This window comes from Rhizobium leguminosarum (genome assembly GCF_010668065.1).
Classification (GTDB): domain Bacteria; phylum Pseudomonadota; class Alphaproteobacteria; order Rhizobiales; family Rhizobiaceae; genus Rhizobium; species Rhizobium leguminosarum_S.
In genome coordinates this window covers 112,749-168,634 of sequence record NZ_WUEN01000013.1, presented here as the reverse complement: position 1 = coordinate 168,634, position 55,886 = coordinate 112,749, and the positions used below count along the sequence as shown (strand labels likewise).

Annotated in this window: 53 protein-coding genes, 2 tRNA genes and 1 riboswitch (1 of these 56 only partly in view); of the genes, 25 read left to right on the top strand and 30 right to left on the bottom strand. The window is 62.2% G+C overall.

All coding sequences use genetic code 11. The features are described 5' to 3' along the window. Nucleotides 1-102 precede the first annotated feature (102 nt). Together GR198_RS28500 and GR198_RS28495 are read right to left on the bottom strand one after the other, a co-directional pair. Nucleotides 103-178, bottom strand: a tRNA-Thr gene (locus tag GR198_RS28500). A gap of 121 nt (nt 179-299) precedes the next feature. After that, nucleotides 300-1,259 carry an NAD(P)H-dependent flavin oxidoreductase gene (locus tag GR198_RS28495; protein WP_164069879.1) on the bottom strand — a complete coding sequence of 320 codons (960 nt, stop codon included), beginning with the start codon at nt 1,257-1,259 and terminating at the stop codon, nt 300-302. 286 nt (nt 1,260-1,545) lie between these two features. Between GR198_RS28495 and GR198_RS28490 the strand changes: the two genes are divergently transcribed. Further along, nucleotides 1,546-2,730, top strand: coding sequence for a regulator (locus GR198_RS28490; RefSeq protein ID WP_164069878.1), 1,185 nt, complete (start codon nt 1,546-1,548; stop codon nt 2,728-2,730). A 25-nt stretch (nt 2,731-2,755) separates the two neighbouring features. On the opposite strand, the gene ppk2 is transcribed toward GR198_RS28490, so the two are convergent. Continuing rightward, the gene (ppk2, locus tag GR198_RS28485; RefSeq protein ID WP_164069877.1) at nt 2,756-3,637 is read right to left on the bottom strand and encodes a polyphosphate kinase 2; all 882 of its coding nucleotides are present in this window, start codon (nt 3,635-3,637) and stop codon (nt 2,756-2,758) included. A gap of 242 nt (nt 3,638-3,879) precedes the next feature. Here ppk2 and phoR point away from each other — a divergent pair, with 242 nt between their 5' ends. The 7 genes from phoR to phoB all read left to right on the top strand — a co-directional run bounded on the left by phoR (nt 3,880) and on the right by phoB (nt 11,709). After that, nucleotides 3,880-5,103 carry a phosphate regulon sensor histidine kinase PhoR gene (gene phoR, locus GR198_RS28480; protein ID WP_164069876.1) on the top strand — a complete coding sequence of 408 codons (1,224 nt, stop codon included), beginning with the start codon at nt 3,880-3,882 and terminating at the stop codon, nt 5,101-5,103. Between the two features lie 195 nt (nt 5,104-5,298). Then, on the top strand, nt 5,299-6,333 hold the full coding sequence (locus GR198_RS28475; protein ID WP_029875432.1) for a substrate-binding domain-containing protein: 1,035 nt from the start codon (nt 5,299-5,301) through the stop codon (nt 6,331-6,333). Nucleotides 6,334-6,503: 170 nt separating this feature from the next. Next, on the top strand, nt 6,504-7,985 hold the full coding sequence (gene pstC, locus GR198_RS28470) for a phosphate ABC transporter permease subunit PstC (RefSeq protein ID WP_029875431.1): 1,482 nt from the start codon (nt 6,504-6,506) through the stop codon (nt 7,983-7,985). Continuing rightward, a complete protein-coding gene (pstA, locus tag GR198_RS28465) occupies nt 7,982-9,304 on the top strand; it encodes a phosphate ABC transporter permease PstA (protein WP_029875430.1) in 1,323 nt (440 codons plus the stop codon). Before pstC ends, pstA begins: the two co-directional genes overlap by 4 nt. Nucleotides 9,305-9,319: 15 nt before the next feature. Continuing rightward, a complete protein-coding gene (gene pstB / locus GR198_RS28460; RefSeq protein ID WP_003545178.1) occupies nt 9,320-10,135 on the top strand; it encodes a phosphate ABC transporter ATP-binding protein PstB in 816 nt (271 codons plus the stop codon). A 44-nt stretch (nt 10,136-10,179) separates the two neighbouring features. Further along, entirely contained in the window at nt 10,180-10,893 is a 714-nt protein-coding gene (gene phoU, locus GR198_RS28455) for a phosphate signaling complex protein PhoU (protein WP_003545180.1), read from the top strand. Nucleotides 10,894-11,025: 132 nt separating this feature from the next. Then, on the top strand, nt 11,026-11,709 hold the full coding sequence (phoB, locus tag GR198_RS28450; RefSeq protein WP_010068798.1) for a phosphate regulon transcriptional regulator PhoB: 684 nt from the start codon (nt 11,026-11,028) through the stop codon (nt 11,707-11,709). 319 nt (nt 11,710-12,028) lie between these two features. On the opposite strand, the gene GR198_RS28445 is transcribed toward phoB, so the two are convergent. Continuing rightward, a complete protein-coding gene (locus tag GR198_RS28445) occupies nt 12,029-12,562 on the bottom strand; it encodes a GcrA family cell cycle regulator (protein ID WP_003545183.1) in 534 nt (177 codons plus the stop codon). 420 nt (nt 12,563-12,982) lie between these two features. Here GR198_RS28445 and GR198_RS28440 point away from each other — a divergent pair, with 420 nt between their 5' ends. From GR198_RS28440 to GR198_RS28425, 4 genes are all read left to right on the top strand, one after another. Next, nucleotides 12,983-14,182, top strand: coding sequence for an aspartate aminotransferase family protein (locus GR198_RS28440; protein ID WP_164069875.1), 1,200 nt, complete (start codon nt 12,983-12,985; stop codon nt 14,180-14,182). A 42-nt stretch (nt 14,183-14,224) separates the two neighbouring features. Further along, nucleotides 14,225-15,139 carry an ornithine carbamoyltransferase gene (gene argF / locus GR198_RS28435; RefSeq protein ID WP_003545186.1) on the top strand — a complete coding sequence of 305 codons (915 nt, stop codon included), beginning with the start codon at nt 14,225-14,227 and terminating at the stop codon, nt 15,137-15,139. 90 nt (nt 15,140-15,229) lie between these two features. Further along, complete coding sequence (locus tag GR198_RS28430; protein ID WP_164069874.1) at nt 15,230-16,222, top strand: Hsp33 family molecular chaperone; 993 nt, start codon at nt 15,230-15,232, stop codon at nt 16,220-16,222. Between the two features lie 132 nt (nt 16,223-16,354). Next, the gene (locus GR198_RS28425; RefSeq protein ID WP_029875426.1) at nt 16,355-16,942 is read left to right on the top strand and encodes a hypothetical protein; all 588 of its coding nucleotides are present in this window, start codon (nt 16,355-16,357) and stop codon (nt 16,940-16,942) included. Nucleotides 16,943-17,077: 135 nt separating this feature from the next. Here GR198_RS28425 and apaG read toward each other — a convergent pair whose 3' ends face one another. Together apaG and GR198_RS28415 are read right to left on the bottom strand one after the other, a co-directional pair. After that, nucleotides 17,078-17,470, bottom strand: a complete 393-nt coding sequence (gene apaG / locus GR198_RS28420) for a Co2+/Mg2+ efflux protein ApaG (RefSeq protein WP_024321046.1) — start codon at nt 17,468-17,470, stop codon at nt 17,078-17,080. Between the two features lie 237 nt (nt 17,471-17,707). Continuing rightward, complete coding sequence (locus tag GR198_RS28415; protein WP_029875425.1) at nt 17,708-18,892, bottom strand: O-succinylhomoserine sulfhydrylase; 1,185 nt, start codon at nt 18,890-18,892, stop codon at nt 17,708-17,710. Nucleotides 18,893-18,934: 42 nt separating this feature from the next. Continuing rightward, nucleotides 18,935-19,013, bottom strand: a riboswitch (SAM riboswitch). Between the two features lie 73 nt (nt 19,014-19,086). Here GR198_RS28415 and GR198_RS28410 point away from each other — a divergent pair. Together GR198_RS28410 and GR198_RS28405 are read left to right on the top strand one after the other, a co-directional pair. Further along, nucleotides 19,087-20,181, top strand: coding sequence for a 2'-deoxycytidine 5'-triphosphate deaminase (locus tag GR198_RS28410; RefSeq protein ID WP_003556209.1), 1,095 nt, complete (start codon nt 19,087-19,089; stop codon nt 20,179-20,181). A 59-nt stretch (nt 20,182-20,240) separates the two neighbouring features. After that, nucleotides 20,241-20,314 (top strand) — tRNA-Gly (locus GR198_RS28405). A gap of 132 nt (nt 20,315-20,446) precedes the next feature. Here the strand turns inward: GR198_RS28405 and GR198_RS28400 are convergent. Genes GR198_RS28400 through GR198_RS28380 form a run of 5 tightly spaced genes read right to left on the bottom strand, consistent with a single transcriptional unit; the run spans nt 20,447 to nt 25,869 of the window. Next, complete coding sequence (locus GR198_RS28400) at nt 20,447-20,956, bottom strand: DUF995 domain-containing protein (protein ID WP_029875424.1); 510 nt, start codon at nt 20,954-20,956, stop codon at nt 20,447-20,449. A gap of 18 nt (nt 20,957-20,974) precedes the next feature. After that, nucleotides 20,975-21,913: a glycoside hydrolase family 26 protein gene (locus GR198_RS28395; protein WP_032984825.1), complete on the bottom strand. Its 939-nt coding sequence runs from the start codon at nt 21,911-21,913 to the stop codon at nt 20,975-20,977. A gap of 19 nt (nt 21,914-21,932) precedes the next feature. Further along, nucleotides 21,933-23,840: a glycosyltransferase family 2 protein gene (locus GR198_RS28390; protein ID WP_029875422.1), complete on the bottom strand. Its 1,908-nt coding sequence runs from the start codon at nt 23,838-23,840 to the stop codon at nt 21,933-21,935. Continuing rightward, on the bottom strand, nt 23,837-24,823 hold the full coding sequence (galE, locus tag GR198_RS28385) for a UDP-glucose 4-epimerase GalE (RefSeq protein WP_164069873.1): 987 nt from the start codon (nt 24,821-24,823) through the stop codon (nt 23,837-23,839). The genes GR198_RS28390 and galE overlap by 4 nt, the downstream gene beginning before the upstream one ends. After that, on the bottom strand, nt 24,823-25,869 hold the full coding sequence (locus tag GR198_RS28380) for a UDP-glucuronic acid decarboxylase family protein (RefSeq protein WP_029875420.1): 1,047 nt from the start codon (nt 25,867-25,869) through the stop codon (nt 24,823-24,825). Before GR198_RS28380 ends, galE begins: the two co-directional genes overlap by 1 nt. A gap of 354 nt (nt 25,870-26,223) precedes the next feature. On the opposite strand from GR198_RS28380, the gene GR198_RS28375 reads away from it, so the two are divergent. Continuing rightward, nucleotides 26,224-27,372, top strand: a complete 1,149-nt coding sequence (locus GR198_RS28375) for a helix-turn-helix domain-containing protein (RefSeq protein ID WP_029875419.1) — start codon at nt 26,224-26,226, stop codon at nt 27,370-27,372. A gap of 161 nt (nt 27,373-27,533) precedes the next feature. On the opposite strand, the gene GR198_RS28370 is transcribed toward GR198_RS28375, so the two are convergent. Further along, nucleotides 27,534-27,812, bottom strand: coding sequence for a hypothetical protein (locus GR198_RS28370; RefSeq protein WP_003545212.1), 279 nt, complete (start codon nt 27,810-27,812; stop codon nt 27,534-27,536). Between the two features lie 422 nt (nt 27,813-28,234). On the opposite strand from GR198_RS28370, the gene GR198_RS28365 reads away from it, so the two are divergent. Then, complete coding sequence (locus GR198_RS28365) at nt 28,235-28,615, top strand: VOC family protein (protein WP_029875418.1); 381 nt, start codon at nt 28,235-28,237, stop codon at nt 28,613-28,615. A 208-nt stretch (nt 28,616-28,823) separates the two neighbouring features. On the opposite strand, the gene GR198_RS28360 is transcribed toward GR198_RS28365, so the two are convergent. Beyond that, nucleotides 28,824-30,815, bottom strand: coding sequence for a methyl-accepting chemotaxis protein (locus tag GR198_RS28360; protein ID WP_029875417.1), 1,992 nt, complete (start codon nt 30,813-30,815; stop codon nt 28,824-28,826). 577 nt (nt 30,816-31,392) lie between these two features. On the opposite strand from GR198_RS28360, the gene GR198_RS28355 reads away from it, so the two are divergent. Then, nucleotides 31,393-32,268 carry a transporter substrate-binding domain-containing protein gene (locus GR198_RS28355; protein ID WP_029875416.1) on the top strand — a complete coding sequence of 292 codons (876 nt, stop codon included), beginning with the start codon at nt 31,393-31,395 and terminating at the stop codon, nt 32,266-32,268. Nucleotides 32,269-32,302: 34 nt separating this feature from the next. Here GR198_RS28355 and GR198_RS28350 read toward each other — a convergent pair whose 3' ends face one another. From GR198_RS28350 to GR198_RS28330, 5 genes are all read right to left on the bottom strand, one after another. Next, the gene (locus GR198_RS28350; protein WP_029875415.1) at nt 32,303-32,716 is read right to left on the bottom strand and encodes a tellurite resistance TerB family protein; all 414 of its coding nucleotides are present in this window, start codon (nt 32,714-32,716) and stop codon (nt 32,303-32,305) included. Between the two features lie 102 nt (nt 32,717-32,818). Then, nucleotides 32,819-33,541 (bottom strand): thermonuclease family protein, encoded by a 723-nt coding sequence (locus GR198_RS28345; protein ID WP_029875414.1) that lies wholly within the window; start codon nt 33,539-33,541, stop codon nt 32,819-32,821. Between the two features lie 11 nt (nt 33,542-33,552). Next, nucleotides 33,553-34,230, bottom strand: a complete 678-nt coding sequence (locus GR198_RS28340; protein WP_029875413.1) for a S24 family peptidase — start codon at nt 34,228-34,230, stop codon at nt 33,553-33,555. A 111-nt stretch (nt 34,231-34,341) separates the two neighbouring features. After that, a complete protein-coding gene (locus tag GR198_RS28335; RefSeq protein WP_003545225.1) occupies nt 34,342-34,989 on the bottom strand; it encodes a response regulator in 648 nt (215 codons plus the stop codon). Nucleotides 34,990-35,080: 91 nt separating this feature from the next. Continuing rightward, nucleotides 35,081-35,479, bottom strand: a complete 399-nt coding sequence (locus GR198_RS28330; protein ID WP_003545226.1) for a hypothetical protein — start codon at nt 35,477-35,479, stop codon at nt 35,081-35,083. 176 nt (nt 35,480-35,655) lie between these two features. Here GR198_RS28330 and GR198_RS28325 point away from each other — a divergent pair, with 176 nt between their 5' ends. After that, nucleotides 35,656-36,009 carry a DUF952 domain-containing protein gene (locus tag GR198_RS28325; protein WP_029875412.1) on the top strand — a complete coding sequence of 118 codons (354 nt, stop codon included), beginning with the start codon at nt 35,656-35,658 and terminating at the stop codon, nt 36,007-36,009. Then, nucleotides 36,006-37,094: a quinone-dependent dihydroorotate dehydrogenase gene (locus GR198_RS28320; RefSeq protein WP_029875411.1), complete on the top strand. Its 1,089-nt coding sequence runs from the start codon at nt 36,006-36,008 to the stop codon at nt 37,092-37,094. The genes GR198_RS28325 and GR198_RS28320 overlap by 4 nt, the downstream gene beginning before the upstream one ends. On the opposite strand, the gene GR198_RS28315 is transcribed toward GR198_RS28320, so the two are convergent. The 3 genes from GR198_RS28315 to GR198_RS28305 form a co-directional block, all read right to left on the bottom strand. After that, entirely contained in the window at nt 37,070-38,416 is a 1,347-nt protein-coding gene (locus GR198_RS28315; protein WP_029875410.1) for an MATE family efflux transporter, read from the bottom strand. The two genes, GR198_RS28320 and GR198_RS28315, sit on opposite strands and share 25 nt — an antisense overlap. Nucleotides 38,417-38,501: 85 nt before the next feature. Then, entirely contained in the window at nt 38,502-38,999 is a 498-nt protein-coding gene (locus tag GR198_RS28310; RefSeq protein WP_029875409.1) for a CAP domain-containing protein, read from the bottom strand. A 1-nt stretch (nt 39,000) separates the two neighbouring features. Then, nucleotides 39,001-39,267 (bottom strand): DUF6460 domain-containing protein, encoded by a 267-nt coding sequence (locus GR198_RS28305; RefSeq protein ID WP_029875408.1) that lies wholly within the window; start codon nt 39,265-39,267, stop codon nt 39,001-39,003. Between the two features lie 201 nt (nt 39,268-39,468). On the opposite strand from GR198_RS28305, the gene GR198_RS28300 reads away from it, so the two are divergent. From GR198_RS28300 to GR198_RS28290, 3 genes are all read left to right on the top strand, one after another. Continuing rightward, nucleotides 39,469-40,401 carry a class I SAM-dependent DNA methyltransferase gene (locus GR198_RS28300; RefSeq protein WP_029875407.1) on the top strand — a complete coding sequence of 311 codons (933 nt, stop codon included), beginning with the start codon at nt 39,469-39,471 and terminating at the stop codon, nt 40,399-40,401. Nucleotides 40,402-40,611: 210 nt separating this feature from the next. Next, nucleotides 40,612-41,247, top strand: coding sequence for a YitT family protein (locus tag GR198_RS28295; RefSeq protein WP_029875406.1), 636 nt, complete (start codon nt 40,612-40,614; stop codon nt 41,245-41,247). A 97-nt stretch (nt 41,248-41,344) separates the two neighbouring features. Beyond that, nucleotides 41,345-41,512, top strand: a complete 168-nt coding sequence (locus GR198_RS28290; RefSeq protein ID WP_155248989.1) for a hypothetical protein — start codon at nt 41,345-41,347, stop codon at nt 41,510-41,512. A 68-nt stretch (nt 41,513-41,580) separates the two neighbouring features. On the opposite strand, the gene GR198_RS28285 is transcribed toward GR198_RS28290, so the two are convergent. Continuing rightward, nucleotides 41,581-42,042 (bottom strand): carboxymuconolactone decarboxylase family protein, encoded by a 462-nt coding sequence (locus GR198_RS28285; protein WP_011650365.1) that lies wholly within the window; start codon nt 42,040-42,042, stop codon nt 41,581-41,583. 22 nt (nt 42,043-42,064) lie between these two features. Beyond that, nucleotides 42,065-42,565 (bottom strand): RrF2 family transcriptional regulator, encoded by a 501-nt coding sequence (locus GR198_RS28280; protein ID WP_029875405.1) that lies wholly within the window; start codon nt 42,563-42,565, stop codon nt 42,065-42,067. 133 nt (nt 42,566-42,698) lie between these two features. Here GR198_RS28280 and GR198_RS28275 point away from each other — a divergent pair, with 133 nt between their 5' ends. From GR198_RS28275 to pdeM, 3 genes are all read left to right on the top strand, one after another. Continuing rightward, complete coding sequence (locus GR198_RS28275) at nt 42,699-43,331, top strand: YitT family protein (protein WP_029875404.1); 633 nt, start codon at nt 42,699-42,701, stop codon at nt 43,329-43,331. A gap of 152 nt (nt 43,332-43,483) precedes the next feature. Next, on the top strand, nt 43,484-45,994 hold the full coding sequence (locus GR198_RS28270; protein WP_029875403.1) for a ligase-associated DNA damage response DEXH box helicase: 2,511 nt from the start codon (nt 43,484-43,486) through the stop codon (nt 45,992-45,994). Between the two features lie 25 nt (nt 45,995-46,019). After that, nucleotides 46,020-46,745: a ligase-associated DNA damage response endonuclease PdeM gene (gene pdeM / locus GR198_RS28265; RefSeq protein WP_029875402.1), complete on the top strand. Its 726-nt coding sequence runs from the start codon at nt 46,020-46,022 to the stop codon at nt 46,743-46,745. A gap of 261 nt (nt 46,746-47,006) precedes the next feature. Here pdeM and GR198_RS28260 read toward each other — a convergent pair whose 3' ends face one another. From GR198_RS28260 to GR198_RS28230, 7 genes are all read right to left on the bottom strand, one after another. Continuing rightward, nucleotides 47,007-47,588 carry a transglycosylase SLT domain-containing protein gene (locus GR198_RS28260; protein ID WP_003545252.1) on the bottom strand — a complete coding sequence of 194 codons (582 nt, stop codon included), beginning with the start codon at nt 47,586-47,588 and terminating at the stop codon, nt 47,007-47,009. Between the two features lie 143 nt (nt 47,589-47,731). Continuing rightward, on the bottom strand, nt 47,732-48,289 hold the full coding sequence (locus tag GR198_RS28255; RefSeq protein ID WP_029875775.1) for a dihydrofolate reductase family protein: 558 nt from the start codon (nt 48,287-48,289) through the stop codon (nt 47,732-47,734). 200 nt (nt 48,290-48,489) lie between these two features. Next, nucleotides 48,490-49,290, bottom strand: coding sequence for a TIGR02186 family protein (locus tag GR198_RS28250; protein WP_029875774.1), 801 nt, complete (start codon nt 49,288-49,290; stop codon nt 48,490-48,492). Next, nucleotides 49,290-50,213: a sulfite exporter TauE/SafE family protein gene (locus GR198_RS28245; protein WP_003545257.1), complete on the bottom strand. Its 924-nt coding sequence runs from the start codon at nt 50,211-50,213 to the stop codon at nt 49,290-49,292. The genes GR198_RS28250 and GR198_RS28245 overlap by 1 nt, the downstream gene beginning before the upstream one ends. A gap of 312 nt (nt 50,214-50,525) precedes the next feature. Next, nucleotides 50,526-54,329 (bottom strand): peptidoglycan-binding protein, encoded by a 3,804-nt coding sequence (locus GR198_RS28240; RefSeq protein WP_164069872.1) that lies wholly within the window; start codon nt 54,327-54,329, stop codon nt 50,526-50,528. Nucleotides 54,330-54,656: 327 nt separating this feature from the next. Beyond that, on the bottom strand, nt 54,657-55,022 hold the full coding sequence (locus GR198_RS28235; RefSeq protein ID WP_029875772.1) for a VOC family protein: 366 nt from the start codon (nt 55,020-55,022) through the stop codon (nt 54,657-54,659). Between the two features lie 215 nt (nt 55,023-55,237). After that, nucleotides 55,238-55,886 carry the 3' portion of an SDR family NAD(P)-dependent oxidoreductase gene (locus GR198_RS28230; protein ID WP_029875771.1) on the bottom strand. 53 nt of this gene lie beyond the right edge of the window, so 649 of the gene's 702 nt are visible here — the last part of the coding sequence; the start codon falls outside the window, past its right edge; its stop codon occupies nt 55,238-55,240.

Here is a 55,886-nt window from a genome sequence, read left to right as displayed (position 1 = left end):
TGCGACTCGCTTTTACCAAGCCCGAAGATCGGACTAAGAAAGGCAAATATGGAGCATTGGGGAATTACGATATCGACGCAATTCGATCAACAAGAAGAAAAATGGTGCCGCTTGCAGGACTCGAACCTGCGACCCCATCATTACGAATGATGTGCTCTACCACCTGAGCTAAAGCGGCCCCTCACGGCCGAAGCATGCGGCCTGCGATTTGCATGGCGCTGATACAGCCATTGTTGGAAGATTTCAAGCGCCCTGTCATGGCTTTGGCAAAAAAGAAGGCAGGGGCGGGACGGCGCGCCTCAGAGCGTCAGCCTGGCGCGCGCCGCCCTGTATTCGGCCTCCAGCCGGTCGACGAGATTTGCCACCGGCTCGACCGCCTTGATGGCGCTGATGCCCTGGCCGCTGCCCCATATGTCCTTCCAGGCCTTGGCGCCGCCGACAGCCTGCTCGAAATCCATCTTCGAGACATCGGCAAGCGGGAGGTTGTCGGGGTCCATGCCGGCAGCCACGATCGAGGGTTTGAGATAGTTGCCGTGCACGCCGGTGAAATAGTTGGAATAGACGATATCGCTGGCGGCCCCTTCGACGATCGCCTGCTTGTAGGCGTCCGCGGCGCGGGCCTCTTGCGTTGCGATGAAGGGCGAGCCGATATAGGCCATGTCGGCGCCCATCGCTTCTGCGGCGAGGATGGCGCCGCCGGTGGCGATCGCACCGGCCAGCAGCAGCGGCCCGTCGAACCATTCGCGGATTTCCTGGACGAGCGCAAAGGGCGACAGCGTGCCGGCATGGCCGCCGGCGCCGGCCGCCACCGCAATCAGCCCGTCCGCACCCTTGCGGATCGCGGAATGGGCGTGGCGGTTGTTGATAATGTCATGCAGCACGATGCCGCCATAGGAATGCACGGCGGCATTGACCTCGGGCACAGCGCCGAGCGAGGAGATGACGATCGGCACCTTGTATTTGACGCAGAGCGAGAGGTCGTGCTCCAGCCGCTTGTTCGACATATGGACGATCTGGTTGACGGCAAAGGGGGCGGCCGGCCGCTCCGGATGGACGGCGTCGTGGCGGGCAAGCTCCTCGGTAATCTCGGCCAGCCATTCGTCGAGCTGGCTTTCCGGCCGGGCGTTCAGTGCCGGAAATGCTCCGACGATGCCGGCCGTGCATTGCGCCAGCGTCAGCGCTGGATGCGAGATAATGAACAGCGGCGAGCCGATGACCGGCAGTCTCAATCTGTCCTTGAGGATCGGGGGCAGGGCCATGGTTCGTCGCTTCCATTGACGTTTACGAAAACGTCAATCTCATAACAGAGATGAAAAGGCGATAAAAGAGCGGCTGCCATGCCTTCGTCGATTTCAGCCCGAATATATACGTCCGAGAAAGCTAATAGAATAAGGCCCGTAAGCGGTGAAAGCTGCCGATATCTCCGCCGATCAACCGCAGCTTGGCCTGCAAGGCTTGCGGTTTGCCGCACTTGCCGCTACCGAATTTTGATGGAGAACGGCAGGGATTGCAGTCCGATGCCGAATTCAAGGTGAAGGACTGAATGTGAGCGGATTAGAAACGGCCATCAGAACAGCGCTCGAGAATTCCGATCGCGACAATCCGGAGGTTCGAGCGAGGATCTATCAGTCGGCCCGCCAGGCGCTGGAAGCCGGGCTGCGCAAGCAGGACATCACCGACACCGAGGTCGTCTCCCATCACCGCCACCGCCTGGAAAGCACCATCCACGCCATCGAAGGCGAGGAGCGTGACCGTCTTCACCCCCGCCAGAGGCCGCCTGAAGTGCCCGTGCCGCCGGTGGTGGAAATGCCGGCGCCGCCGGTTCACCAAGCCGAAGCTGAGGAGTTCGACGGACCGATCGTGTCGGGGGAGACCCGCGCCCCCGAGGTTATGCATCGCGGCGACGAGTCCAGCCTCGACGACGTGCATGCCGGCAATACCGATCATCTGGCTGCCGCCCCCGTCGGCGAGGAGCGGCTCGCGCGCGGTCAGCGCGCCACCAATATGGATTTCCGCCCGGAGCGGGCGGCAGGCCGCCGCAAGCCGCGCAAATTCTTTTCGAGACTGCTCGTCTGGTGCGTCCTGCTCGCCTTCATCGGCATCGGCGCCTGGTGGGCGCATACGTCGGGCCTGCTGATGACGGCGGCCGAGCGCGACACCAGCGTTGCCAATCCGCCGGCAAGCACGCAGCCCGAGGATTTCACCGGTAATGACGACAGCGCCGGGAATGCGGGCTCTCACACCGATCAGCCGGTGACCATCGATCCGCAGAACAGTTTCTCGGCCGACTGGATCCCGCTGTTCAAGCCCGAGGACGCCGAAAAGATCCAGAGCGGCCCGCGGGCGCGCACCGAAAAAATCGAAGAGAATGACGGCCCCGCCGTGCGGCTGATTTCCGAGAGCGGTACTGCCGATGGCAATATCTCGATCAGCGTGCCGCCGTCGGTGCTGCAGCAGCTGGCCGGCAAATCCTCGACGATCGCGCTGACGCTGCAATCCACCACCGACGAGCCGACCCAGATCACCGTCGAATGCAATTTCCAGACGCTCGGCAATTGCGCCCGCCATCGCTTCAACGTCACCCGGGAAAAATCGGATGCGCTGCTGCAGGTGAAGTTCGACCGCTCGCTCGCGCCGAATTCGCCGGGCACGCTGACGATCAACAGCGATCTCGACGGCAAGGCGCGCGGCATCAACCTCTTCGCCATCCGTATCCTGCCGGGGCAGTAAGGCCGGTCCCGGCAGAGCCGGTGCTCTATTTCAAAAAGCCGGGGCCTGAGCCGATGATTTCCTCGTCGACCGTGCCGAGCGCTTGTCTGTCCTTGCCGTCATAATCCATCTTGTTCAGCATGTGGCGGATGAGTTCGAGGCGCGCCCGCCGCTTGTCGTTGCCGTGGATCACCGTCCAGGGGGCAAAATCCGTATGGGTTTCCTTCAGCATCCGGTTGCGCTTGTCGCTGTAATCGTCCCATTTCGTCAGCGCCGCGATATCCATCGACGACAGTTTCCAGACTTTCAGCGGATCGTGCCGGCGGTCGTGGAAGCGCTTGAGCTGCATCTCGCGGCCGATATCGAGATAGAATTTGAAGAAGAAGATGCCCTCATGGGCGATGATCTTTTCGAGCTGCGGCGCCTGTTTGAGGAAATCCTCATATTGCTTCGGCGTGCAGAAGCCCATGACCGGCTCGACGCCGGCGCGGTTGTACCAGGACCGGTCGAACAGCACGAATTCGCCAGCCGTCGGAAACTGCGCGACATAGCGCTGGAAATACCACTGTCCCTGCTCGCGGTCGGTCGGCTTGGTCAGCGCCACCACCCGCGCAAGGCGTGGGTTCATATTCGCCGAGGAGGCCGTAATCGCGCCGCCCTTGCCGGCAGCGTCGCGCCCTTCGAACAGCGCCATCACCCGCTTGCCGGTCGCCTGCAGCCAGAACTGCACCTTGACGAGTTCAATCTGCAGCTTTTCCAACTGCTCTAGATAGTCCTCTTCTTTAAGCTTCTTCTTGTGGGGAAAGTCGCCGGATTCCAGCGCGCGTTCGTCCACCCAGGCCGGCAGGGTGGGATCGTCGACATCGAAGATGCGCTTCTTTCCGCGGATATCCAGCTCCACGGCCCTGTTTTCGACGTCCTCGTCCATATCAGCCTCCACAGCCCGATCGCTTCTCTTCCTGCAAGCGAACATATTTACCGTTGAAAATCAAATCTCTCGCGACCCGCCGGCAATTTTCCGCGAGCTCCGGCTGCGGTCTTTCGCATCTGAGCAGCAGCCCGAAAACTTCTGTCATGAATTGCCGCTATCAGGCAGAGTTCAATATAACGAAAAACGAATCGACGCCGCGAGGGCACTTGCCAGACGAAACTCCATGGAGAAAAAGCCTGTTGGCGCGCATAAGGCGCGAACGGCCGGTGCTGCTTGCGGCGATCCTCAGCGCGCTCGCCGCGCTCGCCGCCGGCATGAACAAGTGGGTTGTGCTGGTCCTGCTGCTTGTGATGATCCTCACGGCGCTTTTCAATGAGGCGCCGATCATCGAGGCCGAGCCGGCCCCGCCGGTGGAGATCGAGCCGGAAGCGCCGCCAAGCCGCCTACCGGAGGTTTCCGCCGCGCTCTCCGGCCTCGATATCCCGGTCATGGTGTTGTCGGACGATGCCTCGGTGCTCTTCCAGAACCGCGCTGCCGAAAAGGCCTTCGGCGAGATGGCGCTCGGCGCCCATATATCGGCCCGCCTGCGCTCGCCTGGCGTGCTCGACATGGTGCGCGAAACCATCGCTACCAACGCGCCGAACCAGATAGAGCATTCCGAGCGGCTGCCCTCCGAGCGCGTCTATATCGTCCGCAGCGCCCCTGTCGAATTTGCCGCCGATGACGGCCCGCGTGAGCGCTATTTCATCCTCTCCTTCCGCGATATATCGGAGGTCCGCCGCATCGACCGCATGCGTTCGGATTTCGTCGCCAATGCCAGCCATGAACTGCGCACGCCGCTTGCCTCGCTGCGCGGCTTCATCGAGACCATCCAGGGGCCGGCGAAGAACGATCTGAAGGCGCAGGCGCGTTTCCTCAACATCATGCTCGACCAGACGACGCGCATGAGCCGGCTGGTCGACGACCTGCTGTCGCTCTCGCGCCTGGAGCTGAAGTCGCACATCGCGCCGGATGAGAAGATCGATCTGGTGCCGCTGCTCGGCCATGTCAGAGATGCGCTTGTGCCGCTCGCCAGGGATGTCGGCGTCGACATCAACCTGCATCTGCCCGACGGCAAGGTCGAGGTGCTGGGCGACCGCGACGAACTCGTCCAGGTCTTTGAGAACCTGATGGAAAATGCCTGCAAATACGGCCAGGAGGGCGAGATCGTCGATGTCTGGCTGAAGAACGGTACCGGCCAGCCGGTCGAGGTCAGCATCGTCGACAAGGGCCCGGGCATTCCGGCCGAGCACGTGCCGCGCCTGACGGAGCGCTTCTATCGCGTCAGCATCGAGGACAGCCGTTCGAAAAAGGGCACCGGCCTCGGCCTTGCCATCGTCAAACACATCCTCACCCGCCACCGGGCGCGGCTGATCGTCAAGTCGGAAGTCGGCAAGGGCACCGATTTTACCGTCCGTTTTTGACGATATGTCGCAACACTTTTACGTTGCATAATTTTATTATTTTAAATCAATTACTTAAGCTGTCACAAATGTTTCACGGCTTTGACATAAAAGGACGGTGCTTACAGCGCTAAGAGAGTCTCGCCGATGAAAAAAGGCAATGCGAGGGCCTCTCTAAGGCCGCACTCACACAAGCCCAAATGCCGGGAGATTTACATGAACACCTTCAAGCTCACCGTTGCCGCGCTGGCTGCAACTGCTGCTTTCGCTGGCGCCGCCGTCGCCCGCGACCAGATCCAGGTCGCTGGCTCGTCCACCGTCCTGCCTTACGCAAAGATCGTTGCCGAGTCCTTCGGCGAAACCTTCACCAACTTCAAGACGCCGGTCGTTGAATCCGGCGGCACGGGCGCTGGTCTGAAGGAATTCTGCAAGGGCGTTGGCGAAGACACCATCGACATTGCGAACGCCTCGCGTCCGATCAACAAGAACGAAGCCGAAGCCTGCAAGGCTGCCGGCGTAACCGACATCCAGGAAGTCAAGATCGGCTACGACGGCATCGTCTTCGCAACCGACTCGTCGAACCCTGACGTTGCCTACGTTCCTGCCGACATCTACAAGGCCCTCGCAGCCCAGGTCGTCGTTGACGGCAAGCTCGTCGCCAACCCCTACAAGAAGTGGTCGGAAGTCAACCCGAAGCTTCCGGCTGTTGATATCGCTGCCTACATCCCGGGCGAAAAGCACGGCACCCGCGAAGTCTTCGAACTGAACGTTCTCGCTGCCGGCTGCAAGGCCGCTGGCGCACAGGAAGTCATCGCCAAGGAAATCTCCGAGAAGGCTGCCCAGACGAAGGCCTGCGTCGCAGTCCGCAAGGACGGCGCTGCTGTCGACATCGACGGCGACTATCCGGAAACCCTGGCACGCATCGCCGCCAACAAGACCGGCGTCGGCGTATTCGGCCTTTCCTTCTACGAAAACAATGCCGACAAGCTCAAGGTTGCGACCATGAGCGGTATCGTTCCGTCCACCGAAACGATCTCCAACGGCACCTACCCGGTTTCCCGCCCGCTGTTCTTCTACGTCAAGAAGGCACATCTCGGCGCCGTTCCGGGCCTGAAGGAATACGTCAACTTCTTCGTATCCGACCAGATGATCGGCCCTGACAGCCCGCTCGTCGAATACGGCCTCGTTGCCGCTCCGGATGCCGAGCGCGAAGCGATCCGCAAGGACGTCGAAGCCGGCAAGTCCATGTAATGACTCTGCCGGCGCGGTGCCTTTTGGCCCGCGCCGGCATTGCCTTATGTCCCTGCGCGCCGGCGGTTCCGGAGCTGCAGGGTTGGAATTCCTTCTCCATGATTGGAAGCTGAAGGCAGGCTGATCAAGCTGCCGGGCTTTTTGGGGCTATGGGCCTGGGGACGTAACGAATGAGCACATCCATCATACTTTTGTGCCTTGTGGTGATCGGAGTCGCCGCCTATCTGGTCGCGCGCAACCGTGCCACGGCGCTTGCCGGAGGCCGGTCCTCCGCATTGCATTCACGGCCGGCCTATTACGGCGCCTATGCGGCGATCTGGGCAATTCTTCCCGCCTTGCTCGTCCTCTGCGTTTGGCTCTCCGTCAGCCCCGGCATCATCCAGTCCTCGGTTCGCGGCGCTTTCCCCGAGGACATCAGGGCTCAAGCCCCGGTCGAGCAGGACCTCGGCTATTCGACGGTGGCAACAGTTGCCCGCGGCCTGACGATGCTGACCTCGGATGAAGCTGCCGCGGTCGCCAACGATCCGGCTGCGCTGCAGGCCAAGCTCCTCGAAAAGGGTGTGCCGCTTGCCAGCCAACCGCTGCCTTACATGCTCGACGCCGCCAAAAAGCTCAACGCCATGAGCATGACGAGCCGCATCGCCATGACGGCGATCGTCTTCGCTCTCGCCGTTGCTGGCGCCTTCTACGCACTGCGCTCCATCGCGCCGCGCTTCCGCGCCCGCAACCGGGTCGAGCGCGTCATGCTCTGGGGCCTGCTGCTTGCCTCCTCGATCGCTATTCTGACGACGATCGGCATCGTCTTCTCCATGCTGTCGGAAGCCGCCCGCTTCTTCGCGGCCGTTCCCGCCATGGACTTCTTCTTCGGCACCGTCTGGGATCCGCGCTTTGCCGGCGCCGGCAGCTCGTCCTTCGGTCAGTTCGGCCTGATCCCGCTGCTGCTCGGCACGATCTATATCGGCCTGGTCGCCATGCTGGTCGCCGTGCCGGTCGGCCTCTTCGCCGCCATCTACATGGCCGAATACGCCTCGCCGAAGGTGCGTGGGGTCGCCAAGCCGCTCCTCGAAGTGCTCGCCGGTATTCCGACGATCGTCTACGGCTTCTTCGCGCTCGTCACCGTCGGCCCGTTCCTGCGCGACTTTTCCGCCCAGGTCAGCGGCCTCCTCTCCGGCAACTACAGCAACTTCATCCAGGCGCAGAGCGTTCTGACGGCCGGCATCGTCATGGGCATCATGCTGATCCCCTACGTGTCCTCGCTGTCGGACGATATCATCACCGCCGTGCCGGGGTCACTGCGTGACGGTTCGCTCGGTCTTGGCGCTACACGCTCCGAAACCATCAAGAAAGTGGTCTTGCCCGCAGCCCTTCCCGGCATCGTCGGCGCATTGCTGATGACCGCCTCGCGCGCCATTGGCGAAACCATGATCGTCGTGCTGGCCGCCGGTGTGGCTGCCCGCATCCAGATCAATCCCTTCGAGCCGATGACGACGGTGACCGTCAAGATCGTCAACCAGCTGACCGGCGACCTTGAGTTCACCTCGCCGCAGACGCTGGTTGCCTTTGCCCTTGGCATCACCCTGTTCTGCATCACGCTTTGCCTCAATATCTATGCGCTCTACATCGTGCGCAAATACCGGGAGCAGTACGAATGACGGATATTGTTTCTCCCACATCAGGCGTCACCGTTTCGAAGGCGCCAGCGCGCCGCGATATCGGCATCAAGCGCCGCTATGCCGCCGAGCGCCGGTTCCAGGCCTATGGCATTGCCGCCATCACCTTCGGTCTCGTCTTCCTGTTCATCCTGCTGTGGACGGTGATCGGCAAAGGCTATACCGCCTTCCAGCAGACGGCGGTCACCCTGCCGATCGAATTCTCCGAGAAGACGATCGACCCGAACAACAAGCGTGCGACCGACCCTTCGGTGCTGATCGCCGCCAACTACCCGGTTCTCCTGCGCGACGCGATCGTCAAGCAGCTGAACGTCAATGCCTCGAGCCGTCCCGACGTGCGCGATGCATCCGCCATGCTCTCCAAGGGTGCGCCGATCCAGCTGCGCGATATGGTGATGGCCGATCCGTCGATCATCGGCAAGACGGTCAATGTCACGGTGCTTGCCGACGCCAATGTCGACAGCGCCAACAAGGGTCAGATCGATCTCTCGGTCGATGAGAAGAACCGCAAGGTCAACGACAAGCAGGTCGGCTGGATGAATGAGCTGAAGGCGAGCGGCGCTCTGCACAAGCAGTTCAACACCGGCCTCTTCGTCAACGGCAATTCCAGCCGTCCGGAGGCCGCAGGCCTCGGCGTCGCCCTGATCGGCTCGCTCTACCTGATGCTGATCGTGCTCGTGCTTGCTCTGCCGATCGGCGTCGCCGCCTCGATCTATCTCGAGGAGTTCGCGCCGAAGAACAAGCTGACGGACCTGATCGAGGTCAACATCAACAACCTCGCCGCCGTCCCTTCGATCGTCTATGGTCTGCTCGGTCTTTCCGTCTTCATCAACTTCATCGGCCTGCCGCGCTCGGCTTCGCTGGTCGGTGGCCTGGTGCTGACGCTGATGACCTTGCCGACGATCATCATCGCGACGCGTGCGGCACTGCGCGCCGTGCCGCCGTCGATCCGCGCCGCAGCACTCGGCCTCGGCGCTTCGAAAATGCAGATGGTGTTCCACCATGTGCTGCCGCTCGCCATGCCCGGCATCCTGACCGGCACGATCATCGGCCTGGCGCACGCGCTCGGCGAAACCGCGCCGCTGCTCCTGATCGGCATGGTCGCCTTCGTCGCCAACGCGCCGACGACACCGCTCGATCCCTCGACGGCTCTGCCCGTACAGGTCTATATGTGGGCCAACGAGGCAGAACGTGCCTTCGTTGAGCGTACTTCGGGTGCCATCATCGTCCTGCTCCTGTTCCTGATCGTCATGAACATGGGCGCCATCCTCTTGCGTCGTCGCTTCGAGCGCCGCTGGTAAACGGAGTTACACATCATGAACATGTTGACGGAAGCTGCAGTTGAAAAGGCGCTGGATCACAAGATGAGCAACGTCCCGTATAAGATGATCGGAAAGGATGTCTCGGTTTACTACGGCGAGAAGCGCGCGCTTTTCGATGTGAACCTGAACGTCCGCGAGAATACCGTAACCGCCCTGATCGGCCCGTCCGGCTGCGGCAAGTCGACCTTCCTGCGGTGCCTCAACCGCATGAACGACACGATCGACGGCTGCCGCGTCACCGGCAAGATCACCCTCGACACCGACGATGTCTATGATCCCGATATCGACGTCGTCGAACTTCGCGCCCGCGTCGGCATGGTCTTCCAGAAGCCGAACCCGTTCCCGAAGACGATCTACGAAAACGTCTCCTACGGCCCGCGCATCCATGGCCTTGCCAAGTCGAAGGCCGACCTCGATCAGATCGTCGAGACCAGCCTGCAGCGCGCCGGTCTCTGGAACGAGGTCAAGGACCGCGTGCATGAATCCGGCACCGGCCTGTCCGGCGGCCAGCAGCAGCGCCTCTGCATCGCGCGTGCCGTCGCCGTCAGCCCGGAAGTCATCCTGATGGACGAACCCTGCTCGGCGCTCGACCCGATCGCCACCGCCAAGGTCGAGGAGCTGATCCACGAGCTGCGCGAGAACTACACGATCGTCATCGTCACCCACTCCATGCAGCAGGCCGCGCGTGTTTCGCAGCGCACCGCTATGTTCCACCTCGGCAATCTGGTCGAGGAGAACGACACCGACAAGATGTTCACCAATCCCGACGATCCGCGTACCCAGGACTACATCATGGGTCGCTTCGGTTGATTTTGGCGACACCAAGCCTTCCCGTTATTCGAGGATAAAGCCCCATGGCATCGACACATATTTTTTCTGCCTATGATGATGATCTGAAGTTCCTGTCCAGGCGGATTTCCGAAATGGGCGGCCTGGCCGAGCAGATGGTCGGCGAATCCGTGCGCGCCCTCGTCAACGGCGATACCGCGCTGGCGCAGAAGGTCATCTCGGACGATGTGATCCTCGATCACGCCGAACGCGAAATCGGCGACAAGGCGATCGTTACCATCGCCCGCCGTCAGCCGATGGCCTCGGATCTGCGTGAAATCATGGGTTCGATCCGTATCGCCGCCGATCTCGAACGCGTCGGCGACCTCGGCAAGAACACCGCCAAGCGCGTCATCGCCGTCCAAAGCACCGGCGTTCCCCGCAAGCTTGCCCGCGGCCTCGAGCATCTGTCCGAGCTGGCGCTCGTCCAGCTCAAGGAAGTGCTCGATGTCTACACCAATCGTTCAGCCGACAAGGCGAATGCGATCCGTGAACGCGACAACGAGATCGACGCGATGTACACCTCGTTGTTCCGCGAGCTCCTGACCTACATGATGGAAGATCCGCGCAATATCACCAGCTGCACGCATCTTCTCTTCTGCGCCAAGAATATCGAGCGCATCGGCGACCATGCCACCAACATCGCCGAGACGATCTTTTACATGGCGACAGGCGCGCAGCCGGAAGGCGATCGTCCGAAGGATGACAGCGCCAACACCGTCGGCGCGGTCACGGAATAACCGCCCGCACAGTCAATTGCGTGCGCGCCCGTCCGGGCGCGCAAAGAGGTCGCAGCCAATTTTTGAATTTGCGCAGGATGCATTGCTTAAATCACCCTGGTTTAAGGATCATGCGCGAGGAGACCGACACGCATGATCCCGAGAGTTGCAGTTGTTGAAGACGAGGAAGCCCTCAGCGTGCTTCTTCGCTACAATCTCGAAGCGGAAGGCTTCGAGGTCGATACCATCCTTCGTGGCGACGAAGCCGAAATGCGGCTTCAGGAGCGCACGCCCGATCTTCTCATCCTCGATTGGATGCTGCCGGGCGTCTCCGGCATCGAGCTCTGCCGGCGCCTGCGCATGCGGCCGGAAACCGAGCGCCTGCCGATCATCATGCTGACGGCGCGCGGCGAGGAGAGCGAGCGCGTCCGTGGATTGTCGACGGGCGCCGACGATTATGTCGTCAAGCCCTTCTCGACCCCCGAACTCGTTGCCCGCGTCAAGGCGATGCTGCGCCGCGCCCGTCCCGAGGTGCTGTCGACGGTGCTGAAATGCGGCGATATCGAGCTCGACCGCGAAACCCATCGCGTCCATCGCAAGAGCCGCGAAGTCCGCCTCGGCCCCACCGAATTCCGCCTGCTGGAATTCCTGATGTCGTCGCCGGGCCGGGTCTTCTCCCGCTCGCAGCTTCTGGATGGCGTCTGGGGCCACGATATCTATGTCGACGAGCGAACCGTCGACGTCCATGTCGGCCGCCTGCGCAAGGCGCTGAATTTTTCCAACATGCAGGACGTCATCCGCACCGTCCGCGGCGCCGGTTATTCGATGGAAGCCTGAGGGCTTCCATCTGAGCCTGCTGGCAAAGTCGGCCGACGGCTTTTTCGTCATGCGTGGGCTTGTCCCGCTACTGTCCGGTTCGTGGCGATGGACTGCCCCTCATCCGGCTGCCGCCACCTTCTCCCCGTAAACGGGGCGAAGGGGATATGCCGCGACCTCTCCGTTCCCCACAACCTCTTGCAGGGCACGTCCCCTCGCCCCGTTTACGGGGAGAGGGTTAGGGTGAGGGGCAGCCGTCCCGCAATGAGCGCTCCCATCCGCGCGTAAAAAAACGGGCCACTCGGCCCGTTTTCTGCATTCTAACGATGGTTGCCCGCGTTCAGCTGGCCCGCGCTGCCGCCCGGCGGCGTTCGTTGACCGGTTGGTAGGCGAGCTTCTGGTGATAGCTGCAATAAGGCGAATTGTCGGGGGACTCGCAGCCGCAGAAATGGAAGTCGTCCTTCAGCGGATCGCCGACCGGCCACTTGCAGGTGCGCTCGGTCAGTTCCGTCAGGCCGAGGCGGCGCGAAATCGGCACCACCACGTTGCCTCTCGGCACGTATTCCATTTCCTCGATCGTTTCGATCTCGATCTCTTCCTTCAGCATCGTCGCGCCCTGCTGGCGGGTAACGGTGCGGGTGGTGATGCGAGAGGCGAAGTTCGGCGCGCGCGGCGCCGATGTATTGCGCTTCGGCGTTCGCGCCGCGGTGTTGGTGCCGCCGGCCTTGGCACGGCCGGGAAGGCACAGCCGGTGCACTTTGCCGATGACCGCGTTTCGGCTGACACCGCCAAGTTGTGCCGCGATCTGGCTCGCGCTCAGTCCTTCGGCCCAAAGTTTCTTGAGTTTCTCGACCCGCTCGTCTGTCCAGTTCATGCCCTGTCTCCACCTTTTGCGTTGGTGATGGCAGAATCCCTCACCGTTGTCCCGGGAGCTCCGAAACAAGAAACGCTTGATCAATTTTGGTGACTAGTTCCGCCGCATGCAGTCTAGTAATTGATCTTTAACCTAGTGTGAGCCTGACTCCGTGACAAGAGTCGCATGAATCCGGATGAATCGAATTCGTAGTTTTCCCCAACTTGCTGCCTCTGCGTGTCATTTCTGCAATAATGCCTGTTGAAGACTGAAAATGCCGCTGTACACCTGTGCTGCATACGCTAAGGGCGCCGTTTTGTTGACATTGCAGCGCGAAAAGGAAATAGTGCCACTCGCCGCCGCAAGGCGGCATTTTTGATTTTTCGGGCCTGGTTTCCTTAGCCGGAGTCATTGCCCGGCAACTTTGATGGAGATCGCGCCATGGCTGAAGCCGCGCCGCTTTATGACACCTATTCTCGTGCCCCGCTGCGGTTCGAGCGAGGCGAGGGCGTATGGCTGATCACCGAAACTGGCGAGCGATATCTCGATTTCGGCGCCGGCGTCGCCGTCACCTCCGTCGGCCACAGCAATCCGCATGTGGTCGGCGCACTGAAGGAGCAGGCCGACAAGGTCTGGCACCTGTCGAATATCTATGAGATCCCCGGCCAGGAGCGCCTGGCAAAACGGCTGACGGACGCCACCTTCGCCGACAAGGTGTTCTTCACCAATTCGGGCGCCGAGGCGCTCGAATGCGCGATCAAGACGGCGCGCCGCTACCAGTTTTCCAAGGGCCATCCCGAGCGCTTCCATATCATCACCTTCGAAGGCGCCTTCCACGGACGGACGCTGGCGACGATCGCCGCCGGCGGCCAGGAGAAATATCTCGAAGGCTTCGGCCCCAAGGCGCCGGGTTTCGATCAGGTGGCTTTCGGCGATATCGAAGCTGTCCGCGCCGCGATCACCGAGGCGACGGCCGCCATCCTCATCGAGCCGGTGCAGGGCGAGGGCGGTGTGCGTCCTGCCACACCTGAGTTCATGAAGGCGCTTCGCCAGCTCTGCGACGAGAACGGCCTGCTGTTGATCCTCGACGAGGTCCAGACCGGCGTCGGCCGCACCGGCAAGCTCTTCGCCCATGAATGGTCGGGCATCACCCCCGATATCATGGCGGTCGCCAAGGGCATCGGCGGCGGTTTCCCGCTCGGCGCCTGCCTTGCCACATCAGAGGCCGCCTCCGGCATGAAGGCCGGCACCCATGGTTCGACCTATGGCGGCAATCCGCTTGCCATGGCCGTCGGCGGCGCCGTGCTCGACATCATCCTGGCTGATGGCTTCCTCCAGCAGGTGCGCGATGTCGCGCTTGTCTTCCGCCAGGGTCTCGCCTCACTGAAGGATCGTTATCCCGATGTGATCGAGGACGTGCGCGGCGAGGGCCTTTTGCTCGGCATCAAGGCTGCCGTTCCCTCAGCCGAACTGCTGCAGGCGATCCGCGCCGCCCATCTGCTCGGCGTGCCTGCCGGCGACAATGTCATCCGCCTTCTTCCGCCGCTCGTGGTCACCGCCGAGGAAGCCCGCGAGGGCCTTGCCCGCGTCGAACGCGCCGCCGAGAGCATTCGCGCCTCCAAGGTCAAGAAGACGGCTTGAAGAGATTGCCGCCTTCGGGCGCAGCACAGGTAAGAAGACGATATGAGCCCTAAACATTTCCTCGATCTTTCGGCAGTCACATCAGCCGATCTCAGAACCATCATGAACGATGCGCTTTCCCGCAAGCAGGCCTTCAAGGCGGGCCAGGGCGACAAGCCGCTCGCCGGCAAGATGCTGGCGATGATCTTCGAGAAGCCGTCGACGCGCACCCGCGTCTCCTTCGACGTCGGCATGCGCCAGCTCGGCGGCGAAACGCTGTTCCTGTCCGGCACCGAGATGCAGCTCGGCCGCGCCGAGACGATCGGCGACACCGCCAAGGTGCTGTCGCGTTATGTCGATGCGATCATGATCCGCACCACCGAGCATTCGCGGCTGGTCGAGCTGGCCCAGCATGCGACCGTGCCTGTCATCAATGCGCTGACGGATGACACCCATCCCTGCCAGATCATGGCCGATATCATGACCTTCGAAGAGCACCGCGGCCCGATCAAGGGCAAGACCATCGCCTGGACCGGCGACGGCAACAATGTGCTGCATTCGCTGGTCGAGGGTGCCGCTCGCTTCGGCTACCGCATGAACATGGCCGTCCCCCTTGGCTCGGAGCCCAAGGATCACTATCTGAACTGGGCCCGCAATGAGGGCGCCGAAATCATGCTCTGCCATGATGCCGACCGTGCGGTCGCCGGCGTCGATTGCGTGGTGACCGATACCTGGGTCTCCATGAATCAGGAACATCGGGCCCGGGGTCACAATGTCTTCCAGCCTTATCAGGTCAACGCGGCCTTGATGGCCAAAGCCGGCAATGATGCATTGTTCATGCATTGCCTGCCCGCTCATCGCGGTGAGGAAGTGACAGACGAAGTGATCGACGGTCCGCAATCCGTGGTCTTCGATGAAGCGGAAAACCGTCTTCATGCGCAGAAGTCGATTCTTGCTTGGTGCCTGGGCGCGATCTGAACCATAATCGGACGTCGCGAGAGACAGACTCGCGACCGCGTGAGCGAAGGGCACGCTGGCCCATCGCTCTGAAACTAGGAGTTAAAAGCCATGGCAGAAGCTGCAGCCGCCCTCGGCCAGTTTGATTTCGCCGGCGATGACCATGTCGTCCCCTTCCAGGTGGAAGGGCTGGATGTGCGCGGCCGCGCCGTTCAACTCGGCCCGATGCTCGATGCGATCCTCGAGCGTCATCATTATCCCGCACCCGTTGCCCGGCTGCTTGCCGAAGTCGTCGTGCTGACGGTGCTGCTCGGCACCTCGCTGAAGTTCGACGGCAAGTTCACGGTGCAGACCAAGGGCGACGGCCCGGTCGATCTTCTCGTCGCCGATTTCTCGACGCCGGAAAATGTCCGCGCCTATGCCCGTTTCGATCAGGCGCTGCTCAACAAGGCGATCGAGTCAGGCGAAACCGAGCCGGAGCAATTGCTCGGCAAGGGCATTCTCGCCTTCACTATCGACCAGGGCAAGTTCAGCCAGCCCTACCAGGGCATCGTTCCGCTCGACGGCACCACGCTGGAAGATATTGCCGGCGTCTATTTCCGCCAGTCGGAGCAGATCCCGACGCGCGTCCGTCTTGCCGCGGCCGAACTCTTCGATCGTGACGATGCCGGCAAGCCGCGCCATCGCTGGCGGGCCGGCGGCCTCGTCGCCCAGTTCCTGCCGGAAGCGCCGGAGCGCATGCGCCAGCCGGATCTCCACGGCGGCGACGGCGACACCGGCAGCAGCCCGCATGGCGAGGACGATGCCTGGGCCGAAGCGCGTTCGCTGGTCGAGACCATCGACGCCGATGAACTCACCGATCCGCTTGTTGGAACCGAGCGGCTGCTGTTCCGCCTGTTCCACGAGCGCGGCGTGCGCGTCTACGAACCGCGCGCGGTTTTCGACCGCTGCAGCTGCTCGCGGGACAAGATCAAGGGCGTGCTCAAGGGCTTTTCGGCCGAGGAGATCGAGGCCAGCCAGGAAAACGGCGAAATCGCCGTGACCTGCGAATTCTGCTCGACCACCTACCACTTCGAGCCGGCCGAGCTTCAGCAGGCCGAATAGGCGCGGTTAAGGACACGCACAGCGAACAATAAAAGATTAGCGATGATGCAGCACGGTGACTCGACTTCGCGTAGTCACTGTGCACCTATTCTGTTTCATTGGTTCTGGCCTAAGAAAGCGGATGGGGCGTTGATGCGACTTTTGTTTTTTGTACTCGCGCTCATAGCTGCGATGCCACCAGTGAGCTTGGCTGATGACCAGACAGTCCCATGGAAAGAGGTCGGGGGCTGGAGGGTGGCTGTCGACCCGACTTTAGACAATGGCTGTTTTGTTCTGACTTCCTTTGATGACGACACCATTTTTCGTCTTGGCTTCAATTTCCGCAAAAAGGACAACCCTCTTTACATTCTGCTCGGAAACCCAAACTGGAAATCCTTGGAGAAAGGTAAGCATTATCCCATCGAACTCTCGTTCGACCAGTCTAAACGGACGGCTGATGCGAGAGGTCTGGATCTCGATGGCCTCAAATCATTATGGATTGATTTCGAGGATCCCGACTTGATTGAGGAGTTCGCGGGTAAACTGAGTTTCCGCGCCAGCTTTGGAGGAAAGCAGATTGTGGCTCTCGGTTTGAAAGATTCCGCCAGTGCAGCGGATGAGTTGCTCGCCTGCCAAAAGGCGGTAAACGATGCGGTCGCAAAACATCCGGCGCCGCCACAATCAAAAGATCCGTTCGAAGCAAAGCCAGGCACCCAGGCCTCGGATCCTTTTGACCTTTAGTAGATTGATGACTGGGCAAGCCCGAGGATCTACGACCGAGGGTACGGCGTCCATGTTGGTACTGACTGGAAGGCTGCAGCCGGCCGGATCCACGCGCCGTGCTTGCACTGACGAAACGACCGCGAACCTACGCTCTCAATTGAGCACCCGCAGCAGCCCAGGCGAATCCAGCGAGAAGGCGGGGATGTCGACGTCGAACATCTCGCCTTCGTCCGTTTCCATCTGGTAATGGCCGAACATCAGCCCTGAGGGCGTGTCGAGCGGGCAGCCGGAGGAATATTCGTAGGTGTCGCCGGGGCTGAGCCGCGGCTGTTCGCCGACGACGCCGGGGCCAGTCACCTCGTCCACCTGGCCGTTCTGATCGGTGATGTTCCAGTAACGGTTGACCAGCCGAACGGCTATGCCGGAATTGTTGCTGATGACAATCCGGTAACCCCAGACATAGCGATCGTCTTCCGGATCGGATTGCTCCTCCAGATAGAACGGCTCGACGACTACTTCGATCTCTCTTGTGAGGGCGCGATACATGCCTTGCACCTTAGTCAAGATATGTTACCCGTATCTTATAAGAGGCCCTGTCCGTCAAGAAACGGAACAATTATCATCGCTGAAATGGCTGTGATCCGAGGGGTTTTCGATCGTTAAGCCTAATTGTCAGTGTTAATTCCGTTTCGGAACGCCGCGGCGAGCGAACTTGTTCCCCCCGGTCTCACCTTGGTGAGATCCGGCCGAACCCGGGTGGGGTCCGGCCGCTCTGGCTGTCGATCAGGCCGAGACCTTGGCAAGTGCCCGCGCGAAATCCTCGATCAGGTCGTCGGTATCCTCGATGCCGGCCGAAAGGCGGACCGTACCAGGCGAGATGCCGAGTTCGGCGCGTGCCTCTTCCGTCAGGTTCTTGTGCGTCGTCGTTGCCGGATGGGTGATCAGGCTCTTGCTGTCGCCGAGATTGTTGGAGATCTTGATGATCTCGAGCGCGTTCTGCAGCGCAAAGGCCGCATCCTTGCCGCCCTTCAGCTCGAAGCAGACCAGCGTCGAGCCGCCGGTCATCTGCTTGGCGATGATATCGGCCTGCGGATGGTCCTTGCGGCCCGGATAGATCACCTTGGCGATCTTGCCTTGCTCGACCAGGAAATCGGCGATCTTTGCCGCATTCTCGGTCTGCTGGCGCACGCGCAGCGGCAGCGTCTCGATGCCCTTCAACAGCGTCCAGGCATTGAACGGCGACATGGCCGGGCCGGTATGGCGGAAATAGTCGTGCAGGTTCTCGTCGATCCATTCCTTGTCGGAAAGAACGACACCGCCGAGGCAGCGGCCCTGGCCGTCAATATGCTTGGTGGCGGAATAGACGACGATATGGGCGCCGAGCTCCAACGGCTTCTGGAACAGCGGCGTGGCGAAGACGTTGTCGACGACGACCTTGGCGCCGATCTGGTTGGCGAGCTTGGCGACGCCTGCAATATCGATCACTTCGAGCGTCGGGTTGGTCGGGCTTTCCAGGAAGAACACCTTGGTCTTCGGCGTGATCGCCTTTTCCCAATTCGCCAGATCCCGGCCGTCGATCAGCGTGCAGTCGATGCCGTATTTCGGCGCCAGCGTCTCGACGACCCAGCGGCAGGAGCCGAACAGGGCGCGCGCGGCGACGATATGATCGCCTGATTTCAGCTGGCAGAGGATCGCCGCGGTGACGGCAGCCATGCCGGAAGCCGTGGCGCGGGCGTCTTCAGCGCCTTCGAGCATGCACATGCGCTTTTCGAACATGTCGTTGGTGGGGCTGCCGTAGCGGGCGTAGATGAAGCCCTCCGTCTCGCCCTTGAAGCGGGCTTCGGCCGCCTCCGACGTCTCATAGACGAAGCCTTGGGTGAGATAGATTGCCTCGGACGTCTCGCCATATTGCGAACGCAGCGTGCCACCGTGGACGAGTTGGGTTGCCGGGCGCCAGGTCTTGCTCATGCCATCACCTTCACATAACAAAAAAACCGGTCGCAAAAGCAGACCGGTTTCAACCCGGTCTTTTTAGCCACTTGTTTAACGTGGCTGCAAGCCGACCGGCCAAATCACCACGGGATAATTCTGCAATACTGCTGTTAGCTGCTTGCGTCAATTCCCCGAGTTTGGTTTTGTCGGCGGCAAATGATGGATGAGGCATGATGGCTCGCGAAACGGGAATTCTGGCGGATCGCGCGATCTCCGCGCTGTTCGAAACGGGGCGTCTGATCTCCGAGCGGGAGCTGGACCGCGACCAGATCCAGCCGGCAAGCCTCGACCTGCGCTTGGGCGGCAAGGCTTTTCGCGTGCGCGCCAGCTTCATGCCAGGCCCCTCGCATCTGGTGTCCGACAAGCTCGACCGGCTGAGCCTGCACGTGATCGACCTGTCCGAAGGCGCGGTGCTCGAAACCGGCTGCGTCTACATCGTGCCGCTGATGGAGAGCTTAGCGCTGCCGGTCGACATGTCGGCCTCGGCCAACCCGAAGAGCTCGACCGGGCGCCTCGATATCTTCACCCGCGTCATCACCGATTACGCCCAGGAATTCGACAAGATCCCGGCAGGCTATGCCGGCCCGCTCTATCTCGAAATCAGCCCGCGCACCTTCCCGATCGTCGTGCGCCGCGGCTCGCGCCTGTCGCAGATCCGTTTCCGCGTCGGCCAGGCCCTGCTCGGCGAGCCGGAACTTTTGAAGCTGCACGAGAGCGAGACGCTGGTCGCCAGCAAGCTGCCGAACGTATCAGGCGGCGGCATCGCCCTGTCGATCGACCTTGCCGGAGACAAGGACGGCCTGATCGGTTATCGCGGCAAACATCACACTGCCGTCGTCGACGTCGACAAGAAGGCCGAGCACGACCTCTTCGATTTCTGGGAACCGCTCCACAGCCGCGGCCGCAACGAGCTGATCCTCGATCCCGATGAGTTCTATATCCTCGTCTCGCGCGAGGCGGTGCACGTGCCGCCGGATTACGCAGCCGAGATGACCCCGTTCGATCCGCTGGTCGGCGAATTCCGCGTTCATTATGCCGGCTTCTTCGATCCGGGCTTCGGCCATGCGCCTGCCGGCGGGCGCGGCAGCCGTGCCGTGCTCGAAGTGCGCAGCCACGAGGTGCCCTTCATCCTCGAAGACGGCCAGATCGTCGGCCGCCTCGTCTACGAACATATGCAGGAAAAGCCCGCCAGCCTCTACGGCTCCGGCCTCGGCTCCAACTACCAGGCCCAGGGCCTCAAACTCTCGAAGCACTTCCGCATCTGAGCCTTCCCGGCGGCCGCGACTTGACAGCGGCCCCCATCTGTTGGAAATCTCGCTTCATCGCGGGTGTAGCTCAATGGTAGAGCAGCAGCTTCCCAAGCTGAATACGAGGGTTCGATTCCCTTCACCCGCTCCAGCTGCCCCGGCCGTCCGTTCGCCGCCTTTTGAAGGCGCTTCGTGATCTTTTATGAAAAGGGTTGCGCGCAGGCATCGGCTCCTACAAGGATACAGATGGCGCCTCGGCCGCGCGCAACCCCTAGCTTCGCCTTTATTTGGTCTTACTGACGCTCGTCTCAATTCCCCCCAATTGAGACCTCACGTAGTCGCCGTGGCGAAGCTTTGCGAATTCGTCGGTGGCTTGTGCCGGTGCGCTCTTGAAAACGTACCATTCACCGTCCGGTTCGCGTTTCTGATAGATCAGGCCGCCCTTCTTGCGGTGGCTGAAGCAGGTGATTGCCGTCGCCGTTCCGGTCTTGGCGTGCCAGTCGGCGTTGAAGCAGAGTTTACCCGACTCCGTGATGAACCAGCGGCCCATGCCGAAGGATGGCGAGCCATTTTCCCGCGACCAGGCGGTAAAGCGACGCGCCTTTGCGGAGAAGTAGCCGGCGCCGGCTTTCCACATCCAGGAATTCTGGTTGTAGAGCCGATAGATTTCCGCGCTGCTCATCGGCTTTGCGGTCTCGATCCCCGCAGGCTCATTGGTTCCGGCAGCGGACGCGGCCGTGGCGATACCGCCGGTCAGGACCACGGTCAGGAGCATTTTTTGAAGCATGGACATGTTCAGGTTCCTTCTTGTTCAATTGATGCTTTCGCGGACGACCCGCCAGTCGGGGCGGCCATAGCCGTCCGGCCACGGATAGACTTCACGGTCGTTGAAGTAGACAACGGCGCTGAGGGCCGGGAACTGGGGATAGCGTTTCGTTACGCTCTCAGCCCAGTTTCGCACGAAGGAATCGCCGCCTTCGTAGCCGAGTTCGGCAACCATGATGGGCTTGCCGTAACCAGCGACACGGGCGTATCCGGGCGCAAGATGTTCGGCAAACGTCTGGTCACGGCCAGTCTTGTCCCTGTCGTATTGCTCCAGGCCAAAGACCGAGAGCCCGATGAGATCGACGACATCGTTGCCGGGATAAAAGGCTTGAAGCCCCTCATTGCCCTTCGGTGACCACATGTATTTGGCCGTCTTCAGGTGGACCTTGCAGACCTCCACCATCCGGCGATAGGCCTTGGCATAATCGTCGCCCTGCCAATGCGACCAGGAGAACTGGCTGTCGGTTTCGTCCATTTCCTGTCCCCAGCGAATGATGACCGGACTTTTCAGCTTGGCAGCAGTCGAGCAGACGGCGGCCATGTTCGCATCACGCGAACCGTCCAGGATGCTGTGCAGCAGTTCCTGCGAGGTTTGGCGCGAACCGGTCGACCAGGTCCAGGGCTCGACCGAGATCAGCAGGGTGCGGCCACGCGCTTGCGCATAATCGTCGGCGAGGGCGAGCGTGCGCAGATCGACATCTTCCCAGGGCAGGAAGAGGTGTTCGATCTTCGAATCGGACGAGGCGCCCAAATCTCCGTGCGGATCATAGGCGCCGAACGTGATCGACTCCTTCGTGACGACCGGCATTTTGTTCGGCGGCGCAATGGACGATGTCGTCATTGCAAGTGGCTGCCCTTCGGCAACGCTGCCCAGAGCGGTCGGCAGGACCGCGACTCCCGACAGCAACAGGCCGGTTAACGACAACAGGGCTATTTTGGATGGGCTATGCATTGTGTATTTCCTCCACGCTCGGCCGCACATCCGGGTGAGCGGCATCCGTTCTCAGTTGGATCTCCTCCGGATCGGAAATCCATCGTGGTTTAAAGAAGATCGTGCGCAGGGCGGTCCCGCCCCGGCCTGCACCGGAGGCGGCGTAGCGCTCTTCGAACAGCTGAAGGCGGCCGCTGCCCCAGGCGAGTGCCTCGGTCGCATCCTTTCCGCGCATGATGGTTGCAGCCCCCGGCAACGCGACAAGCGCAAGAAGCACGGTCGCCATCGCCGGACGGTAGAAACGCGGGGCCGCCGCAACAGTATTTTCCTTCGAATGACGCCCGACGATGACCAACAGCAGCGCGCAGTAGATTGCCGCGTTCAGGATGGTAAAGAAGTAACCACCCTTGGAGGCGCCGGCATCGCCGATTGCCAGGGCAGGCAATACCGCCATGAGCGCCAGCACAGCGTAGGGCGCCAGGACACGCACCGGCAGCAGATCGACTTCGGACCGGCCTTTCGGCGTGACGCGGAAATCGACGAAGGAGCCTGTTACAAAATCGTGCACCGCAGCCAGCGTGCCGGCGAGCGCCCAGGGCCAGCGGGCGAAGAGAAAGAGCATGCATTCCCAGCTCAGGATCTTGGCGTCGTAGGGGCGGAACGAGCTGCTGGCGCGCCAGCGATAAGCCATCACCACGAGAGCGATAGAAAGCGGTGCGAAATGCGCCAGGAAATCGGGATAGGTCACCGTCACGAAATTCTGGCCGCGCACGAGCGCGATGATCGGCAACGCAAACATGAGCAACATAAAGAACGCAAAAAGCGGATACCAGAGTTGCGAAAAGAGGAACTGGAACTTGAGCCGGGCCGGCAGCCGGCCGACGAGGCTCGGCGAGTACCGCAACAGCACCATGACCAGGCTGCGCGACCACTGGAATTCCTGCGTCACGAGATCGCTGAAGGTTCTGGGGCCGTCACCGTGGGCGATGGCATCCAGCGCATGCACACCCCCCCAGCCGCCGGCATTCATCATCAATGTCGTCGAATGGTCTTCAGCCAACTCCGGACCGAGGCCGCCGATCTGTTTGAGGGCGACGGTACGTACCGCGTAATGCGACCCTATGCACATCGGCGCCAGGCCGCCATTGTAACCGGCTTGGAGCGAGCCATGCATGCTGGCCTCGGCATAGAGCCTTCCACGTGCCGACCAGCTTTCGGAAGCGTTCTTGTCGCAAATGCTGGGGGCCGAGACATAGCCGACCTTTGGATCGGCGAACGGACGCAGCATGTGGAAGAGATAGTCGGGCGCGGGAACATGATCCGCATCGAGTTGCGCCACGAAATCGTAGCGGCTGTAGCCGTAGTGGTCGTAGAAGAAGGCGAGGTTGCCTTCCTTGCACCGCGTGCGTCGGGGCCACGACGTCCGATGATAATCGGATCGCCCCTTGCGGGTCGAGACGAAGACCCCGTGCTCGGAGCACCAGTCGAGAGTCTCGGGGGAAGGGTCTTCGTCGGCAAGCCAGGTGTCGTGTTCCACCTCCTGGGCAAGCATTGCCAGCAGGGTTTCACGGACGACCGAGAAGGGTTCCGCCGGCGCCTTGGTCACGACCATGGCCACTCGACTGCCCGCCGGCAGGCGCAAGGGACCGTTCGGTCTTGCCGCCCGATAGAAAACGACGATGAAATAGGCCGGCAGAGCGGTAACCCAGGCAAGAACGAGGCTCACCGTAATTGTGCCGAAAGCATCGACGTGATGGCGCGGCTCCAGCCACCAGATCCAGAAATAGGCGAAGGCGCAGGCCCATACGGCCGCCAAGAACAGATATTCGGCCCGCCGATGTCCGGTCAGAACCGGGACAAGAAGCGGCTCATGGGAAGGTTCCGGAGCATGCGTCGCTTGGGTAATCGCAAGTTCGGTCACGCGCGCGCCTCCAGTCCGAAGAACGGAGCCGCCGTCCGCACGATGGTTTCGAGGTCGGAATATCGAGGCTGGAAGCAGAGCGTCTCGCGGGCCAGGCTGGCGTCGGCGTAGAGGCTGGGCGGATCGCCAGGCCGGCGTGGATGGATGACGACCGGGACTTCGCACCCGGTCGTTTCCTGGATCACGCGCAGGACGTCCCTGATGGAAAAACCCCGACCGGTGCCGAGATTGACAGCGAGGTTTGCTCCGCCTTTGGCGAGATGGGTGAAGGCCTGAACATGGGCGCGTGCGAGATCTGCGACGTGAATATAGTCCCTTATGCAGGTGCCGTCAGGGGTATCGTAATCATCGCCGAATATCTCCAGGTGCGGAATCCGGCCGGCCGCGGCCAGCAGCGCCCGCGGAATGAGATGGGTTTCCGGAACGTGCCATTCGCCAAGCTCGCCGTCCGGATCGGCTCCACAGGCATTGAAGTAACGCAGGGCAACATACCGCAGGCCGTAGGCCGCCGCATAATCGGCGAGTATGTGCTCGAAGATCAGCTTGGTCTTGCCGTAGGGATTGATCGGAGCCTTCGGCAATGTCTCATCGATCGGCAGCACGGAAGGGACGCCGTAGACGGCACAGCTCGATGAGAAGATGACGTTCTGAAGCCCCGTCTGCCGGCAGGCATCGATAAGCGACAATGCACCGCAGACATTGTTATTGTAATATTTCGCCGGGTTTTCCACGGACTCGCCCACGTAGGCCGAGGCGGCAAAGTGGATGACGGCGTCGGGAGCATATTTCTCGATGACCTCGATCAGGCATGACGAGTCGAGGACGTCACCTTCGACGAAAGGCCCCCAGCGCACGGACGAACGGTTTCCGGTCGTGAGATTGTCGTAGACGACAGGCTCAATCCCCTCCGAGCGGAGGAGCTTGGCGGTGTGGCTGCCGATATAGCCGGCACCGCCCGTGACCAAGACCCGGGGCGCATCCATCAGACCGCCTCCAGCTCGCGTGCCGGACGGGTGAGAAGGCCATCGAAATAGTCGATCGTCTGACGCAGGCCGCTCGACAAGTCGATCTTCGGCCGCCAGTCGAGTTCCTGCATGGCAAGCGAAATATCGGGGCGACGCTGACGGGGATCGTCAACCGGCAAAGCGCGATGGATGATTTGCGACCGGGAACCGGTCAATCCGATCACCTGCTCGGCCAGCTCCCGGATCGTGAATTCGCCCGGATTGCCGAGATTGACCGGCCCCGTCAGCGACGACGGTGAGGCCATCATGCGGACCATGCCGCCGATGAGATCATCGACGAAACAGAACGAGCGGGTCTGGGAACCGTCGCCATATATGGTGATGTCTTGCCCCGTCAGGGCCTGAACGATGAAATTCGAGACGACGCGGCCGTCGTCCGGACGCATCCGCGGGCCGTAGGTGTTGAAGATGCGGATGATCTTGATCTCGACGCCGTGCGTGTTGTGGAAATCGAAGAACAGCGTCTCGGCGCACCGCTTGCCCTCGTCATAGCAGGAGCGCGGCCCGAACGAATTGACGTTGCCCCAGTAGCTTTCGACCTGCGGGTGGACGTTCGGGTCGCCGTAGACTTCCGATGTGGATGCCTGAAGGATGCGTGCGCCGGTGCGCGCGGCCAGCTCCAGAAGGTTGAGGGAGCCCAGCACGCAGGTCTTTGTCGTATGGATCGGATCGGCCTGATAATGCGGGGGCGATGCCGGGCAGGCGAGGTTATAGATCTCGTCGACTTCCAGATCGAGCGGGTGGACGATATCGTGGGCGATGACATTGAAGCGATCGACTCGCTTCAGATGGGTGATATTGCGCCGCATGCCGGTGGAAAAGTTGTCGAGGCAGATCACCTGGTGTCCGGCGGCCAAAAGCGTCTCGCACAGATGCGATCCGAGGAAGCCTGCACCGCCGGTGACAAGAACTCTCTTGGGAGCGCGATGTATTCCGGATGGACAATTTGCATCACGAGCCGAAGCTTGTACGGAGCGCGCACGAATCTTACCAAGATAGTTCACGACTACCTCCCGTGTTTTCAGAGTTTGCTATGGGATATTCGATATTTACTTCGACATATCGCGAAACCAAGTCGTTCGATCATGCGAATATTTTATTCGTCCGGTTTTTCTTTTGGAATGAACCGATGCTTATTTAGATACAGCTAAGAAAGGCGGTTGTCGTTATCCTCACGTCCTGGAAATTATCGCTCCGTACATTTCAGAGCGAAAAGGAATATGATAAACAACTTATGGAAGAGACTCTTCGGGTGCTTCCGCTTTTTCAGACGGAGTTCTGCGGAGATTTCAGCCGCAAAAACAATTGCTTTTCTCAATTTCCATGGCTCGGGTCGGGTTATGCGCTGGAGGAATTGGATGGCTACAGGGTCTGAATCCGACGATGATCCTGCCGCGGAACAGGAACGGCCGGCGCATATGGAGCGGCGGCGCTGGCCGCGTGAACCGGCCATGCGCAAGGAACGCCCACCCCATGCCTCCCCTGCACTCGAGCCGCTGCGATTCTCGACGCAGGACCTGCCACCGGCAGAACAGTTCCAGGCCTGGCGGGCACATATGGCGCCGCTCGTGGATGTTCATCTGCCGGAGGGAAAATCACCCGAAGACGGATTCCTCGCGGAGCAGACCGGCTGGCATCTCGGCGATATCCTGATCGTCCAGCAGCGCGCGCATGCCCACAGATATATCCGCGATCAGGCCATGCTTCGATCGAGCCCCATCGACCATTGGAACGTCTGCCTGCAGCGCAGCGGCCAGGCCTGGACCGAGGTCAACCGTCGTGTCACCGAGACCGCTGCCGGCGAGATATTTTTCATGTCTCTCGGCAGCCCCTATCGCGGACGGACGACCGATACCGAAGCTTTGCTCGTGTTCCTGCCGTATGAGCTGCTGGCTCGCGATGCGAGCCTTCTCCAGAGCGCCGGCAACACGGTTCTTTCGGGCAGCCACGCCGAGTTGCTCACGGGCTATCTCACGGGCCTCGAAACGAACCTCGGCAATCTGACGATAGAGGAAGTGCCCCGGATCATCCAAACCATCGGCGATATGGTCGTTGCGGGCGCCGCATCGTCCACAAGGACTGATACCGGTCAAAACCAGACCAACATGGGACTGATGGAGCGGGCGCACCGCTACATTCACGTCAATCTCCATTCGGAAAACTTGACACCGGACGTGATGTGCCGCGCGTTGGGGATTTCGCGAACGCGGCTTTACCAGCTGTTTGAGGCGAGTGGAGGCGTGCTCAATTATATTCGCAAGCGGCGATTGCTGCAGGCCTATGCGGATCTCAGCAATTCGGCCGACCACAGGCCGATTTCAGAAATCGCAGAAGCCGCCGGTTTCGAGGTCGCCGCCAATTTTACGCGGGCCTTCATCCACGAATTCGGGCTGAGCCCGCGTGAAATCCGAAGGACGATGGCAACCCAACAGCGGCCGGCTCCGGCTATCCGCTCCACGCGGCGTTACGGAAAAACGATCGGCGATTGGCTGGCCCTGACGGGTTGATCCGGCTCGGGCTGAAATCCAGACTCGAAGTCCGTTAAGCGGCGATCGACGCGCTTGCCGAAGACACAGCGGACTTGATCCACACCCATGGACCTCCGTTCGCAATTGAGGGAATATTTCCCTTCACCCGCTCCATCTCCCGCAAACCACGCCGACCAAGCCTAATCCCCGAAGAACCGGATCGGCTTATATTGCCGATGCGCGATGATCAGGCTCCGGTCGGGCTGGATGATGTAGGTTTCCTCCACCTGCCGGCCGTATTGGTCGATGAAATCATGCGGAAAGGCGGAGCCGGGGGGTGATTTGGTGAGTTTGGTGCGCGGCTGGCCACTATAGGTGATGCTGCCGGGGATGGGTTCGAGGCCCGGTCCGCTATAGCTGACAGTGTTGCATCCCGCCAGAACGAGCGTGCCGACGAGACCGATGATTGCAGCTTTCATGTCCATCCCTCCCAATGCCTGAATAATATCACTCTACGCCTCACCGGCTAGAGTTCACGACACGAATGCCCATGCCGCGCTTCAATCCTTCGGGAAGCGTCGCCGGGGGCGCCGTGATCGAGCGGCCGGCGGGACGCGACATCCACCTGTTGATATTAGGGTGAAAATCCGGATCCTCCAGCCGCGATGACGCATCCATTGCCGAAACCGGTGCCGTCTGCTAGATCGGCATCGTCGAAAAAGGCAGGATCGGTTGAGGTAAGCCCGATCCCTTCCGTTGGAGCGTCAAGCGCTCTGGCGAAGCTCTGCTCCGTGCCATGGCACGAGAACCCGCGACGTGATCCGCATGAACATGCGGGATCCCGGCGGCGTGCGGAGACGGCAAAATGGCAGTCCCGGGATTTTTTCGAACGGAGACTGTCATGCACTTGAACCATCTCGATTTCCACGTTCCCGATATTGCTGCCACGGCGGATTTCTTCATCCGCCATTTCGGCCTGAAGCTTAAGGATATGCGCGGTCAGAACGGCCTGGCGATCCTGGAAGACGATGCCGGCCTCGAAATCATCCTCAGCCACGCAATCGCAAAATTCGGCACCGCCGATCAGGTGGAGATGGGTCGCCAGACCTATCACATCGGCTTCATCCTGCCTGAAAGGGCGGATGTCGATGCGGTCCATGCCGGGCTTGCTGCTGCCGGTGCTGATCTGTCTGGCCCGCCAGCCGTCATGCGCGGCGGTTGGCTGTTTTATTGCACGGCGCCCGGAAACATCCTCGTCGAGATCGGTTGGCGGCCGGAATAAGTCGGATACGAGGTTCCACAGAGAGAAAGGGCGGCTACCGGTTTGCGCCGAAGGCAGCCCCTCACCCTAACCCTCTCCCCGTTCTGACGGGGCGAGGGGACGTGCCAAACGCAACGTTGAGATTGAGGAGGCCGGTGCGGCATATCCCTTCTCCCCGCGTGCGGGGAGAAGGTGGCGGCAGCCGGATGAGGGGCAAGCCTCAAGCGGCTCAGAATTCCGTCCAGTCGGGATCCTGGCTTGACGATGTGCTGCTGCCGGCGCCGAAGGCGTTGGCGATCTTCTGGCCGAGCGCGCGGGCCGGCGAGGCGGCCGGGCGGGCGGTGCCTTCGCGGGCGACGCGGACCGGAGCTGCCCTGGCTGCCGGGCGGGCGGCAGCGCGTGGTGCTGTGGCGATTGGCGCACTAGTGGTGAAGCCGCCGGTGCCGGTCAGCCTGAATTGGCCGAGCAGGTTGTTGAGTGCTGCCGCTTCGGTGGCCAGGTTGTGGCTGGCGGCAGTGGATTCCTCGACCATCGCCGCATTCTGCTGCGTGCCCTGATCCATGGTGTTGACGGCGGTGTTGATCTCCTGCAGTCCGATCGACTGTTCGCGGGAGGCCTCGGCGATCGCGTGGACGTGCTGGTTGATCTCCTGCACCTCTTGGACGATCGAATCGAGCGCCTTGCCGGTCTCTCCGACCAGCGAGACGCCGGTCTGCACATGCGAGCCGGAGGTGCTGATCAGCGCCTTGATCTCCTTGGCGGCCTTCGCCGAGCGCTGGGCAAGTTCGCGCACTTCCTGGGCGACGACCGCAAAGCCCTTGCCGGCATCGCCGGCGCGGGCGGCTTCGACGCCGGCGTTCAGAGCCAAAAGGTTGGTCTGGAAGGCGATGTCGTCGATGACGCCGATGATGTTGGAGATTTCACCTGACGACTTCTCGATCTGCTGCATGGCGGAGACGGCCTTGCGGACGACCTCGCCTGATTTTTCGGCACCGAGGCGGGTGCGGGCGACGAGCTGGCTTGCCTCCTCGGCCCGCTTGGCGGCATCGCGCACAGTCGTGGTGATCTCCTCGAGCGCTGCTGCCGTTTCTTCGACAGAGGCCGATTGCTGTTCAGTCCGCTGGGAAAGCTGGTCCGCGGAGGAACGAATCTCGTTGGCGCCGGCGCCGATCGCCCGGGCATTGGCGCCGACCGTATGCAGGGTTTCGTTGAGCTTCTCGACCGAGTTGTTGAAATCCTCACGCAGCGCATCGAGATGCGCGACGAAGGGCTCGGCGATATGCGAGGCGAGATCGCCGGCGGCAAGGCGGCGCAGGCCGTCGCCGAGTGCGGTGACGGCGCGATCGAGTTCGGATGCTTCGCGGGCCTTCTGCGCCTCGCGGTCGCGGCGCTCGCTGTCGCTGACGTCGCGGTCTGCTTCGGCGCGCGCTTCGATCCGGGCCCGCTCGATCGCATTGTCGCGGAAGACCGAAACGGCCTTTGCCATCTGGCCGACTTCGTCGCCGCGGTCGAGGCCGCTGACATCGCTTGTCGTATCGCCCTCGGCAAGCCGCGTCATGCGCTGACGCAGCTGCATCATCGGGCCGGCGATGCCTATCTGGGCCACGACCACGCTGAAGCCGACGGCAGCGAGAACGGCGATGCCGATCAGAACGAGACAGAAGACGATCCGTTCGTTGACGGAAGCCGAGAGCGCGTCGCCGCCATCGTTGAGCATCGCCATCATCGCATCATTGTTGGCGATCATCTTCGGCGTCAGTGCATCGAGCTTGGCATTGATCAGGGCAACATTGGCCTGGGCGCCGGCGCCGTCCTTGGCTTTGCTCTGTTCGATGATCTTGTTCGCCAGCGTTTCGATCTCATCGATGCCCACCTGAATTTCATCGATCGCCGGCTTGCGGCTGGGCACCAGCGCCAGCGCCTGCTTCATGCGGTCACGCGCCTGTGGCAGTTTGCTCGGTATGGCGAGCGCCTTCTGGAATTCGGCCGTATCGGGCTTCATGTCGGCAAGCAGGCTTACCTGCAGCACCGAGGCCACCGCCGATGCGCTGGCGCGCGCGCTCAGCATCGAGGCCTGCGCCTCATGATCGATGAAGGCGCTGTAGGCGGCGTCCGCACGGCGGAACTCGGAAATGACGTAGATCAGCCCGGCCATCGTGATCAGCCCCAGGAGCGCCACCACCGATATGATTTTTGTGCGGATTTTCAGATGTTTCAGCATGGAAATGTCACCCGATTGACGGGGCGTGCTCGCGCGCCCGGTGCTTTTGAAATCAATTGTTGCAGAAAACGCTGCTTCAATATCGCGGATTGGGGATTACGTTTGGGCTGACGCTTGCATCATGCGATCGGCTGGCGGGGTCCGATGTCGTCGCAACAAATAAGAGGCGATATTCTTTAATTCCGCGCTAACACGAGGCGGCGGTTGGCTGTGATTTTTAGGGACTGAATTGTCGTCTCGGGTCTTGCGCTAAGGCTGTCCAGTCCGCGCTAATGGCTGCCCCTCACCCTAACCCTCTCCCCGTTCTGACGGGGAGAGGGGACGTGCCATGCGAGGGTCGGATGGGAGCCGAGAGGTCGCGGCATATCCCCTTCGCCCCGTTTACGGGGAGAAGGTGGCGGCAGCCGGATGAGGGGCTGGTTCTGAGATCTCCCGGGCCGGGGATGTCGCATGAAGGCTGCTCTTCGCACGGCAGCACGATCCGGCTCACTCCCACGCATATTCCCCGCCACGCATGACTCTGATACATCTCACCGACGCCGCACGCTTCGCGCTTAACCCAGAGACCAAGATCACGATGATGCAATCCAAGCTGGCATCCCTGACTCTGAAGGGTTTTTTCGCGTTCAGCCTGTTTCTCGGCGCGCTTTTTTCAAGTTTTGCCGCATCGGCCCAGCAGGCGGCGCCCTCGCTGCCGCTGCTCTTCGATGCACGCGAGCGTCTTGCCAGGCCCGATCTCTCCTCGCTGGTGCGCCTGCGCTTCCTGACCTCGGTCGATTTCCCGCCCTTCAATTTCACCGATCAGAACGGCAAGCTTTCCGGTTTCGATGTCGACCTCGCCCGCGAAATCTGCAGCGAGTTGGAAATATCCGATAAGTGCCAGATCCAGGCGATCCCCTTCGCCGACCTCAGGGATGCGCTTGCCGCCTCTCAGGGCGATGCCGTCATCGCCGGTCTTGCCGTGACCCCGGAGCTGCGCCGGCAATTCCTCTTCTCCAGACCCTATCTGATGCTGCCGGCGCGCTTCGTACGCAATCTCGGCGTGCCGCTCGACGGAAAGACCGCTGCCGCGCTTTCCAGCCATCCGGTCGGTGTCGTCAGGGGGACGGTGCATGAATCGATGTTGGCCGCCTTTTTCCCCACGCTCAAGGCCGAGCCGTTCGACACGAAGGACGCCCTGCTTGCGGCGCTCAAGGACCGCAAGGTCGATGCCGCCTTTGCCGATGCGCTGCAGCTTTCCTTCTGGGTCTCTTCGCCGGCCTCGGCAAAATGCTGCGCGCTGTTCGACGGCCCCTATCTCTCCGAGCATTTCCTCGGCGAGGGCATGACGATCATGCTGCGACAGAAGGACAGCGTGCTGACATCAGCCATCGACCACGCGCTCGCCACGCTGTCGCGCAACGGCCGCCTCCAGGAAATCTATCTGCGCTACTTTCCCTACGGGCTCTATTGAAGCCGCTTAAAAGACGCGGGACGCGCTTTAGTGTTTAGCCCCTGCGGAAGCGGGCAATCGCACTGCGCTCGATCGCCGCGCAGGTGAGCTTGTCGAGGCCGAGCCGATCGCGCAACAGGCTAAGCAGCCGCAACTCCTCCGCCTTGACCGAGAGATCGGCGGATGCCACCTCGACGGCCAGCGCATAGGCCGTGTCGTAGAGCTTTGCCGGCAGGGTATCGCGCACGGTTTCAAGAACGACGTCGAGGCCTTCCGGCCCGGCCAGCAGCGAGGCGCAGTCGCGCGCCACCGCAATCAGCTTGTCGTCGTCGAAATCCCGGAAAACCGGCAGGAATCCGATCAATTGGCCGATCCTTGTCATCTCTCTGTCGTTCATCGTGCTGTCGACGGCGGATGCCATCACCATCACGTAGATCAGCGCATCATGGGCAGAAAGCGGCTTGTTCATCTCTGATTCCTTTTTCGGTCAGCCCAGATTAGGAATTGGCGACAGCCATTACAAGGGATCGGCCCGATCCGGGGCCGTCCGACCGCTGTCGTAGCTGCCGGTTTAATTGCGGCGCGGATCGTCGCCGTAGAGGCCTTTTCCTGCCTGCCTGGCCTTTTCGGCGGCAGCCGTAAGCGGCGAACCCGCCGCTGGTTCCGCCCAGCCGTTTTCGGCGAGCCATAAGCCGAGATCCTCTGTGCCGAGCCGGCAGGCAGTCGTTACTGTTTCCTTCCATTCCACCGTCTCGAGATCGCAGCTGACGCTGCGGTTGCGCAACAGCAGGCGCAGCGCCGTCTTCGCCATCATGCCGCAGGGCCATTGCCGGCCCGCCGGCCCGCATATCCTGTCGACCGGCGTCGGCACGATGCCGGCAAGCTGAAGCCGACGCTCGCCAAAGGAAAGAATGCCGGCATTGTCGGCCATCGGCCGCGCCAACTCCACCGCCTTTTTCGCAGGTGGACTTGCCGTTTCCCCGGCCGGCGTCTCCGCTTGTTGCGCTACATCGGCCGGTTTGGGTGCCCCGCCGTCGCTTGGCGCCGGCCCCGACGCCGGAGAGGGCGGAGCCATAGGCTCCACTGAGCGAGCGATCATTTCGGCACGGTCGTCCGAGATTGTCGCACGTTCGCCGGCTTTGGGAGCAGCATCCGCCGGCGCGGTCGCTGTCTCCTCCGCGGACATCGTCTCTTCGCCGGCCGTGCCGCCGCCAAGCCTTGCTTCGCCCGCCATCAGCAGGCCGACCACCACTACCATCCCGGTGATACCTGTGAGGAAGGCGGCAGGGCGCATGGAATATCTTCCTATTGGCTGGCCCAGATGATCCGGGCGATCCAGGCGACGTCGGAAAGCTCAAGGGTGCGGTTGGGATGTTCGGGATTGAGAGACAGCAGCTCGATCGATCGCGGGCTCTGGCGCAGCAGCACCTTGGCCATCACCTCGCCCTCATTTGTGCGCACGACGACGCGGTCGTTGCGACGCACCTGGGCGCCTGGCTCGACGATCAGCACGTCGCCGTCGCGGTAGAGCGGCATCATGCTCTCGCCCTGCACCTCCAGCGCATAGACACCGGCCTTGTGCGACGGGGCTGCTGGAAAATCCACCACGTCCCAGCCCTGGCCGGCCGGAAAGCCGCCATCGTCGAAGAAACCGCCGGCGCCCGCCTGGGCGAAGCCGAGCAGCGGAATGGAGCCGCCTTGCGGCTGAAACGCGTTTTCCTGCTGCCTGGCCTGCTGCTCGGAGGGGCCGGCGTCGGCCCGCATGAAGGCCATAAACTGCTCCATGCTCGCCCCCGTGGCGTCGAGCACCTTGGCGATCGATTCCGTCGAGGGCCAGCGCAGCCGCCCGTCGGCGGAAAGCCGTTTCGATTTGTTGAAGGAGGTCGGGTCGAGGCCGGCGCGCCGCGCAAGACCGGACGGCGTCAGCTCGTGCCGTTCGGCAAGCCTGTCGAGCGCTTCCCAGATCTGGTTGTGTGACAGCATGCGCGATTCCGTCGCGGCTCATTCAACGCCGCGCTCCAACCCGGCGGAATATTAACCGACCGCGCCGCCTGAGTAAAGATAGAAGAGGAATAAAATCCTGTTATCGAATGCTCAGGCGACCATCGCCATATTGATCTTGCCGAGCTGGATGACGGCCTGCGTTCGGCTGTCGACGTCGAGTTTCAACAGGATCGCCGAGACATGCGCCTTGATCGTCGCCTCGGAGACGCCGAGTTCGTAGGCGATCTGCTTGTTCAGCAGCCCTTCGCCGAGCATGGTCAGCACCCGGCTCTGCTGCGGCGTCAGCGTATGCAGGCGGTGGATCAGGTCGGCGACATCGGGATCCTGCTCCTGGCCGTCGCGATAGCTCTCCGGCGTGGCGATGTCGCCGGCAAGCACCGTCTGGATGCTGCGGCGAATATCCTCGATGCCGGAGGATTTCGAAATGAAGCCGGAAGCACCGAGTTCCAGCGCCCGGCGGATGGTCGTCGCATCGTCGGTTGCCGAGACGATGACGATCGGCAGGCTGGCGAATTCGGAGCGCAATGCCATCAGGCCGGAAAAGCCACTGACGCCGGGCATGGCGAGATCGAGCAGCATCAGGTCGGCATCCGCATGGGCGCCGGCTGCCCGGCGCGCGGCAGCGAAATCGCCGGCCTCGACGATCGACTGCCGGCCTTCCATGCCGATCACCGCCTGGCGCAGCGCGTCACGGAAAAGCGGATGATCGTCCGCAATGATGATGGTCTGTTCCTGCATCGAAAACTCCCTCCCAAGAGCCCGATCATGCCGGCATATGCCTCCGCCCCTCCGCGTTGCACGCCAGCTTGCTCATCCTGACTATATCAGATCAGGTCTTCTGCGGAAGGGGATTGGTGTTTTCCTCGGCCTGGAACTCCTTCACCATCCCCATGAAACTCTTCATCATCCGCTCCATGATGCTGATCGAACGGTCGACCTCGGCATCGCTCGGCAGCGCGCGCTGGATAACGCCGCCTTGTTCGAGCGCAGTCACCCGCTTTGCCAGCCGGTCGAGTTCGTCCTCATAGGCCGCTCGCTCGTCGGCCGCCATCCGGCAGACGAGGGCGCCGTCCTTGTCCTGGCAGATCGACATCGCGCCGGTCTGCCGGTCGAGCCGGACGAAGTGGTCGCCGCTCTTCTCCAGCTGGAAGCGGCTTGCATCCGGTTCGACGGCCGCGGCCGCCAACGGCATCAGAAAAACGCCAAGCGTGATAACGAATGCCTTCATCGTCTCATCCTCCGGATTTTCTGGAGCATGATGCCGAAAAGTGTGCGCGGTTTTCGGACGACATCATGCTCTAATTCTGTTCCAGCTGTCCCGTTTTTCGGCGCCGGGGCGTGGACATCGCCGCCTCTTTCCGGCAAAGCCCTCGTGACCAAGGAACAGCCTATCGTGAGGCCATGATGACCCTGACACCGACCCTTTACAAGATCGTGACGGAAACGCTTTGGCAGCAAGCCAGACAAACCGGCACTTTTCATGGCGCCGGCATCGATCTCCAGGACGGCTTCATCCATTTGTCGACGGCGGACCAGGTGAAGCAGACTGCCGCGCTGCATTTTACCGGCCAGTCCGGCCTGCTGCTGATTGCCGTCGATGGCAGCGGCTTTGGCGAGAAGCTGGTCTTCGAACCCTCGCGCGGCGGCGATCTCTTCCCGCATCTCTACGCCGATCTGCCGCTTGCCGCCGTGCTCTGGGGGGCGCCGCTGCCGATCGACGAAGCCGGCGCCCATGTCTTCCCGGAGCTGCAGCCATGATCGATCCCTTCAAGCGTCTCGCCCGCAAGGGTCTCTTCCTGTTCGATCCGGAAACGGCGCACGGCATGTCGATCGCCGCCTTGAAATCCGGCCTCGTGCCCGCCTGCCAGCTGACGCCCGATCCGCGCCTGCGCCAGACCGTTGCCGGCCTTACCTTCGAAAATCCGCTCGGCATGGCCGCCGGCTACGACAAGAATGCCGAGGTGCCGGAGGCGCTGCTGAAGCTCGGTTTCGGCTTTACCGAGATCGGCACGGTGACGCCGAAGCCGCAATCGGGCAATCCGCGCCCGCGCATCTTCCGCCTGGTGGAGGATGAAGGCGTCATCAACCGCCTCGGCTTCAACAATGAAGGCCATGATGCCGCTTTCGGGCGCCTCGCCGCGCTGAGGGGCGGCGGCATGGTCGGCGTCAATATCGGCGCCAACAAGGACAGCGAGGATCGCATCGCCGATTATGTCGCCGGCATCCGCCGCTTTTACTCCGTCGCGCGCTATTTCACCGCCAACATCTCCTCGCCGAACACGCCTGGCCTGCGCGACCTGCAGGGGCGCGAAAGCCTTGCGGTGCTGTTGTCTGCTGTGCTTGCGGCGCGTGACGAAATGGCGGCGGCATCCGGCCGGACGATCCCGGTCTTTCTGAAGATCGCCCCTGATCTGACCGAGGAAGGCATGGACGATATTGCCGCGGAAGCGCTGTCGCATGCGCTCGACGGTCTGATCGTCTCCAACACCACGCTGTCGCGCGACGGCCTTAAGGATCAGCGCCAGGCGAAGGAGGCGGGTGGCCTTTCCGGCGTGCCGCTTTTCGAAAAGTCGACGGCGGTACTCGCCAGGATGCGCAAGCGCGTCGGTCCGGCCCTGCCGATCATCGGCGTCGGCGGCGTCTCCTCGGCCGAAACCGCGCTGGAGAAGATCAGGGCGGGTGCCGATCTCGTCCAGCTCTATTCCTGCATGGTCTATGAAGGCCCCGGCCTGGCCGGCGATATCGTCCGTGGCCTCTCGAAACTCCTGGACCGCGAAAAGGCCGCCTCGATCCGCGACTTGCGCGACACCCGGCTGGATTACTGGGCAGCGCGAAAGGTCTGATCGGCCCGTCGCCTGACCAGCATCGCCAGGAAGAAACCGCGGAAGAGCAGGAAGGCGTTCATCGCCAGCCACAGGCCGTGATTGCCGAAGAGCGGCACGAAGACCGCGAGCATCAAGAGATAGCCGGCGAAAGATATCAGCATCCGGTTGCGCATGTCGGCCGACCATGTGGCGCCGATGAAGACCCCGTCCATCACGAAGGCGAGCGCGCCGGTCAGTCCGGTGACCGCCGCCCAGGGCAAATAGGTTTCGGCCGCCTGCCGCACATCGGGTGAGGTCGTCAGCACCGAGATCAGCCAGGGGCCGGCGAGGAAGAAGACGGCGGAGCCGAGCGCCGCCAGTCCGAAGGACCACAAGGTCGTCAGCTTCAGCCCGCGGTCGTAGGCCGGCCGGTAATGCGCGCCGATCGCCCGGCCGATGATCTGTTCGGCGGCATTGGCAAGCCCGTCGAGATAATAGCCTGATAGTAGGAAGAAATTCATCACCACCGCATTGGCGGCAAGCGTCACCGCGCCGAAGCTGGTGCCGATCCGCGTCATGATGGTGAAGGCGCCGATGAGCACGAAGGTGCGGATCAGGATGTCGCGGTTGAGCGCGAAAAGCTCGGCCAGCCGGTGTCGGGAAAAGACCTCGGACCATGCCGGCCGCGCTGCCTTGCCGAAGCCGTTGAGCACGATGACAAGCCCGGCGAGTGCGCCGACGGTTTCGCCGGCCATCGTTCCCCAGGCGACCCCCGCCACGCCCCAATCGAGCGTCAGGCCGAGATAGATGGAAAGCAGGATGTTGATGCCGTTGATGATCGCCTGCAGCAGCAGTCCGATATTGCCCTGTCCGCGCCCGAGCACGAAGCCGAGGATGGCATAATTCGCCAGCGCTGCGGGTGCAGCCAGCATGCGGATCGAGAAATAGGTGCTGGTCGCCTCGGCGATCGCCCCTTCCGCCCCCATCAGCCTCAACCCCGCCGCCATCAGCAGCGGCGAAAGACAGAGCAGCGCCAGCCCGCAGCCGAGCGCCGAAATCATCGCCCGGGAAAAGACAGCCTGCTGCTCGTGCTGGTCGTGGCGGCCATAGGCCTGCGCCGTCAGCCCGGTCGTCGAGGCGCGCAGGAAGTTGAAGCTGCCGAGGATCAGATCGAAGAGCATGGCGCCGATCGCCAGCCCGGCCAGCGCTTCCGCATTGCCCATGCGGCCGACGACGGCGGTGTTCGTCAGCCCGAGCAGCGGCGTCGTCATGAAGCCGAGCGTCATCGGAAGGGCGATCGACAGCACCATCCGGTGCGTCACGTCGAATGCAAGCGCGTTGTGATTGCTGCGTGTATCCATGCCTGCCTCGCCGCGGCAGCGCCACGCGTCGTTTCAGACGCGCAAAAGACGCTGCATCACTTGAACTGCTGCAGGCGGAATCACCTCAGCTGGAAAGCACCATGGCCCAATAGGGCAGGTTCCTGGAAGATGTATTATGGGCGACAGCAACGCCAAGGCCGCCATAACGTCCGAGCATGTTTTCCAGGTGATGCGGCGAGTTGATCCAGGCCGTCACCACGGCATCGACGCTTTGCTGGCCGGAGGCGATGTTTTCCGCCGCCGGCAGCCGAACGCCGCTCGCCTTGACGCGCGCGCCGAAACTGTCGGTCATGCCCATGAGATGCGCCATCTTGCCGGCGCTCGCCATGCGTTTCGCCTGAAACAAGGCGGCAGTGCTCGCCGCCGGATCGACGGCAAGCGGCGGCAGCCCGTTTTTGGTCCTGAGCTGGTTGACGAGCGGCAGCACGCTCGCCGTCTCGTCCTCGCCGTCCGACGGCGTGCCGGCCATCCGCGGGGTCGTGGTGCAGCCGGCGATGCCGGCGGCGAGCGCAAGTCCGGAAAGGCGCAGCAGGCCGCGCCTGGAAAGATCGATGGATGTCATGTTACCGGCGGTAGCTGAAAAGACGAAGGATGATGAAGAGCGGGATGACGATCGTCGCGCCGAGGATGAGATAGTCGCCGACGCGCCCGAGGGCCGAGAAGCCCCGGTACCAGATCTCCATGATGAAATCGCGTATGCCGTAGATGATGCCCCACGGCGTCAGGCCGAAGACGGTCATGACGAAACCGACGATCAGCGACACCACGATAAGCTTTATCAATGTGCGGCCGATTGAATCGCCGAGGAACCTGTTCGCCTGATCGGACATAAGCCATCTCCTGTTTGCCCTTGGAATAAGGTCGCGGCGCGGCGCCCGCAAGCCCTTTCCGGAATTGGCCGCTTCGCCTCTGAAATAGGACTTGAGTTTTTTTGTGGCCGCCGCCAGATGCGGGCCGACGCATGTCGCGCAAAAGTGTGCAGCGGTTTTGCGGCAACGACATGCGTAAAAGAAACAGCTACAGGCCCATTGATGCAGCCCCACCAGCTTTCCTCAGGCGATGTCATCGCCGACCGCCGCGCCGATTATGCCCGGATGCTCGAAGAAGGCGGCGAGCCGGAAGCGGCTGCCGAGCTGATGGAACAGGCCCTCGAGCTCGTGCCTGCCTGGGCCGCCGGCTGGTATCGCCTCGCCACTTATCGCGAAAAGGCAGGCAGGGGCGAGGCCGCGATCGAGGCCTATCGCAGGACGCTTACCCTCGATCCCGATGACATTTTCGGCGCCGCCCTCAAGCTCGCCCTTCTCGGCGACGCAGCCACGCCTGACCTGCCGCCGAGCCGCTATGTCGAGCGCCTCTTCGACGACTACGCCGACCGTTTCGAATCAGCGCTTGTCGAAAAGCTCGACTACAGCGTCCCGCAGAAGCTCGCTGCGCTCATCGCCTCCACCGGCAGGCGCTACGAACACGCCGTCGATCTCGGCTGCGGCACCGGCCTGCTCGGCCCTGAAATCCGTGGCCGTGTCGGCTGCCTCGAAGGCTTCGATCTCTCCCAGAACATGCTGGCGAAGGCCGCCGAGAAAAACGTCTATGACAGTCTCACCCAGGCCGATCTCTCGCTCGCACCCGATCTCTCCGGCCTCTTTGCAGATGCCGCGCGCCATCGTGCCGACCTGGTGACGGCAGCCGATGTGTTGATGTATCTCGGCAATCTCGAGAGTGTCTTTGCCATCGCCGGAGAACTGGCTGCACCAGGCGCCGATATCGCCTTTTCCGTCGAGGATGCGGGGGAGGGTGACGGCTTCCATCTCGCTCCGTCGCTGCGTTATGCCCATTCGGAAACCTATGTCAGGATGCTTCTTGCCCGTCACGGGCTGGAAATCCTGAAGACCGTCAAGTCGGTCATTCGCAAAGATGGCGGAAAACCGGTTTCCGGCATTCTGTTCCTTACGCATAAGCCCGCGTGAGCGAACATTTCTTGCGATTTTTGAATAGGTCAGTATTACTTACCTATTTCACTTGATCGGAAGACCGAAAAACCTGATACTGCACCGCATCGGCAGAGAGCCCGGCAATATTACGCCGAGGCGCTCAGGCTCCTTTCATGATCCAAAATTCCGCCGCGCCGGGTCTTCCCAAGCGCGTTCTTAAACTCGTCTGCCGTGGAGACTGGCGACATGACACAGCTCATCAGTGCCCTTGGTTTCTGGAATACGACTGCGACGCGCCACACGCCGATCGAAGACGTGCAGGGCATATTCTCCGGTAGCCTCGTTGCCGCTCTCGGCCTCTATGTGCTCGCCAGCGCCGGCCTTCTCACCGGCAGCACGGCCGGCGTGGCCTTCCTCCTGCATTATGCCTTCGGCGTCAATTTCGGTCTCGCCTTCTTCCTGCTCAACCTGCCGTTCTTCTATCTCTCCTGGAAGCGCCTCGGCATGGCCTTCACCGTCAAGACCTTCGTCGCCATCGGCCTGACCTCGGTGATTGCCGATGTGCAGTCTCGCTTCTTCTCCATTTCAAGCATTCATCCGGCCTGGGCGGCCCTTCTCGGCGGCCTGCTGCTCGGCTTCGGCCTGCTGGCGCTCTATCGCCACCGTGCCAGCCTCGGGGGTGTCGGCATTCTCGGCATCTACCTGCAGGATCGTTTCGGCATCCGCGCCGGCCTCGTCCAGCTCGCCATCGACATGTGCGTGCTCGCCGCCGCCTTCTTCGTCACCACGCCGCCCGTCGTCTTCTATTCGGTACTCGGCGCCGTCGTCCTCAACCTCTTCGTCGCCATCAACCACCGCGCTGATCGCTACATTGCGTTGTAACGTTACAAAACGGTAAGCCATTCTAAACAAAACGTAACTTGCCTGTGATCGGTCTCGGCGCGAAACTCATCTCGCGCCGGATTTGATGAGGTGAACTATGTCAGATTTGGAAAAACTTGTGAGACGCCGTATGCAGGAAGAATACGCCAAGGGCGCTTCCGCAGAAGAAATTGCGAAAGTCGTCCGCGACCTATTCAACAGCATCGACCTCTCGGGCAATCGGTTTGACGCCGTTGCCGTACGGGCCACCAGGGATCACGAGTGACCCGATATTCGACCGACCCGAGATTTTCGGGTCGGTTGCCAGGATGAATTTCCTGTGGCTGATTTCGATCAGGCTGCCTTCTGCGCCGCATCGAGCGGATGCTGCGAGCGGAAGCCGACGGCCAGCCGGTTCCAGATGTTGATGGCGCCGATCGCCACCGTGATCTTCGTCATTTCTTCTTCGGAAAAATGCGCCTTCAGCGTCTCGTAGTCGGCATCAGGCGCGCCTGTTTTGGCGATATTGGTCACGGAATCCACCCAGCCGAGCAGCGCCCGTTCGCGGGCGTCATAGACCGGCGATTCCCGCCAGACGCACATCAGGTTGATCCATTGTTCGGAGAGCCCATCATGGCGGGCTTCCTTCACATGCATGTCGACGCAATAGGCGCAGCCATTGATCTGCGAAGCGCGCAGCTTGATCAGGTGGATGAAGCGGCGTTCCAGCCCGGAGGACTGGACATATTGCTCGAGCGCGGCGACTGCCTTGTAGGCATCGGGAGCGGCTTTGGCGAAGTTGAAACGTGGTTGCATGGTCTTTCTCCTTTGTTATGGCTCAACGAGCCATCTTGCGTTCATGGATTTCAAGGAAGGCGCAGCCTCTGGCTGCGATCGATCCGTCGTCGACGGCGGCAAGGTCGATGCCGATATCGGCCAGGCTCGTCTTGGCGAGTTCGGCGCGATAGACCCGTTCGGCTTTCAGCATCGCCGCGTTGATGGTGCAGGGCTGGGCGAACAAGCGATCGGAGACCGGGTTCGGTCCGCGCTGGCGGATTTCGGCGCAACGGAACGCCGGCGCAGATCCCTCGACGGCGAGCACGATGTCGAGCAGCGAAATCTCCTTCGGCGCTTTTGCCAGCCGATATCCGCCCTTCGGCCCCGGTACGGTATCGAGGATGCCGGCGCCCGACAGCGCCTGCAGATGCTTCAGCAGATAGCTCGTCGAAACGCCGTGGAATTCCGCCAGCGCGGCCGCCGAAAGCACACCGCCTTCCGAGAGGCCGGAAAGCATCGCAACGCTGTGAATGGCCTGCTCGACCCCATCGCCCATCTTCATGCACATGGCCTCCTCAATTCGTGGATAAAAAATATCCATGATTATGCCTGATGTCAAGAGGCGGGCTTGCTGCTTGCCACTTGCCTTTATCCTGACCGCGGATAGAAGACGGAAACGCCGACAGGGGAACAACATGGCATCCAACGCTTTCGCAGGCATTCTGAATTCCAGCGCCGATCGTCACTCGCTCTTCGACGACGCCCAGGGCATCGTCGCCGGCAGCATGCTCGCTGTGCTCGGCGTATCGCTTCTCTCCGGCGCGGGACTGCTTGCCGGCGGCACGGCGGGCCTTGCCTTCCTCGCCCATTATGCGACGGGCTTCAGCTTCGGCCTCTGCTTCTTTGCCGTGAACCTGCCCTTCTATTATCTCGCCTTCCGCCGCTTGGGCGCCGCCTTCACCATCAAGACCTTCGCCGCCATCGCGCTGACCTCGGTCCTGTCGGAATTCATCTCGGGCTTCATCAGCATGGCGCATGTCGATCCCATCGCCGGCGCGCTCTTCGGCGGCCTCGTCATCGGCGCCGGCATGCTGGCACTCTTCCGCCACAGCGCCAGCCTTGGCGGCATCGGCATTCTCGCCCTCTATATCCAGGATCGCTTCGGCTGGCGCGCCGGCTTCGTCCAGCTCGGCTTCGACGGCATCATCCTGGCGCTGTCCTTCTTCGTCGCAAGTCCTTTCATCATCGCCTGCTCCGTGCTTGGCGCGATCGTTCTCAACCTGACGATTGCCATCAACCACCGCAAGGACCGCTATATCGCCATGTGAATTGCTAAAGCGCGTCGTGATCTTTCAGATTCGCTCCTCGCGCTTTAGGTCTTTGTTTTTACGCATGTCGTTATCGCAAAACCGCGGCACACTTTTGCGCGACATGCTTTGGCCTCTCTTCTCTTTCCCCGGCATTTCACTACCTTCCAGGCGTGGACCAGATCGATTCCGAAGCCCGTGCCCTGCTTCCTGCCGCCTTTACCCGCTGGTTTGCGGAAAAAGGCTGGCGCCCGCGCGCCCATCAGCTGGAATTGCTTGCCCGCGCCGAGGCCGGGGAAAGCACCCTGCTGATCGCCCCGACCGGCGCCGGCAAGACGCTTGCCGGTTTCCTGCCCTCGCTCACCGATCTCACCCGCCGCGGCCGGATCCCGCCGGGCTCCGCCTTCACCGGCATCCACACGCTCTATGTCTCGCCGCTGAAGGCGCTTGCCATCGATATCGAGCGTAACCTGATGAAGCCGGTCGAGGAGATGGGCCTGCCGGTCACCGTCGAAAACCGCACCGGCGATACGCCGAACGCCAAGCGCCAGCGCCAGAAGCTCAACCCGCCGGATATTCTGCTGACGACGCCGGAACAGGTCGCCCTGCTGCTGGCGAACCGGGAGGCCGAGCGCTTCTTCAAGGACCTGAAATATATCGTCCTCGACGAGCTGCATTCGCTGGTCACCTCCAAGCGCGGCCATATGCTTTCGCTCGGCCTTGCCCGCTTGCGCCGCCTTGCCCCCGGTCTCCAGATGATCGGCCTGTCGGCCACCGTCGCCGAGCCGATGGATCTGCAGAAATGGCTGGTCGGCCAGGAAGAGGGTAGCGAACATCATGCCGGCCTCGTCGTCGTCGAAGGCGGCGCCAAACCCGATATCTCGATTCTTTCGACCGAAGAGCGCATTCCCTGGTCCGGCCATTCCGCCCGATATGCCATTCCGGATGTATACCGCCAGCTTGTCGAACACCGCACGACGTTGCTCTTCGTCAATACCCGCAGCCAGGCGGAAATGCTCTTCCAGGCGCTCTGGACGATCAATGACGACAACCTGCCGATCGCGCTCCATCACGGCTCGCTCGATGTCGCCCAGCGCCGCAAGGTCGAGGCGGCGATGGCAGAAAACCGGCTGCGCGCCGTCGTTGCCACCTCCACCCTCGATCTCGGTATCGACTGGGGCGATGTCGATCTCGTCATCCATGTCGGCGCGCCGAAGGGTGCCTCGCGTCTTGCCCAGCGCATCGGTCGCGCCAACCACCGCATGGACGAGCCCTCGAAGGCGATCCTCGTACCTGCCAACCGTTTCGAGGTCATGGAGTGCCAGGCCGCCCTCGATGCCAATTATATCGGCGCACAGGACACCCCGCCGGTCGGCCGCGGCGCGCTCGACGTACTCGCCCAGCATGTGCTCGGCATGGCCTGCGCCGAACCTTTCGACATGCTGGAACTTTACGATGAAATCATCAGCGCCTCGCCCTATGCCGATCTGAGCTGGGAGACCTTCGAGCGCGTCGTCGATTTCGTCGCGACCGGCGGTTATGCGCTCCGCACCTATGAGCGTTACGCCCGTATCCGCAAGACTGCGGAGGGCCGCTGGCGCGTCTCCAATCCGGCTGTCGCCCAGCAATATCGCCTCAACCTCGGCACCATCGTCGAAAGCCCGATGCTGAATATCCGCATGGTGAAGCGCGGCGAGGGCGGCAGGATCGGCCGCGGCGGCGCCACGCTGGGGAAGGTCGAGGAATATTTCCTCGAGCAGATGTCGCCGGGCGATACCTTCGTCTTCTCCGGCAAGGTGCTGCGCTTCGAGGGCATCCGCGAAAACGAATGCCTCGCTTCGCAGGCCTTTTCGCTCGATCCGAAAATCCCCTCCTATAATGGCGGCAAATTTCCACTGTCGACCTATCTCGCCGAGCAGGTGCGGGCGATGATCGCCGATCCCGATCGCTGGCGCCGCCTGCCGGATCAGGTGCGCGACTGGCTGTCGCTGCAGAACGACAAGTCGATGCTGCCGAAGCGCGACGAGTTTCTGATCGAAACCTTCCCGCGCGGCAGCCGCGGCTACATGGTCGCATATCCCTTCGAAGGCCGCCTCGCCCACCAGACGCTCGGCATGCTGCTGACCCGCCGGCTGGAGCGTATAGGCGCCAAGCCGCTCGGCTTCGTCGCCACCGATTATTCGCTGGCCATCTGGGGTCTCGAGGATATGGGGCTGATGATCGGCAATGGCCGGCTCAACCTCTCCGACCTCTTCGACGAGGACATGCTCGGCGACGATCTCGAAGCCTGGCTCGACGAATCCTTCCTGTTGAAGCGCACCTTCCGCAATTGCGCCGTGATTGCAGGCTTGATCGAGCGCCGCCATCCGGGCAAGGAAAAGAGCGGCCGCCAGATCACCGTCTCCGCCGATCTGATCTACGACGTGCTGCGCAGCCACGAACCGGATCACATCCTCCTGCAGGCGACACGGCAGGATGCAGCGACGGGACTTTTGGATATTGGCCGTCTTGGCGATATGCTGAGACGAATCAGGGGCCACATCACCCACCGCGCCCTCGACCATATTTCCCCGCTCGCCGTGCCGGTGATGCTGGAAATCGGACGCGAGGCGGTGCCGGGCGAGGCCCATGATGCACTGCTCGCCGAAGCGGCGGACGATCTGATCGCCGAAGCTCTGGCATGATGACGACTAGGAAAAAACGACTGTGATGAACCGCCTGGCGCTGGCGCGCGACATATCGGGACTGGCCGCGACATCAGGCGTCGAAACGGCAGTCCATGGCATTGCCGCCGTCTGCGATCCGCTCGGCGCCCTCTATCTACCGGATGCCGGCCTGCTCGTCGTCTCCGACCTGCATCTGGAAAAGGGCGCAGCCTTCGCGCGCCGCGGCATGATGCTGCCGCCTTACGATACGCTGGCGACGCTGACCGTCCTGGCCGCCGTCATTTCCCGCTATAACCCGAAGCTCGTCATCTCGCTCGGCGACAATTTCCACGACCGCATCGGTTCCAAGCACCTGCCGGAGAATTTTCGCGCCCTGATCGTCGAGATGGCGCGCGGCCGCGAATGGATCTGGATCAATGGCAACCATGATCCGGATGGCATTGTCGATCTGCCGGGCACATCTGCCGACGAGATGCATTATGCCGGCCTGACCTTCCGGCACGAGCCGAAGAACGGCTTGCAGAGCGGCGAAATCGCCGGCCACCTGCACCCGTCGGCGACGGTGCGCCGCCGCGAAAAATCCGTCCGCCGCCCGTGCTTTGCCACCGACGGCGCCCGCCTGCTGATGCCGGCCTTCGGTGTTATGAGCGGCGGTCTGGATCTTCGCCATCAGGCGATGAAGGGCCTGTTCGACAAGGCTTTGCTGGTGGCGCATCTGTTGGGGCGGGATCGGATCTACTCGGTGCGGTATGGGAATTTGCAGGGATAGCGCTTGTTATTCCAGGTCGGCGGGCTTCAGCCCCCCTCTGCCCTGCCGGGCATCTCCCCCACAGGTGGGGAGATCACGAGCGGCTTGAACTTCCTGCCCATCTACCGTTTCGCCTTGCTGGACGTTCGTTGTTTGGGGAAGCCAGTGAGCCCAGCCAATCTCCCCACCTGTGGGGGGTCCGAAGGACGGGTCGAGACGCGTGGCTCGACCCCGGGCCCGGCAGGGCAGAGGGGGTACCACACGGCGCGCCCTTTAATACCCTCAATCGCACTCCTGCAGCTGCCGCTGATAGGTCCCCGCCATCCGCGCAAACTTCTGCGCCGTCTGCTGCAATTGCCCGTTCGAGCGCCAGTCGCCGCGTTTGTATCCTGTCGGCCCGGAATAATAGGCGAGATAGAGATTATAGGCATCGTTCAGCGGAATGCCGGTCTCCACGCTGTTCTGATAGTGATACCAGCCGATGAAATCGATCGCGTCGGCGAAGTTCGCCCGCCGCGCCGTCCAGTTCCCCGTCTGCGACTGGTAGTGATCCCAGGTCCCGTCGAGCGCCTGCGAATAGCCGTAGGCCGTCGAAGGCCGGGTCCAGGGAATGAAGCCGAACAGCTTGGTGCGTGGCGGCCGCGCATAGGGCTGGAAGCCGGATTCGGTATACATCGTTGCCATCAGGATCGGCACGGGCACGCCGTACTTCTTCTCCGTTCGTTCGGCGGCGCTCTGCCAGCTGGAGAAGAGCCCGTCGCGCTCGTCGAAGACGGCACAGATGTTCCTCGTCTGCTTCGGCGCCGTCGCGCAGCCGGCAAGCAGCGCGAGACCCACGGCCGTCAGAACGATACGAGTACGCATGACAAAACCTCTCGTTTCCGAGAGATTACTAACTCGTAAATGTTAAAAACCGGTTTTTAGTCGAATGCGAACTTCCCCGACTGCTTCCTTGTGCGGCCAGGGATCGATACCCTGGCCTGACCATCGGGACGGCATCCCATCCACTACGCTTTGACGGGCTCGTAGCGCAGGATCATCGCGCCGCCTTCCGTCGTCGAGGATTCGATGAGCTTCAGCGGCACCTGGCCCTCTGCCTGTTTGAAAAGCGGATTGCCGCCGCCGAGGATCACCGGCACCAGGCAAACCCTGATTTCGTCGATAAGGCCGGCTTTCAGCAGACTGTCGGCAAGCTCGGCGCTGCCGAAGATCAAGATCGTCTTGCCATCCTCCTGCTTCAGCCCCGTCAATTCGGGGATCGGATCGCTGACGACGCGGGCATTGTTCCAGCCGGGCTCGCTCATCGTCCGCGACACGGCGATCTTGGCGATGCTGTTCATATAGGCCTTGATCTCACCTTCGCCCTCGGCGGTCGGCCAGTAGGCGGCCATGCCCTCATAGGTCTTGCGGCCAAACACCAGCAGATCGCTTTCCCTGCCAAACTGTTCGGCATAGCGCTGCAGCTCGGGTCCCCAGGCGAAATTGTGGAAGTCGATATCCCAAGGCTTCGTGCCTTCGAAATAACCGTCGAGCGTCATCAGGTTCCAGACGATAAGCTTTCTCATTTGCATCCTCCTTCTGAATTGCCATCCATCACAACTGGTTGCGTTTAACAACTGGTTGAAAGTTAGGCCGACTGATAGCGAAATGCAAGCGGTTTTTTGGAGCACAACATTCAAGGCAAGCAGCTGCTCCCGCAGGCCTTCGTGCTCAGCGCCTTGCCGAGTCTATTTTCGGAAGAAATCCTGAGCGCCTTGGCTGTGGATCAGTCCTTGCGGAAGATCAGGCTCGCACCCCAGCCGGTGATGACGGCGAGCAGCACGGCAGCAAAGCCGTAGAGGATCGGCTGATCATGCGCCGCATCGGTGATCGTCTGCTCGATGCCGGTCTTGATGACCCGCAGCGGCAGCGATTTGTCGGTCACGAAAATCCCGCTCTTGAACAGATAGGCGCGCACGGTGTGCACGCCGTTCGGAATGTTTGCCGGCAAGCGCAGGCTCGCCTTGAACAGGTTGGAGGAAACGAACCGCACGCCGCTCGGGTTGCGGTCGTAGAGCCCGCCACCCTGCTGCAGTCGCCGGAAGGCGTCGCGGAACTCGCCGAGATTGCTGCCGTCGCCGACGAAGCCGACCGGCGTCAGCGGAATGTGGTCGATGCCGATCCCCTGATCGGTCAGCTCGAGCGGTGTCGTCAGATCGTCGATCATGCGCGAGCTCGACATCGAATAGGAATGCGGCACCGCTTCGAAGGTCATCGAGCGGGTATTCACCCAGATGCCGAAGACGCGTTCCTTCCTGCGCACCGTCGCATCCTCGCGCGGGCCCTCCAGCACTACGACCACGTCATATTGGCCGATGGCGAGCAGCAGCTGGTCGGTATTCGAGAGCGCCCCGAAGATGGTCAGATCCGCACCGTGGAAATCCGAGGTGATGGCGATTTCGCTGGTCGACGTGCCGATTTCCAACCCTTCACGCACCGCTTCCGTTGCTTGCCCCGGCAGCCACTGCGCTCCGGCAGAGGCCGGCAGCAGGCAAAGCAATGCGATGACAGCGGCAGCCAGGCGCATCAATTGCCCGCTCCCATCACCACCGAATAAACGTCGGCCGGCGTCACCACCAGAGCGATCGCAAGACGCACGCCGACGGCGAGCACCAGCAGGCCGAGCAGGGCGCGCAGCTGTTCGCCGCGCAGTTTTTGGCCGACGCGCACGCCGTATTGTGCCCCGATGACACCCGCCACCATCAGAATGAAGGCGAGCACGATGTCGACGGAAAAGTTCGTCGCCGCCTGCACGATCGTCGTATAGGCGGTCACAAAGATGATCTGGAACAGCGAGGTGCCGACGACGACGTTGGTCGGGATACGCAGCAGGTAGATCATTGCCGGCACCATGATGAAGCCGCCGCCGACACCCATGATCGAGGTGAGGATGCCGATCGCAAAGCCGAGCGCGACGATCGGAATGACGCTGAGAAAGATCTTCGATTTCTTGAAGCGCACCTTCAGCGGCAGCTTATGCACCCAGTGCTGGTGACCGGGCTTGCGCGGTGCGGGCGGCTCGTTGCGCGCTGCCCGCCGCATGGCATTGACGCTTTCGAGCAGCATCAGTCCGCCGACGGTGCCGAGGAAGATGACATACATCAGCGAGATGATGAGATCGAGCTGGCCGATGGCGCGCAGTAAAGAGAAGATCCAGATGCCGACCGTCGCACCCGCAAGGCCACCGACCAACAGCACCGTGCCGAGCTTGACGTCGAGCGAGCCGCGCCGGAAATGCGTGATCGCGCCCGATATCGACGACGCCACGACCTGGTTGGCGCCGGTCGCGACGGCGACGACGGGGGGAATGTTGTAGAAGATCAACAGCGGCGTGATGAGAAAGCCGCCGCCGACGCCGAACATTCCAGACAGGAATCCGACGGCCGCCCCCATGCCGAGAATGATGAAGATGTTCACCGACAATTCTGCGATGGGCAGATAGATTGTCACAGCCGACCCCGAATGATGACCGCTCCTGCCGGGCGGTTTCTTGTCACGTCCCCGTTCGAATGCGCACCATACTGAGAAATCGTTGCCAGAGGCTTTCGATCGGCCCCGTGATTAGCCATAGAGATTGGCGGAGAGATCGGTGGCAGAGGATTCGCCGGATGCGCGGATCGATATGTCCGGGCATAATCCGGCTTTTTTCAGGTTTTGTGACAGGCGACAGCAAAATTGAAAAAAGCCTTGCGGCATAGTGCCGCCAGGCGTTTTTCATCGCCCGCAATAGAGAGACACTCCTGCGTCAACGCGACGCGGGCTTCAGATTGCCTTGCTGCCCTGTTTGTTGCGTTCGAGCAGCGCCTTCACGGTCGCATCGGTCACCTTGCCGTCCGGCTCCTGGCCGACCGACTTCTGGAAGTTTTTGATCGCGGTCACGGTCTTCGCGCCCATTTCGCCATCCGGCACGCCGGCGTCGAAGCCGTTATTGTTGAGGATTGCCTGGATGTTGCGGATCGCCTTCTTCATGTCGACGCTCGCCGTCTTGGCGCCGGTGCCGGCCCATTCGTCGGGGATGTCGATGGCGTTCGTGCGATGGTCGACCGGCTCCGCCTTCCAGAGATCGGCCTTGGCGCGCGCCCGTTCGAGCTGGTCGGGCTTCATGGCTTTGGCCACTTCGTCGCGCTTCTGCGCCGCATCCTTGTCGCCGCCCTTGGCGGCGATCGCAAACCACTTGTAAGACTCTTCGAGATCCGCCGGAACCCCGTTGCCGCGTGCGCAGAGGATTGCCAGGTTGAACTGGCTGTCGGTGATGCCGAGGTTCGCAGCCTTGGTGAACCACGAGGCGGCCGTCGCATAATCCTGCTGGCCGAGCGCGCCGGAGGCGTAGAGCACGGCGAGATTGTGCATGGCGCTGGCATTGCCCTGGTTTGCCGCCTGCTCGTATAAACCCTTCGCCTTGGCGATGTCGCGTTCGACGCCATTGCCCTTTTCGTACATGCTGCCGAGCCGGTATTCGGCCGGCGCAAAGCCCTTGTCGGCGGAAAGCTGGTACCAGCCTGCGGCCTGCTTCTGATCGACCGTCATGCCGTTGCGGCCGTCCGAATAACGCGCGCCGATCTCGAACAGCGCCAGCGCATCGCCGCCGCTCGCCGCATCGGCAAGCGATTTCGGCTGGACGGTGTCGGGAATGGTGATGGCCGGTGCGGGTGCCGCCGCAGCCGGGGCGTTCGGAACGAAGCCTGATGTCTCCTGTGCCGCGCCCGACGGACCGGGAGGGGCAAGGGTCGCTGCCCCTTCGCCGTCAAGCGGTGCCACGTCGGTCAGATGCTCGCCGGCGTCAGGCGGGGTCGCTTCCGGCTGCGCCTGTTCGGCGGCGGGCGGTACAGCTTCCGCTGCCGGAGCGGTCGTTCCGAGAGCGGCGGCATCCGGCTGGGCAGGTGTCGCTTCAGGCAAGGCCGGCGACGGGTTTTCCGCGCCGGTCAGCGCCGAGACTTCTGCTGGAGGCTGCGGCGCGCGCTCGCCGCTTGTCAGCGTTCGGGCAAGCGGAAAGGCCATGATGGCGAGCAGCACGGCGCCGACCGCCAGCAGGATCGGCCGCCGGTAGCGCGAAAAGGCGCTGGTCTTGCCCGTCTTGTCGGAAGCCTTGCCGGCCTTGTCGGCAGTCGCGCCCTTCTTCTCGGCCTTGCCGGCTGCCTGCTTCGGATTGGCATCCACCTCCATCGCGGCCGCCTGCGCCGCACGGCGCGCGGCAGCGATATAATCGGCGCGATCGGTTTCGCCGGCAGGTTTGCCGCGTGCCGCGCTCTGGCTGGCGCGAACCCGTTCAAGGATCTTCTTCACGTCTGGCGCGCCCGAGCCCGGCTCGAGCAATTCGTTTGCCGCATCCGTCGGCACCACGTCGGTGGGATCGATCGACGGCGCGGGGTCGATCATCGGCCGTTCGGTCGTCCGGCTCTCGGCCTTCTTGCCGGGCAGCAGCCGCTTGCCGAGGTTGGCGAGCAGGCTGGCCTTTGCCGGTGCCTGTGTCCCTGCCGACGTCGCTGCTGTCTCCGTCGTCCTGGTCGCGGCTTCGATGGCGATCGCGCTCGTTCCGCTCATGGCGTTGGTTTGTGCCGGGGCGGTGGCTTGTGCCGGGGCGGCAGGTTCGGCTGCGACCTCGGCCGTACGGATAACAGGAGAAGCCTTCGCTGTCGGGGCAGCGGCCGGCGTCCTGTTCATCTCGGCTTCGGCCACCATCAGCGCATAGGGATCGACATCGAAATCGACGTCGGCGATCGGCATCTGGGCGGCCGGCCGGCCGCGATCTCCCATGCCGTCGAGGCGGTCGGCGATATGCACCAGCGTCTCGTGCAGCGCCTGGAAAGTCTTGTGCGTGCGCTCCTCGCTGTCGCGGCTGAGATCCTCGAGGTGGCGCAGATCCTCGGCCAGCGCCGTCAGCGCCGACATGTCGGCGGCGGGCATGACACCCTGTGGACCGCCATGGCGCGAATAGGCTTCGACGACGGCCTCTGCCGCCTGGCGTGCCGCCTCGATGATATATTCATCGCTCGTCGCCATATAGTCTTCGATCGCGCCCATGCGCTGGTCGAGTTCGGGGGGTATTGCGGCGCTTTCGCGCGGCGCGCTCATCAGCGCCGACAGATTGGCAATCTGGTCTTCGAGGTTCTTCAGCGCGTGCGGATCGGTCGGAGGTGCCGATGTGCTCTCTTCGAGCCGGGCGGCAATGTCGCTCAGCCGTCCTTCGAGACGCAGGAAGGCGCTGTCGTCGGCCACAGCGGCCGGCGCCTGCTGCTGATAGGCCATCTCGTCAATGCGCCGGGCGAGATGGTCGAGCCGCTGCGCCAGCACGTCGTTGACGGCGCCGTTCTCAAGCGCGTCGATCTTGCGGGAAATGTCGGAAAGCGTGCCGGTGAGGTCGGCCTGCGGCGCCGTCTCCTGCGTGCGCTCCAGCAGATAGGATAGATGTTCCAGCCTTTCGTCGAGCCGCGACGTCGCTTCTGCCTTCGTCAGCTCCTCGACGCGTCCCGTTAGCGCCTCCAGCCGCATCGCCAGCTCGTCGGCCGGGTTCACGCGGCTGGCCGCATCATGGCTCATCAGGTCGATCTGGTCGGCGAGCGCCGCAAGCCGGCTTTCCAGCCGCTGCATCAGGCCCGGATCATTCGCAGTGGCTGTGCGCCCGCTTGCCGCGATCGCCCGGCTGATCTCGTCGAGCCGGATGTCCATGGCGGCGAACTGCTCGGACATGACCCGGTCGTGCGGCTGGATCATGTTGCCGAAATGCTCCATCGCCGTGGCGATCGAGATCAGCTTGTCTTCCAGCGCCCGAACGGCCGGGCTTTCGCCCATGCCGCCGATATGGCGCTTGATATCATCGAGCCGATAGGCGAGCGAAACGAGTTCTTCCTGCAGTCCCTCTGTATCGAGCGCCGCAAGCCGGTTTTCGAAGCCGTCCCAGCGGTTTTCCATATGGCGCAGCGAATCTTCGCGCGCCAGGCCGTCCATCAGCGAGCGCAGCTCTTCGAAATCTTCACGAAGGCCCGTGGCCTCCGGTGCGGCGGAGCGGCCGGTCAGCTGAGTGATGCTCTGGGCAAGGCGGCCCATATCGGCGCGCATGTCGTCGGCGAAACGGCCGTCTCCAGCATTTGTCTTGATCTCGCGCAGCTCGGTGCGCAGCGCGTTCATCTCGCGGGTGACACCCTCGGAAATGTCGCGCTTCAGGTCCTGCCGCAGATTGACGAGCGCCTGGGCGATCTCCGTCATCGTGTCGTCGCCGGCGCGCAAGGCCGGTGTCGGCACTGGGGCGGCGACGCGGGGCGTGGGTTCGCGAAGCTGCGGGGCCTGTTCGCGTGCGTAAGGCCGCTCGCGGCCGGCTTCAAGCGCGCGCTGGCGTTGACGAATTTCGGCAAGCGGATCCGGCCGCGGCTCGGGCGGGGCCTTTGCGGGCCGGGGGGCATGGGAAGCGGCATAAGGATCGCGCTCGGTCGTTGCCGTGCGTGGCCGCTGTTCGCGCCCGCTGCCCATCAGCCCTTCGATGCGCGCCTCCAGCCCTTCGATCGTGCGGTTCAGCGCATCGAGCGAGGTCCTGTCGGACTGTCGGGAAGGATTTGATCGCGATCCGTTCATCTTCTTGCTCGCTTCGACTGCTCGACCCCTCGTCAGAGCTCGATCGTTGGCTTTTCGTCTGCTGCCCGCTTTACGCGGGCCTGAGCGCACCATTCATAAGACGATAGTCAATTAGACTTTCCTCAAGCTGAACGATGTAGCGGCATCCTTAAGGAACGCGAGACGGGGGAAAGGAATGCGGATCACTACTGCTCAATCCGCACCTTTCACGAAACGTGGTAAACAAGCCGTTAATGCCGATGGGAATTTTTTAACGTTTGTGTTCCAAACGCCGTTTTTGACGGCAATTGCCGTTCAATTCGTCAGATCAAATCGCCGCTCGCGCAATCAGGCCGGACGCGGATATTGCAGTTCGATTTTCACGCCCTCGGGGCCGTAGACGAAGACCTGGCCGAGATCGGTGTCGGGAATATCGTAATATTCGTAGCGATAGCCGCCCGCCTTGATGCGTTCCAGCGCCGGCCCGAATTCGTAAAGGCTGAAGGCGACATGGTTGAAGATGCCGGGCGGAAAATCGGTGCTGCGCGATGTCAGGCTGAGGTGGATGACCGGGCGTTCGTCCAGATAGAGCCAGTGGCCGGGCGTGGTGAAGGGCGGCCGATAGCCTTCCCGAACACCGAGCACGGTTTCCAGGAAGGCGATCATCTGAGGCGCATCGCGGGTCTCGATGGTGACATGGTCCAGACGCGGCATCGGTATCCTCCCAGCTAGAGCATGATGCCGAAAAGTGTGAGCGGTTTTCGGACGACATCATGCTCTAACTCTTTAATTGAGAACAGGATTCAGATGTTAGGCCGAACAGGCCTAAAATCATCCTGTTCTTGCCTTGACGGCAAAGCCTAACCCGTCTGAGAGTGTCGTGAAAGTTACTTCCCCTGCGGCGGCAGGCCGCGGCCAGGGAGGGAGACTTAGAAGCTCTCCGTCCAGGGCCGGACTTCCACCTCCAGCGACCATGCGCTGCGGTGCTGGCGAAGCACATCGATATAGGTCTGGGCGATCGCATCCGGCAGCAGCGTGCCATCCGGCTTGTCCACCCGGTCCGGCCGGATCTGCGAGCGCACCGCGCCGTCGATGACGAAATGCGCGACATGGATGCCCATCGGCCCGAGTTCGCGAGCGGCACTCTGGGCAAGGCCGCGCAGCGCGAACTTGCCCATCGCGAAGGGGGCCGATTGCGCAAAGCCCTTCACGCTTGCCGACGCGCCTGTCATGAGGATGGCGCCGCGGCCGCGCGGGATCATCCGCCGCGCCGCCTGCTGCACCACCAGGAAACCGCCGAAAGCGGTGGTCGCGATGGCCTTCTCGACCTCGGCGGGATCGAGTTCGGCCAGCGGGCCACGCTGACGGGCGCTGGCATTGAAGATCACCACGTCAGGCCCGCCGATTGCGGCAGCGGCCTCTTCAAAGAGTGCCGCGACGCTCGCCGGCTGCGAGACGTCGGCGGTAAAGGCGCTGGCGCCGGTCTCCTCGATCAGCCCTTGCAGTTTCTCGATATTGCGGGCGGCGAGCCCGACCTTGACGCCCTGCGCCGACAATTGCCGGGCAAGCGATGCGCTG

Coding starts and splice junctions, on each gene's coding strand:
- GR198_RS28445 (WP_003545183.1), bottom strand. CDS start 12,562: ATGAACTGGACAGACGAGCGGGTCGAGAAACTCAAGAAACTTTGGGCC.
- GR198_RS28370 (WP_003545212.1), bottom strand. CDS start 27,812: ATGAAAGCTGCAATCATCGGTCTCGTCGGCACGCTCGTTCTGGCGGGA.
- GR198_RS28285 (WP_011650365.1), bottom strand. CDS start 42,042: ATGCAACCACGTTTCAACTTCGCCAAAGCCGCTCCCGATGCCTACAAG.
- phoU (WP_003545180.1), top strand. CDS start 10,180: ATGGCATCGACACATATTTTTTCTGCCTATGATGATGATCTGAAGTTC.
- phoB (WP_010068798.1), top strand. CDS start 11,026: ATGATCCCGAGAGTTGCAGTTGTTGAAGACGAGGAAGCCCTCAGCGTG.
- GR198_RS28315 (WP_029875410.1), bottom strand. CDS start 38,416: ATGGATACACGCAGCAATCACAACGCGCTTGCATTCGACGTGACGCAC.
- ppk2 (WP_164069877.1), bottom strand. CDS start 3,637: ATGGACGAGGACGTCGAAAACAGGGCCGTGGAGCTGGATATCCGCGGA.
- GR198_RS28325 (WP_029875412.1), top strand. CDS start 35,656: ATGACCCTGACACCGACCCTTTACAAGATCGTGACGGAAACGCTTTGG.
- GR198_RS28415 (WP_029875425.1), bottom strand. CDS start 18,892: ATGAGCAAGACCTGGCGCCCGGCAACCCAACTCGTCCACGGTGGCACG.
- galE (WP_164069873.1), bottom strand. CDS start 24,823: ATGGATGCGCCCCGGGTCTTGGTCACGGGCGGTGCCGGCTATATCGGC.
- GR198_RS28365 (WP_029875418.1), top strand. CDS start 28,235: ATGCACTTGAACCATCTCGATTTCCACGTTCCCGATATTGCTGCCACG.
- GR198_RS28495 (WP_164069879.1), bottom strand. CDS start 1,259: ATGGCCCTGCCCCCGATCCTCAAGGACAGATTGAGACTGCCGGTCATC.
- GR198_RS28375 (WP_029875419.1), top strand. CDS start 26,224: ATGGCTACAGGGTCTGAATCCGACGATGATCCTGCCGCGGAACAGGAA.
- GR198_RS28425 (WP_029875426.1), top strand. CDS start 16,355: ATGCGACTTTTGTTTTTTGTACTCGCGCTCATAGCTGCGATGCCACCA.
- GR198_RS28355 (WP_029875416.1), top strand. CDS start 31,393: ATGATGCAATCCAAGCTGGCATCCCTGACTCTGAAGGGTTTTTTCGCG.
- GR198_RS28305 (WP_029875408.1), bottom strand. CDS start 39,267: ATGTCCGATCAGGCGAACAGGTTCCTCGGCGATTCAATCGGCCGCACA.
- GR198_RS28260 (WP_003545252.1), bottom strand. CDS start 47,588: ATGCGTACTCGTATCGTTCTGACGGCCGTGGGTCTCGCGCTGCTTGCC.
- GR198_RS28295 (WP_029875406.1), top strand. CDS start 40,612: ATGACACAGCTCATCAGTGCCCTTGGTTTCTGGAATACGACTGCGACG.
- GR198_RS28255 (WP_029875775.1), bottom strand. CDS start 48,289: ATGAGAAAGCTTATCGTCTGGAACCTGATGACGCTCGACGGTTATTTC.
- GR198_RS28240 (WP_164069872.1), bottom strand. CDS start 54,329: ATGAACGGATCGCGATCAAATCCTTCCCGACAGTCCGACAGGACCTCG.
- GR198_RS28290 (WP_155248989.1), top strand. CDS start 41,345: ATGTCAGATTTGGAAAAACTTGTGAGACGCCGTATGCAGGAAGAATAC.
- GR198_RS28360 (WP_029875417.1), bottom strand. CDS start 30,815: ATGCTGAAACATCTGAAAATCCGCACAAAAATCATATCGGTGGTGGCG.
- GR198_RS28430 (WP_164069874.1), top strand. CDS start 15,230: ATGGCAGAAGCTGCAGCCGCCCTCGGCCAGTTTGATTTCGCCGGCGAT.
- GR198_RS28300 (WP_029875407.1), top strand. CDS start 39,469: ATGCAGCCCCACCAGCTTTCCTCAGGCGATGTCATCGCCGACCGCCGC.
- GR198_RS28440 (WP_164069875.1), top strand. CDS start 12,983: ATGGCTGAAGCCGCGCCGCTTTATGACACCTATTCTCGTGCCCCGCTG.
- GR198_RS28400 (WP_029875424.1), bottom strand. CDS start 20,956: ATGTCCATGCTTCAAAAAATGCTCCTGACCGTGGTCCTGACCGGCGGT.
- GR198_RS28410 (WP_003556209.1), top strand. CDS start 19,087: ATGATGGCTCGCGAAACGGGAATTCTGGCGGATCGCGCGATCTCCGCG.
- GR198_RS28280 (WP_029875405.1), bottom strand. CDS start 42,565: ATGAAGATGGGCGATGGGGTCGAGCAGGCCATTCACAGCGTTGCGATG.
- GR198_RS28475 (WP_029875432.1), top strand. CDS start 5,299: ATGAACACCTTCAAGCTCACCGTTGCCGCGCTGGCTGCAACTGCTGCT.
- GR198_RS28250 (WP_029875774.1), bottom strand. CDS start 49,290: ATGCGCCTGGCTGCCGCTGTCATCGCATTGCTTTGCCTGCTGCCGGCC.
- GR198_RS28345 (WP_029875414.1), bottom strand. CDS start 33,541: ATGCGCCCTGCCGCCTTCCTCACAGGTATCACCGGGATGGTAGTGGTG.
- GR198_RS28330 (WP_003545226.1), bottom strand. CDS start 35,479: ATGAAGGCATTCGTTATCACGCTTGGCGTTTTTCTGATGCCGTTGGCG.
- GR198_RS28320 (WP_029875411.1), top strand. CDS start 36,006: ATGATCGATCCCTTCAAGCGTCTCGCCCGCAAGGGTCTCTTCCTGTTC.
- GR198_RS28235 (WP_029875772.1), bottom strand. CDS start 55,022: ATGCCGCGTCTGGACCATGTCACCATCGAGACCCGCGATGCGCCTCAG.
- pdeM (WP_029875402.1), top strand. CDS start 46,020: ATGAACCGCCTGGCGCTGGCGCGCGACATATCGGGACTGGCCGCGACA.
- GR198_RS28310 (WP_029875409.1), bottom strand. CDS start 38,999: ATGACATCCATCGATCTTTCCAGGCGCGGCCTGCTGCGCCTTTCCGGA.
- GR198_RS28340 (WP_029875413.1), bottom strand. CDS start 34,230: ATGCTGTCACACAACCAGATCTGGGAAGCGCTCGACAGGCTTGCCGAA.
- GR198_RS28335 (WP_003545225.1), bottom strand. CDS start 34,989: ATGCAGGAACAGACCATCATCATTGCGGACGATCATCCGCTTTTCCGT.
- GR198_RS28350 (WP_029875415.1), bottom strand. CDS start 32,716: ATGAACAAGCCGCTTTCTGCCCATGATGCGCTGATCTACGTGATGGTG.
- GR198_RS28275 (WP_029875404.1), top strand. CDS start 42,699: ATGGCATCCAACGCTTTCGCAGGCATTCTGAATTCCAGCGCCGATCGT.
- pstC (WP_029875431.1), top strand. CDS start 6,504: ATGAGCACATCCATCATACTTTTGTGCCTTGTGGTGATCGGAGTCGCC.
- argF (WP_003545186.1), top strand. CDS start 14,225: ATGAGCCCTAAACATTTCCTCGATCTTTCGGCAGTCACATCAGCCGAT.
- pstB (WP_003545178.1), top strand. CDS start 9,320: ATGAACATGTTGACGGAAGCTGCAGTTGAAAAGGCGCTGGATCACAAG.
- pstA (WP_029875430.1), top strand. CDS start 7,982: ATGACGGATATTGTTTCTCCCACATCAGGCGTCACCGTTTCGAAGGCG.
- apaG (WP_024321046.1), bottom strand. CDS start 17,470: ATGTATCGCGCCCTCACAAGAGAGATCGAAGTAGTCGTCGAGCCGTTC.